Here is a 54,402-nt window from a genome sequence, read left to right on the forward strand (position 1 = left end):
CCGTCGTGATAGTCTGGGCTGTTGTAGGTCTGGACGCAGCCCTTGCGGCAGAAGACCTCCCAGCCCTCGAGGCATTGGTCGCACTCCATGCAGCTGTCGACCATGCATCCGACCGCGACCGTGTCGCCGACCCGGTGGCGGGTGACTTCGCTTCCTGTTGCGGTCACGAGGCCCACGATTTCGTGGCCGGGGATGACCGGGTAGTTGGTGCCGGACCAGTCGTTTCGGGCCGTGTGGAGGTCCGAGTGGCAGATGCCGGCGTAGGTGATCTTGATGGCGACATCGTCGGGGCGCAGGGCCCGGCGTTCGAATTCCATCGGGCGAAGCGGCTGGTCTGGTGCGTCGGTCCCCCATCCTCTTGCCCTGGTCGGTCCTGATTGCCGGTCTGCAATGGTTCCCGGTTGGGGTTCTGCCGTCGTTGCCATTTCAACCTCCTTGAGCGCGCTCGAGCACTCGCTTCGCCTGCACGAGGTGCGGGCGGTCGACCATTTTGCCGCCGACGGACAGCACCCCTGCGTCGGGATGTGCCTCGAATGCGGCGACGATTTCCCCGGCATGCCTGAGTTCGTCCGGCGAAGGCGTGAAGGCAGCGTTGATGATGCCAACCTGGCCCGGGTGAATGGCAAGCTTTCCCGTGAACCCTTCGCGGCGCGCCGCCTCGGCCTCGGCCTTGAGGCCGGCTTCGTCGCGAAAGTCGGCGAAGACGCCGTCGACCGGCTGGACTCCTGCAGCGACTGCTCCTGCAAGGCAGAGCGAGCGTGCAAGCTTGTAGGTGAAGCTAAGCTCGCCGCCGCCATCAAATTTCGACGATGCACCAAGCGCTGCCGACAGGTCTTCGGCGCCCCAGCTCATTGCGGTGAGTGGCGACTTGGGATCGCGGTAGGAAAGAAGGCCGAACAGGCTCGCCGGAGTCTCGGTCACGATCGCGTGGATCGGGATATTGCCGGTCCGGTGAGCGAGCCGGGTGATGTCCGAGCCGCTTTCGGTCTTGGGGAGAACGATGCCGTGGATGTCGGCGACGCCGATGAGAGCGAGGTCGTCCCTGTGGAATTCGCTGCCGATCGGGTTGATTCGCAGCCACCATTGAGGCCCGCCCGAACGCGCCGGAAGCTGCTTTAGCAGGTCGCGCGCGGCACGCTTCTGCGCGGGCGCGACACTGTCTTCAAGATCAAAGATGACCGCGTCGGTCTCGCTCTCGAGCGCCTTGCTGATCTTCCGCTCGCTATCGGCCGGCACGAACAGCCAGGAGCGGGGCTCCTTCATCGAGCCTTCTTGAGGATGAGAGCCGTGCGGGTGCATTCGCATACGAGTTCGCCCCGCTGGTTGGTTGCGCGAAGCGACCAGGTGACGATCCCGGCATTGGGCCTCGATTTGCTTTCGCGAAGTGCGATGCATTCGCTCTCGCACGTCAACGTGTCACCTGCGAAGACGGGCTTTGGAAAGACGACCTTGTCGTAGGAAAGGTTCGCCACCAGCGTTCCGAATGTGGTGTCGTGAACGGTGATCCCGACGAGAAGGCTGAAGGTGAAGCAGCTGTTGACGAGGGGCTTCTTGAATTCGGTCTTCGCCGCCGCCTCGTAATCGAGGTGAAGCGGCTGCGGATTGTGCGTGAGGGTCGTGATGAGGAGATTGTCGGTCTCGGTCACGGTCCGCGTGAGGCCGCTAACGACGCGGTCACCAACCTGCCACTCGTCGAAAAAACGCCCGGCCATGACGGCGCTCCTAGATGGGCAGCAATAGCTCGGCAACCGCCTCGGTGATCGCGGCGCTGCCGAGACGGTAGGCACAGTAGAGATCGGAAAGGCTGCCGGTCTGGCCGAACTTCTCAACTCCAAGGGGGGCAACCCGCTGGCCAAGGACCCCGCCGAGCCAGGAGAGGGAGGCAGGCGCCGCGTCGGCAAGCGTGACGAGGCCGGCTCCGGGCGCGAGATGCGACAGCAGCGTTTCGACGTGGCTCGGCTTGCGCTCGTTGTGCCAGCGCGCGGCCTGGGCCGCGGTCCAGCCGCGGTGAAGGAGGTCAGGCGAGGTGACTGCAAGGAGGCCGAGGCCGTCGACCTCGGTTCTGAGTTCCTCCCAGGCCCCGAGGGCTTCGGGCATCAGGGCGCCCATGGCAACGATTGCGGCTTCAGCACCGCCTTCGGGCTCCTTCAGCCAGTAGCCGCCCGCGAGCGCGCCCTCGCGCCAGCGATCGTCTTTGCGCTCGACCTGTTCAATGCTCCGGGTCGAGAGCCTCAGATACGTGCTTTCGCCCGCGGGGTCGTCGATGAGGCGCAGCGCCTCCTCCATCATTGCCGCGAGCTCGTCGGCAAAGGCGGGCTCATAGTGGCGAAGGCCGGGCTGACCGAGCGCGATGAGCGGCGGGTTGATTGACTGGTGGGCGCCTCCTTCCGGTCCCAGTGTGATGCCGCTTGGCGTTGCGACGAGGAGGAAGCGTGCGTCCTGGTAGCAGGCGTAGTTGAGGCTATCGAGGCCGCGGGCGATGAAGGGATCGTAAAGCGTCCCTATTGGAAAGAGCCTCGTTCCGAAGAGGTCACCCGAGAGCCCGAGCGCCCCGAGCATCAGGAACAGGTTGCTCTCGGCGATTCCCAGCTCGACGTGCTGTCCTTGATTGCTGCTTGTCCATTTTTGCGCTGAGGCAATTTTTTCTCGCGCAAAAACGTCGGCAATGCCGCTCCGGCGAAATAGGCCCCGCTGGTTCACCCAGGCGCCGAGATTGGTCGAGACGGTGACGTCCGGCGAGGTCGTGACGATCCGCGAGGCAAGCTCGCTCCCCGCTTTCGAGAGATCGAGAAGGATCCTGCCGAAGGCGGCCTGCGTCGACTGCTCCTCGCCCGCCGGTGCCGGGATCTGCGGAATGGAGAGCGTCCCGAAGTTTCGCGGGCGCTTGTCGCGCGCGATGCGGCTGCGCTCGAGAAGCGCCTCGACGGCCGGACCCGAATTGTCGCCGATGCCTTCGAGGGGTTCCCACTCCCTGCCCTCGCGGACGCCCATGGCGTCCCTCAGCGCCGCGAGCTGAGTCGGGTTCATTAGGCCTGCGTGATTGTCCTTGTGCCCAGCGAAAGGAAGACCAAAGCCCTTGATGGTCCATGCGATGAACAAGGTCGGGACATCGTCTTGTGCCGCATCGAAGGCCTCGATGAGCGTTTCCATGCAGTGCCCGCCAAGGTCGGTGAAGAGAGAAGCGAGGCCTTCCTCGTCATGTTCCTTGAGGAATGAGGCGGCCTTCCTTCCAAGGTCGGCCTCGATCCGCGCGCGGAAGGCGCCGCCGCCCTGGTAGTGAAGCGCCGAAAGTTCGGCATTGGTGATCGCGTCGAACCATTTTTTCACGGCCTCATGCTTGCGAAGGGCGGCCTCGAGCCTCTTGCCGTAACGCAGTTCGACCACGCGCCAGCCGCAGCTCCTGAAGATCTCGTCGAAGCGCTCGAACATCCGGTCGGCGCTCGTCGCATCGAGGCTCTGACGATTGTAATCGACGATCCACCAGAGGTTTCGGACGTCGTGCTTGGAGCCCTCGATGATCGCTTCGTAGATATTGCCTTCGTCGAGCTCTGCATCGCCGATCAATGCAACGAAGCGACCGCGCTCCTCATCGCCGAGCCAGCCATGCGCGGTGAGGTAGTCCTGAACGAGGCTTGCAAAGAGCGTGATCGCGACGCCAAGGCCGACGGATCCGGTCGAGAAGTCGACCGGAATCCGGTCCTTGGTGCGGCTCGGATACGATTGAGCGCCGCCAAGGCCGCGGAAGGCCTCGAGCGCCTCGCGCGACTGGTTCCCGAGCAGATAATGGACGGCGTGAAGCAATGGACCTGCGTGCGGCTTCACCGCGACGCGGTCGCCAGGACCGAGCGCGTGGAAATAGAGCGCCGTCATGATCGCGCTCATCGAGGCGCAGCTCGCCTGGTGGCCCCCGACCTTCAGCCCGTCGCTGCTCTCCCGGATGTGGTTCGCGTGGTGGATGGTCCAGGCCGACAGCCAGCGCAGCTTCTCATCGATGATCTTCCGGGCTTCGATGTCGGTGGTGACGGGCTTCAGCATGGGCTTGCCCTAGCGGCTCACCGCCCGGGCGCCAATCTAGGCCGCCTCGGCCTTGTCCTGCGCCATGTCGAACCGCGCCTGTGCCGCATGGATCTGATCGACATTGTCCATCGCCCATGTCGCAAGACCGCAGATCGGCTTCTGAAGCGACCTGCCAAGCTCGGTAAGCTCATAGTCGACGCGCGGCGGGATCGTCGGGGTGACCGTGCGGTTGACGAGGCCGTCGCGCTCCAGGTTGCGCAGCGTGAGGGTAAGCATGCGCTGGGAGACACTCGGGATTTCCCGCCGCAGCTCGTTGAAGCGCCGCGAGCCGTCGCCGAGTGTCTGCACGACGAGCACCGTCCACTTGTCGCCGATCCTTGAAAGAAGGGTGCTGATCGTTCGGCAGACGGGATTTGCAGGGTCCTTCATGTCTTGTCTCCAGGCCGGGTCGGTTTCGCCGGTGTTCCCGCACCACAAATTTGTGTCCGGGCCACAAAAATGTGCGTTCTTGCGAGCTGTTCGCGTGTGGTTATTCAGGGTGCCTCGGTAACAAATCCATACCAAGGAGGCAATAGTGACCATCCTGCATATCGACAGCAGCATCTCGGGCGAGAACAGCGCCAGCCGGGCGATTTCGCGTTCGATCCTCGATCAGCTCTCCGGTTCCGGAACGGTGGTCACCCGCGACCTCGTCAGCGAGCCGCTCCCCCACCTGACGCTCGACGCGTTCGCGGACACTACCGTCCTCGATGAGTTCCTTTCGGCCGACACGGTGGTGATCGGTGCGCCGATGTACAATTTCACGCTCCCGACGCAGCTCAAGGCCTGGCTGGACCGCGTCCTCGTTGCGGGCAAGACCTTCCGCTACACGGAAAACGGGCCTGAAGGCCTTGCCGGCGGCAAGCGCGTGATCATCGCTCTTGCCCGGGGCGGAATTTACGGCGCGGGTTCGCCCGCGGCCTCGCTCGAGCATCTGGAGACCTACCTTCGCGGGGTGTTCAACTTCATCGGCATCGAACCCGAATTCGTCGCTGCCGACGGTCTCGCGATCGGCCCTGAACATCGGGACAATTCCATCAGGCAGGCACTTGGCGAGACCGTCCGACTCGCCGCCTGACCATTTTGAAGCGGCACTTGCCCCTCCATATCGTGCCGCTTCCAGGAGCCCCGGCGCTTCCCCTCCCTTCGAGGCGCCGGGGCTCTCACGCTTCACGCAGATCAGAATCTCGCGCCAAGCCTGGCGCTGCGAGAACCGTCACAGGCGAAATTCATGTCACCGGCCGGCCCTTCAGGCGTTGAAACAGCCTCGAAAGGAGTAGCTTCATGTCTGAACTCGACGCCAAACATCGCGACAAGCTCGATGAAGACCAGTTTGCCTTCCCGAAGGATCGCAAGGAACCGCTCAACAACGCGTCTCACGTGCGCAACGCGATCGCGCGTTTCAACCAGGTCGAGGGAGTGAGCGACGACGAGCGCGATGAAGCCTGGAAGCGCATCAAGAAGGCCGCCGACAAATATGACGTAAACGTCCCTGAAAAGAGCTGGCACGAGCTCGGAAAGAAGAGCTGAAGCGGCCTTGACCGGAGCCACGCGGAGGCGCAGCTACGCTCGTCCCGCGTGCTTCGGTCCGCGCGCCTCCTGTTCGCGTCGAGATGCGGCCGCAAGAAGGGGGCGTTATCATGCTCAGATCCGTGCTGGCCGTTTCTGCGGCACTTTGTGCGGTTGGTCTGTCGGCGGGCGCGTCGGCTCAAATGAACTCCGCGGCACCCGCAGGCGATGCGACCAGGTTCGTCACCGCCATTATCGACAAGTTCAATGTCGGCGACGTCAAGTCCTGGCTCTCGGCACAGGAGGACAATACCCTCATCGTCGATGAATTCGCGCCCCACGCCTGGTCGGGTGCCGGCTCGCCGCAGCGCTGGCTCGATGCTTATGCGGCGGATTCCAAGACGAACGGCGTCAGCCAGGGACGCATCGATTATGGCAAGCCGCTTACCGCAACCAGCGACGGGAAGACCGCGTACATCGTGCTGCCGACGACCTATCGTTTCGTCCAGAAAGGCATCCGGATGGCGGAGCCCGGCAGCATGACCTTTGTGGTGAATCGCAGCGGTGCAGCCTGGAAAATCGCAAGCTGGACCTATTCGGCGGCTGCTCCTGCAGCCCCCGCCAAGTGATCGATCGGAGGCGCAAAATGAGCCGCAAGTATATCGACTGCCGAGACTACCCGAGCGAGAGCGGATGCACGGTCGCCATTTCGGCTGACTCGAGCGAAGAGCTGGTCGATGCTGCCGCGCAGCACGCGGTCAAAGTGCACGGGCACCAGGACGGACCCGAGCTTCGTGCGCAGCTCGGCCAGCTCGTGAAGGAGGGCGCTCCCGCGGCCTAGGCGGAAAGCAGGCGTAGCGGGTTTTCGATATAGGCTTTCATCGCCTGCATGAAGCTTGCCGCGTCCCAGCCGTCGACCACGCGGTGGTCGCAGCTCAGTGACAGGTTCATGCGCTTCCTGATCTCGATTTCGCCGTCAACCGGCACGAGTTTTTCCTCGACCTTGTTGACGGCAAGGATCGCAACTTCAGGACGGTTGATGACCGGCGTCGAGGTAATGCCGCCCATCGGGCCCAGGGACGAGATGGTGATGGTGGAACCCGTCAGTTCCTCGCGCGCTGCCTTGCCACTGCGCGCTGCTTCGGAGAGGCGCAGGACCTCGCTCGCGATCTGCCACACGCTCAAGGCCTGGGCGTTGCGGATTACGGGGACCATGAGGCCGTTCGGTGTCTGCGTTGCCATGCCCATGTGGACGGCCCCGGACCTCGTAATGACGTTTGCCTCGTCGTCGTAGGTCGCATTGAGCATCGGCCAGTCGGCAAGCGCCCTTGCCATCGCGGTCACGAGGAACGGGAGGAGCGTCAGCTTGGGATTGGAGCCGCGGTCGCGGTTCATCATCGCCCGGGTCTCTTCGAGCGCGGTGACGTCGAATTCCTCGACCAGCGTGAAATGCGGGACCCGGCGCTTGGCTTCAGCCATGTTCTCGGCGATCTTGCGACGAAGGCCGACGACCTTGATGGTCTCGTCCGAGCGCGCGGACGCGGTGCCGCGGGCCGAAACCGAACCGCCGTTGTAAAGGAGATAGGCGTCGAGATCGGCGTGGCGGATACGGTCGCCTGCAGTCCGTACCTCGTGAAGGTCGATCCCGAGATCGCGGGCCCGCGCGCGGACCGCGGGCGAGGCAAGGACATGGACGCTCGTCCCCGGTTCCTTGCTGGAAACTTCGGGTTCGACCCGGGGGCGTGCCTCGGCCTCGGGCCGCGCCTCACTGCGAACCGGCACGTCGTCCGATGCCGTGACGGGGATTTCCTTTGCCTGCTCCGGGGTCGCCTGCGCCGCGCCGTCGGCCAGTGGCCGTTCGTCTTTGCTGTCGCTTGCAGGTTCGGCCGAGCGGTCCGCACCCTCCGTTTCGATGACTGCAAGCACCGAGCCGATCGGCACCTGGTCGCCGACTTCGCCGGCGAGCTCGAGCACCTTTCCGGCAACGGGGCTTTCCATCTCCACGGTCGCCTTGTCCGTCATCATGTCGGCGATCTGCTGGTCCTCGCCGATCGTGTCGCCGACCTTGACGTGCCAGGCGACGATCTCCGCCTCGGCAATTCCCTCGCCGATGTCGGGCAGCTTGAATTCGAAGCGGGCCATCAGTCTGCCATCACTTTCTCAAGGGCGCGTTTCATGCGCTTGGGACCGGGGAAATAGGCCCATTCATAGGCGTGCGGATAAGGGGTGTCCCAGCCGGTCACGCGTTCGACGGGGGCCTCCAGGTGATAGAAGCAGCGTTCCTGGACGAGTGCGACGAGCTCGGCGCCATAGCCGCTGGTCTTCGGGGCCTCGTGAACCACAAGACAGCGTCCCGTCTTCTTCACCGATTTCTCGATCGTCTCGAGGTCGAGGGGGACAAGGGTTCGAAGGTCGATGACCTCGGCATCGAGGCCCTGCTCCTCAACCGCTGCAAGCGCGACATGGACCATCGTTCCATAAGCAAGGATGGTTAGATCGCTTCCTTCCCGGACGAGTGCGGCCTTGCCGATCGGAACCACGTAATGGCCGTCCGCGACCTCGCTCGCCGGGTGCTTGGACCAGGGTTTTACCGGCCGGTCGTGATAGCCGTCGAACGGCCCGTTGTAGATGCGCTTGGGCTCGAAGAAGATCACCGGGTCGGGATCTTCGATTGCAGCGATGAGCAGGCCTTTTGCATCGCGGGGAGTCGAGGGAATGACCACCTTCAACCCGGCGATATGCGTAAAGAGAGATTCAGGGGACTGGCTGTGCGTCTGGCCGCCGAAGATGCCGCCGCCGTAGGGCGTGCGGATCACCATCGGCATGGGCCATTCGGCGGCCGTCCGGTAACGCATCTTGGCGACCTCGCTGACGATCTGGTCGTAGCCGGGATAGATATAGTCGGCGAACTGGATCTCGATGACGGGCTTCAGGCCGTAGGCAGCCATGCCGACGGCCATCGCGACGATTCCCCCCTCGGCGATCGGGGCATCGAAGACCCGGGTCTTTCCGAACTCCTTCTGGAGGCCCTCGGTGACACGAAAGACGCCGCCGAAATAGCCGATGTCCTCGCCGAACACGACGATGTCCTCGTCGCGCGCCATCATCACCTTGTGGGCATCGTTCAACGCCTGGATCATGTTGAAGGTCGGCATCAGTCCCGGCCTTCGCTCAAGGCTTCGTCACGCTGCTCGCGCAGTTGCGTCGGGAGCTCGGCGTAGACGTCGTCGAACATGGTCTCGACCCCGTCCTTTCCCTGCTCGGGAAGGATCCCGAGTTTCTCTGACTCCTTTTGAGCTGCGCGCACGGCAGCATCGCACTCCGCGCTCATTGCCGCGTGCCGCTCCTCGTCCCATTCGCCAATCGCGATAAGGTGCTTCTTGAGGCGTTCGAGAGGATCGCCGAGCGGCCACGATTTCGCTTCGTTGATGGGACGGTAGCCGGACGGATCGTCCGAGGTCGAATGGCCCTCGGCGCGGTAGGTGAAGAACTCGATGAGGGTTGCTCCAAGGTTCGATCGCGCGCGCTCCGCGGCCCAATTCACTGCCGAATAAACCGCAAGCGCGTCATTGCCGTCGACCCGAAGGCCCGCGATCCCGTAGCCGACGGCGCGCTGCGCAAAGGTGGCGCGCTCGGCGCCGGCGATCCCCGAGAAGCTCGAGATGGCCCACTGGTTGTTGACGACGGCGAGGATCACGGGAGCGTTATAGACTGCAGCAAAGGTCATCGCGCTGTGGAAGTCGCCCTCGGCGGTCGCCCCGTCACCGACCCAGCCCATGGCGATGCGGCTGTCGCCCTTGATCGCCGCGCCCATTGCCCAGCCGACTGCCTGGGGAAATTGGGTCGCGAGATTTCCCGAAATGGAAAAGAAGCCGTGCGCCTTGTCCGAATACATGATCGGCAGCTGCCGGCCTTTCAGCTTGTCGCCCCGGTTCGAGTAGATCTGGCACATCATCTCGGTGAGCGGATAACCGCGCGAGATGAGCAGACCCTGCTGCCGGTAGGTAGGGAAGTGCATGTCGTCGCGGTCGAGCGCCGTCTGCGCGGCGACGGCGATCGCCTCTTCGCCCGTGCACTTCATGTAAAAGCTGGTCTTCCCCTGCCGCTGCGCGCGGTACATGCGGTCATCGAAGATCCGAACGGTCACCATGTCGCGAAGCATCTTGCGCAGGGTGTCGGCATCAAGTTTGGGGTTCCAGGGCCCAACTGCCCGGTTATCGTCGCCCAGGACCCGGACGAGGTTGGTGGTGAGCCCGTGCGTCTCGGCAGCAGCAACATTGGTGTCGGGCCTCGGGGCAGCGCCGGCGGCAGGAAGCTTCAGCGAAGAAAAATCGGGGGTATCGCCGGGTCGGAAGGAAGGCTCGGGCACGTGCAGCGCGAGCTTGGGCGCGTTGCGGCGCAGGCTTGGGTCTTTGTCGCTCATACCTATTCTCTAGGGCGCGCTTAATAGCGAGTCCGTCGCGCGGCAACTGGAGGTGTCAAGTCAACTGGACATTATATACATGACGTACTGTCCAGATAATGCTAACGAGTCGGCGACAGGCCGGCGTTTCCGGATTGAAATCAGTCCGGCTGCTCTTGAAGCGCTTCCGTCGTTGCCTGAACTTGTTGGGCCAGGTTTGGCTCAGGGACTTCAGGAAGCGGCGGAAGAGCTTCTCGCTTTTGCTGGCTCTCCAGGAATCGAGCCAGAGCGGATCCTAACTCTTCTCTCGCTTGCAATCTCGCAGGCGCATTCGGCTCTTCAGCAAGAAGCTTCGCTAGATGGAGATAGATAAATCCCAACCAGTGTATCTCATCCCAATGGGCGCGAAGGACGGTGTAAAACCGACGCAGCGGCTCTTTGGCGGCGTAGACTTCCTTTGTTGCTCCCCGCCGCTGGAAGGACTCCGAAACTTGCTCGTCTGGGGAGGCGAGCCGCATGTGGATGATATGATCGCGAACTGTTTTGAATTGCTCGCAGGCATTCAACGTTCTTCCAATTCGCTCGCGCATTTTGGCAGGTGTATTGTGTGGCAATGTCGCTTTGATAATTGCGACTTTTCCGTCGAACCCATTGATGCGCGATTGGACCTCTACCCAGATATCGGAGTCGATACGCAGGCCCGTGGTCAAAATCACATCAATGGCTGACTCAATCCAGTTCCATTGCAATGTGATCGCCGCGATTAGACGGAGACGGTCCGGATCCACCTCTTCAAGAAAATCAAACGCTGCCCCTGCTCGTAGTGTGTTATCAGTCTTGCGAAACACGGAGCCACCTATGTCCAAAGCCGCAACTGCAGAGAGCGACCAACGGCGCGACGAACTAATCCGCCGCGCGCTGGCGACTCCGCCAATCAGCAATGAAGAGATAATCCGGCGCTCAAAGCAACAGCCGAGGAAGCGCGCTTAGGCCGGTTCAGACTCCAGCTCTGCAGGAGCGACCATAAGCCGAAGGCCTAGCGCAGACAGAATTTCGCGGATGGTGTCGAAAGATGGATTTCCATCTTGGCCAAGCGCCTTGTAAATACCGGCGCGCGTTACGCCCGCGCGCTTTGCAAGATCGGAAACCCCATGCGAGCGAGCAACCGTGTCTAGCGCTGCGCGAAACTCCTCGGGCGTAGACTCCTCTAGGTAGGCATCGAGATACGCGGCGATGTTCTCAGCAGTGTTGAGATAGTCGGCAGAGTCGAACGCAGTGGTTTCGATCTTGGCCATTTCATTCAATTCCTTCTGCCAAGGATTTCGCCTCCTCAACGTCAGCATCCTGCGTCGATTTGTCGCCGCCACAGAGCAACACAATCACTGTGTTGCCACGCTGAACGAAATAAAGGCGATAACCCGGGCCGTAAAAAATCCTCATCTCCGAGACGCCGCTGCCAACGGGGGCGACGTCACCTAGATTTCCGGCCTTAGCCCGATCCATCCGTTTAAGGATGCGGGCGCGGGCGCGTTCATCTCTAAGACCCGCCAGCCACGTCGAAAATCGGGTGGTCTGGCGCACCTCGATCATGGTGTATCCTATAGTTTGCAGCTGACCAGTTGTCAACTATGGTAAACAGATGCTTAAGGAATATGACCTGTTTAGTTAACGAGTCCAGCGTTTGCGGCGCTCACCGAAGTGCGGCGCAAGGCGGTAAAAATCAGACGGTCGCGTAATCAGGTTGCCGGTACAGGAGGCGTTTGCCGCGCGCACCTTTCAATGCCTCTGCGGTGCGGGCTGCGTCGTCGTAGCCATTCGCGGCGCGGAACGTGTAGCGAAAGTCAAACTCGTGGAGATAGCGCTGCAGATGCTTGCTGCTGCAGTGCTGGTAGATGCCCTTCATCCCGCGCTTGAAGATGCCGAAGAAGCCTTCAATCGTGTTGGTGTGGATGGAGCGATCGGCAGCGTAAACCCACTCCTCAGCGGAGTGATTGACGCGGCCATGCCCGCCACGAAATTCGAGGCCAGGACGCTTGTAGAAATGCGCTTCGTCGGTGAGCAAGCGGCTGTCGCGGCTCACGTTCGTGTAAAGGATGCTGCTGATCGTATTGGCGTTGAGCTGATCCGTTACGACGAAGCTGCGAGCGCGGCCCGTCGAACGGTCCACTAGGCTCACGACCTTATTCATGTTGCGGATGCCCATGCGAGAGCGAGGCTGATCCTTGAGCTTACCGATGAAAGTTTCGTCGGCCTCAACGTCGCAGCCTTCGCCGCCCATCGGGTCGCAATCCTGCCGCATGGCTTCACGGATACGGTGCGCCATGAACCAAGCGGTTTTATACGTGATACCAAGTGAGCGGTGCAGCTGGTGCGCCGAAACGCCTTTCTTTGACTCGCATTCGAGCGCGAACGCATAGACCCACTTGTTGAGCGGGATTTTGCTGTCTTCCATGACGGTGCCGACCGTGACGGTGAAAGGCTTTTCGCAAGCGTTGCATTTATAGACGCCCTTGCGGGTGCTTTTGCCCTGAAGCTTCGTGGCCTCGTCAATCACGCCGCAGTGCGGGCAGACAGGACCGTTAGGCCAGTAAAGTTTTTCCAGATGCTCACGCGCCTTGTCGGCGTTGTGATAAACAGGATCTGTAAGGTTCGGCATCGGCTTTATCCTCTGCCAATGCTTCTATCTGCCAGTGTCTAGTACGTCAAGTATATAATGTCCAGTCAACTTGACATTGGCTTGTGAGTGATTTTCAGCGGCGCGTCACTGAGACTAGCAAGAGGGTCGATTTCATACGGAATTCCGCTACAACTTCTCGTGATTTCCAGGAATGGCCAAGACGCCACCCTGACATTGCATGGTTGCACCGGCCGGGTGCTTAGGTCGCAACCCTTCGAAGCACCGATTTTGTGTCGTCATCCATCGCTATTGCCTTCGTTGACGCCCCGCTGGGCTGCGGGCTAGGGGCCTCCCGACATGGCCGACAACAAAGACAGCCCTCCTGACCGACTCTCGCTCGACCCGAGGAGCGAGCATTATGACGAGACGCTCCTGACGCGCGGCGTCGGCATCAAGTTCAACGGACAGGAAAAGACCAACGTCATCGAATATTCGATTTCGGAAGGCTGGATCAGAGTCGCTGCAGGCCGGAGCCGCGACCGCTTCGGACAGCCCATGACGATCAAGCTCAAGGGCAAAGTCGAGCCCTATTTCGAAGAGCCCTCTCGGGACGAGGGCGTCGCCTCCGAAGGATAGGATGCCGCGGCGCGGCGCCTGTCGCGCCACTTCCTGAATGCCCAGCCACCAAGCGCCACCGCCGCAAGCGTAGGCAGGCTTCGCTTCGCAAGGGCCGAGGCGCCATAACCAAGGATTGCGCCTTTCGCGCCGCGGTTCGGACCGGCGATCTTCTCTCCCACCCACGCGCCCGCAAGCTTGCCCAGCATGATCGATACTCCCTTCACAACTCTTGGGGGTCCGACGCGCCGGAGGTGGCGAATGTTCCCAATCAAAGGTTGGGATTTGCCGCCAACTCTTGGTTGGGAAATCGCGCCATCCGATTGCTGCTGACGCGGTTTTTCGCAGTTTTCCGGGATTGGCACGCTCCTTGATTAGCAAGTGGCATCAGCCCCCGCACCAATGAAGGGGCGAAAAAGGAGAGTTCAAATGTCGTCGCAGTCGCAGTTTACCCGGACCCTGGTCGCCATCGCAGCGGCGCTCGTGATGAGCAGTGTCGCAGTGGGCGCAGCGGTCGGTCCCGCTTCGGCGAACGCCAACCCCGTAAAGGTCGTCCTCAATGCCTGAACTCGATTATCTTGAAGCCCAGGTCCCGGTCCGCACGCCTCGCCTGATCGAGGTCGAAACCGAGCCGAAGAGCGGGCATTTCGCCCCGGTCGCCGGCTGGCTAAGCGGTCCCGTGTTCAGCCGCGCTCGTGACATCTTCGCGGCGAACATGACCGACCTTCTCGACCGGGCGGAAGACCCTGCGCGGATGATCCGGATGATCATCCTGGAAATGGAAGAGACACTGGTCGAGGTCCGTGCGACCGCCGCCCGCTCGATCGCCGACATCAAGGAGATACGGCACGCGGTGAGCAGGCTCGACGAGCTGGACGCGGACTGGAAGGCAAGGGCGCAGCTCGCCCTCTCGAAGGACCGCGAGGATCTTGCCAAGGCCGCGCTCGCCGAACGCCAGAAGGCGGCCGAGATGGCCGCTGGGCTGAAGGCCGAGCTGCACCAGATCGAACAGCTGCTCAAGGGCTATGAAACGGATATCGCCAAGCTCCAGGTGAAGCTTCGCGAGGCGCGTGCCCGGCAGAATGCCATCGCTGCAAGGCTGGAGAGCGCGGTCACAAGGGCAAGGGCCCGCGAGATCATGCACGGCAGCCGCACGCAGGAGGCATTCGCCAAGTTCGAACTGCTCGAGCGGCGCGCGGACTTTGCCGAAGGGCGCTGCGATGCCCTTGGGATCACCAGCCTCGAAGACGAGATCAACGAACTTAAGGCATCGGACGCGATCGACGCCGAGCTTGAGACGCTGAAAGCCGCGCTCAAGGCGCGCGCAAACTGAACGGAGAAGGGGAAATGACGATGGCGCGTAAAGTTTATCCATATTCGCTGGATCGCAAGGACGCAAAGATTGCAGGCGTCGCTTCGACGATCGGCGCGATGACCGGGATCGATCCCACTTTCATCCGCGTGGGCTTCGTTGCAGCCGCGATCTTCATCAGCTTCAAGCTGACGCTTCTCGCCTACGCCGCGATCGGCATCTACCTTGCGGTCCAGAAGAAGAAGTCGGCCATCGGCGACCGGCGGATGAGCGACTTCGACCGCATGGGCGAGGTCGTCCGCCGCAAACCGACGACCCATGCGATGGTCAACGACCTCGACGAGACCGACCGCCGGCTGATGGCGATCGACCACCACATCAACACTCAGAACGAAGAGCTGGCGCGCGAGATAGAAGCGCTCCGCCAGGAGGAGAAGTGATGGACCCGCTGACGATTGGAGTGCTTGCTGCGAGCGTGATTGTCGGATTGGCCGGAGCGAGCCTTGCCGGGCTGAAGGCCTGGAACGGCTGGCTCGAGCTCAAGAAAATGGAGCTTGCGCATGTTGCCGGCGATCGCGGGCTGCCACCTGCCGGCGGGCGGATAGAAATCGCCGACCTTCGCGAGCGGGTCCGCAAGCTCGAGGCGATCGCCGCCGGTATCGAACTCTAGCTAGACTGTTGCCCCCCCGCGCGCCTTGCTCCCCAGGCGCGCAATCAAGAGGCGGTCCGGTACCCTTCCCGGACCGCCTCTTTCCGTCCCGGGCATTGCGCACTGCACTAACTTTAGATAGTATCATTCCCGGATCCTCGCTTCCATCGCGTCGCAAGCGAAGTTCCGACCCTTGGCGGCCCGGCAGGCGTCCTTCTGCCGGGCCGTTTTTCGCAGCGCTGGCAATCCGGACGGTCCTCAGCGGCACAGCCATGCCTTTCCGGCGGAACGAAGGCCGATTGCTCGCAAGAGGGGACTATCGCCCGGCCGAACTGGTCATGCCGCTGAACGCCTTCGTCTCGAAGCCTTTTGCCGAGCCTCGCGGACCGCTCGTAGAAGAGGTCCGCCCTTGTCCGGGCGCTCACTGGACGAACCCCGTCATTACTGCTTCAAGCTCGTCGATCTCATGAGACCTTGAATTCGAGCGGGGGAAATGTTCGCGGCCAAGAGCTTCTGGTTCGCGCTTGGCTTGGCGGCGGGCGCCGTGCCGGCGCATGGCGCGGAAGCGCCTCAAAAGGAGCAGCCGGGCATCGTAGTCACCGGCGAGCGGCAGCAAAACACTCCCGAGAAGCTCGACCACATCATGCCCGAGGTCGACGGCACCAAGGTGACAGTGACCAAGAAGACGAGCGTCACCAAGCTCGATCTCCTGCCGACCATCGTCGACAACAACCAGCGGGGACTGTTTTCGCGCGTGCCGGGGCTTTTCGTGTCCGAGCAGCAGACCGCGACCCAGTTCAACATGAGCTACCGCGGCCTCGGCAATCCGCAGGAAGCCGAATATGTCCTCGTGCTTCAGGACGGCCTTCCGATCTCGACCGACTGGATCGGCTTTCCGACTCTCTATTACATGCCGCTCCCCCAGTCTCTTTCGGAAGTCCAGCTGATCCGCGGCGGCAACAGCCTCATCTACGGCCCCAATCCCGCGCCCGTCGTGAACCTCGTTTCGAAATTCCCCGACGCTCACGCGCCGCTCGGCGGATATAGCGAGAATGTCGCTGGCAGCGACGGGCTCGTCTCGAGCTACACGACGCTGCACGGCTCGAGCGGCGAGCTTGCAGCAAGGGCCAATCTCGGAATCGTCAGGAACACGGGCCAGCGCGACAACGGCCGGTCGCGCATTCTTCAGGGCGATGCCTATCTCGACTATGAACCGGCCAAGGACCAGCTGTGGTTCCTCGACTTCCACGCGCACAGCTCGAGCTCGGGCGATCCTGGAAAGCTGAGCTATGCCCAGTTCCTCGCCGATCCCAACCAGTCACCGACACCGTTCAACCACGACTGGGTGGACCGGACGTCGATCACGGTCGGAAACGAGAGCGAGCTTGGCAACGGCTGGCGGAGCGAGGCCAAGTTGTGGGCGGCCTGGCAGCGGCTCTACCAGCGCTCGGCGGCAGCCGGAGCGCATCCCGTTTCAACGACGCTCGTCGATGAGAAGTTCAGGAGTCAGGGGCTCGACTGGCGCTTTCGCAAGCGCTGGGGCCGCGGCAATGCGCTGACCTTCGGCACGGTGCTCTACCACGACGACGCGCCGTTCCGGCAGTGGACGAGCACCGACATTCTGGCGCCAAAGGGCCTGCATGACGGGACCCCGCGCCTCGACCAGGCAAGGGACGCCTGGTACGGAGCCGTCTTCGCAGAGAGCGTCTTTCGCCTCCCAGGCCGCTGGCACGTGGTTCCCTCGTTTCGCCTCGAGCATGAGAAGATCACCGTCGAGGAGAGCGTTCGGCCTCCCAATCTCGTGCGGCCGCTCATCCATCAGTCGGTCAGCCGTACGATCCCGATGGTGGGGCTTGGTGCCGGGTTCGACTTCGGCAGGCAGAACGAGACCTATTTCAGCGTCAGCCAGGGCTATCGACCGGTGCGCTTCTTCGACGTCGCCTCGCCCTTCTCCAACGTCAATCCCGGCGGCGTTCCGGCGGCATCCAAATCGCTGTCTTGGGAAGCGGGCGTTCACGGAACGCCCGTCGAAGGCCTGTTCTACGACGCGAGCCTTTACTGGATCGAGTTCAGGAACCGCATCGAGACGATCGTCATCTCGCCGGTCGAGTCCGTATTCCAAAACAGCGGCGATACGCGCCACCGGGGTTTCGAGGGCGAAGTCTCGTACGACGTCTTTGCGGCGCGAAGCGACGGACTTCACCTGACGTTCTTTGGCAACGTCAGCCTGCTGGGCGCCAAGTTCACGAGGAGCAAGCTTGCAAATCGCGTGGGCAACAGGCCGGCTTTCGCCCCCAAGGTCACCGCCAAGTACGGGATCAGCCTTCGCCGCGAGAAGCGGTTCAACGTCAGCCTCGCCGGCAACAGCGTCAGCAGCCAATATTTCCAGGACTCGGATCTTCCCGTGGGGGCTGCGGGAAGCCCCGCCTTCATTCCCGCCAAGATCCCGGCCTATACCCTCATTGATCTTTCCGGAGACTGGCAGGTGAGCCCGCGCCTCCGCTTGCTCGGCGGGATCACCAATCTTGCCAACCGGAACTACTACAACCGCGTATTCCAGAACGGCATCGAGCCCGGAGCGCGGCGAAAGGTCTATGCCGGACTGGCGATCGGGTTGTGAACCTCGTCAGCCGAACTTCTTGGTGATACCTACGAAGAAGCCGCGGCGCTGGCCCCATTGCGGCGCGCCGACGCCGACGCCGGTGCCGCTACGAAGCTGGTACTTCTTGTCGAAGAGGTTGAGAACGTCAGCGCGCACCGTAACGCCCTTCAGCGCGCCCGGACCCTCGAAATTCTGCGAGATTCCGGCATTGAAGACCCAATAGCCGGGCAGTTCTCCGCCGTTGGGTACGAGCCCATCGGGATCATCAGTTCTGAGACCCGAGCCATAGACAAAATCCATGGTCGGAACGAGCGTTCCAGCCCCGTTATGGATCGTGTAGCTGCCGCCACCCGACGCCGTCAATTTCTGCGAATGGTCGGTGTAGATATAATGATTGGCGATATACGCGAGCTCGTCGGGCGCGAAGAAATACTGGCTCGATGCGATCGTCTTGCCCTTCTCCTCACCGCGCGCGATGTTTGCATAAAGATCGATCGGGCCGCGCGTATAGCTGCCGCTCAGTTCGACGCCCCAGGCATAGCCCCGTGCGTAATTGAACGGTGAAAGGATCAGGGCCGAACCGAATTGGCCCTCATCCAGAAGGTTGCGCTTCTTCTTGTAATAGGCATCGAGCCCCAGCTTCAGGCCGCCTCGGAAGCGCTGTTCGACGCCGGCGTCGAAGTAATGCTCGCGCTCGGCTTTGACGGGGTCGGCGATCTTGATCTCCGGCTCCTTTGTCGTGCCATCGTAAAGCGCCAGCGTCGAAGGTGCGATCAGCTCCTGCGGCGGGGGCGTGAAGTTGCGGGCATAGCCAAGATGGAAGATCGTCATTGGAGCGGCTTGCCAAACGAGGTTGGCCCGGGGGCTCAGCTGTTCCTCGCGCGTGTAAGCCCTGACGATGTCGAAACGGGCGCCGTAGTTCAGCGTGAGTTTGGACGTCAGCGTCCATTCGTCTTGGGCGTAGACACCATACAGCTGGCCAGTCTTGCCGTGGCGGTCGGCGATCGTGAAGGCGATGTCGCTCGTCTGCTGCCCCGCTGCGTCGATGGGCAGCACGGCAGAAACGATGTCCGATCTCGTATGCTCATTCTGGAAAAAGACCCCGAAGCGCAGATTGTGGTTGCCGCCGACCCTGAGGCTGCCATCGGCCTGGACGCCTGATGCGAGGCTCGACAGGCGCGCGCGCTCCGCGGCGCCATTGATAATGATATCGCCCGAATTTGGATCAGGCGTGAAGCGCGTTTGCGAGTAGCGGAGAAACGGGGCGATCTGGAAGTTTAGTCCGTCCCCAGCGTACTGATAGGCCGCCACGCCATAATGGGTTATTTCCCGCTGGTTTTGGTCGAGCTTGGCTGCATCGAAACTGTTGGCGCCGTTAACGGTGAACCCTGACTCGATCCCGGTCACATTCGGGATCTGGAACCTTCCGATGAAGCTCCCGCCAAACAGGGCGATGCGGCTCGTATCGGAAACGATGTCGGACAGATAGGCGAAGGGACGCCACTGCGTCGTCCTGTCATGGATCGCGCGATGGGTCGGAAGCGGGTTCTCGATTCCGATGTCGTTTCGGAGATAGCTGCTCGACAGGAAATAGCTTAACTGCCCGCTCGAACCTCTCACCGCGGCGCTTGGCTCGAGCCAGTCGAAGCTTCCGGCATAGACGCCCGCCTCGCCACCGCTGCCGAGTAGGCCCGATTCCGTCTTGAAATTCACAATTCCGGCGGTTCGGTACCCATATTGTGCCGGAAGCGTCCCGGTTATGAGCTGAATCGAACTTGCGATCTTCGGGTCGAAAGTCGTGCCAAAGCCGCTGATGCTCTCAGGGACGATCACCCCGTCCAGACGATATTGCAGGTTCGCGTGCTCATTGCGCACGTGAATCACGCCGTAGCTGTCCTGGGTGACGCCCGGCGCCTGAAGCAGCGACTTGTTGAGCGTGAGGTTGGTCCCGCCAGGCTGCTTGTTCAGCGCTTCCCGGTCAAACGTGTACTGGCTTGCGCCGAGCGAGGGAGTGATGGAGTCGCGGGCCCTGTCGAGGCGGCGCCCCGTGATGACGATATTTCCCTCGTTGCGGGGAGCCTGATGTGCAGCAGGTGCTTTATCGACAGCGGCCGGCAAGTCCTCCTCCGGAGCGCGCGTCGTTGCGGCCCCTTGGCCAAGGGCGTCCGCGGGCGAGCCCTGTGCGATTCCCGGAGAAACGGGGAGAAGGGCAGCAAGCGCTGCACAGGAAATGAATTTCATGGAAAAAGTGAACTCTTCAAAAAGTTACCCGTCGGAGCGGGCGCCTAAACGATATGATACATTGTATCAAGATGAACAGTTCGTGAAATGGCTGCTCCGTTCGGGAAGCGGGGTTTGAGTCCCGCGCCCCCGCTCGGCTAGGGCCCGGTGATGGGTCACGACCATCATCACTCGCATGTCGCGGGCACGGCTGGCTTCGGGCGCGCCTTTGCGATCGGCATCGGCCTCAACCTCGGCTTCGTCCTCGTCGAGACGGTGTTCGGCTTTGCGGCCAATTCAATGTCGCTTCTTGCGGACGCTGGCCACAATCTCTCGGACGTGATCGGGCTCGTCCTTGCGTGGGCCGGAAGCCTGATGGCGAGAAGCGCCTCGACACCCCGCTTTACCTACGGCCTCAAGAAAGCGTCCATTCTCGCAGCTCTCATCAATGCCCTGTTCCTGTTCGTCGCAGTCGGCGCGATCGGCGCCGAGGGAATCCGCCGGCTGTTCCACCCGGCGCATACCGAAGGGCTCATCGTCATCATCGTCGCGGCGGTCGGGATCCTCGTCAACGGGATGACGGCGTTCCTCTTCTCGCGCGGCCATCATGATCTCAACATCAGGGGAGCCTTCCTCCACATGGCGGCCGACGCTGCGGTGTCAGGGGCGGTGGTATTCGCCGGCCTCCTCATTCTCTTCACCGGGCAGCAGTGGGTCGACCCCGTCATGAGCCTGGTGGTCGCCGTCGTCATCCTGTGGGGTTCGGTCGGGCTTCTCAAGGAATCGGTCTGGATGTCGCTTGCGGGCGTTCCGGCTGGGATTGAAGTGGACCAGGTCGAAATGGCCCTCGCCGAGATCGACGGCGTCGAGGCCGTCCACGACCTTCACATCTGGCCGCTCAGCACCAGCGAGACGGCACTGACGGCTCATATCGTGACCGAGCGGGCCGACTATCCCGATGCACTGCTTGCGAGCGCCCGCGACGTCCTTCACCACCGCTTTCGCATCGAGCATTGCACGATCCAGGTGGAGCGCCATCACCCAGCCGATCACAAGGATTGCTAGAACCAGTGAACGTCACGCATCTCGAATGCTCGCTGACGGGCGAGCGCTATGAAGCCGGAAAGATCTACAATCTCAGCGAGGCCGGGAAGCCGCTCCTGGTGCGCTACGACCTCGAGGCCGCGAAGTCGGCGCTGACGCGAGACGTCCTTGCGCGCCGGGAGGCGGGCATGTGGAAGTGGCGCGAACTCCTGCCTCACGAGGGTGAGCCCGTGACCCTTGGCGAACCCGAGACCCCGATCATTGGGCTTTCCAATATCGCGCGGCGCGAAAACGCCTCAAGCCTTCTGGTCAAGGACGAGGGGCGGCTTCCCACCGGTTCGTTCAAAGCGAGAGGTCTTGCGATGGCGGTCACCATGGCAAGGGAGTTCGGGATCGAGCGCATCGTAATGCCGACCAACGGCAATGCCGGTGCGGCTCTGGCCGCCTACGGCGCACGAGCCGGCATCGAGACGATCGTCATCTGCCCTTCGGAAACTCCGACGATCAACGTCACCGAGACCGCCGCTTATGGAGCGCGCGTCTATGTCGCCGACGGACAGATTGACGAGTGCGGTGCCCTCGTCGGCAAGGGGGCTGCTCAAGGTCTCTGGTTCGACTGCTCGACCCTCAAGGAACCCTATCGCCTCGAGGGCAAGAAGGTGATGGGTTTTGAGCTTTCCGAGCAGCTTGGCTGGGAAGTTCCCGACGCGATCTTCTATCCGACCGGCGGCGGCACGGGGCTCATCGGGATGTGGAAGGCTTTCGATGAGCTGGAGGCCGTCGGGCTGGTCGGCTCGAAGCGTCCGCGGATGTATGCAGTCCAGGCCGAAGGCTGCGCTCCCATGGTCCGGGCGTTCGAAGAGGGGGAGGAATTCGCCCGCAGGTGGGAAAACCCCGCGACGGTCGCGACCGGCATCCGGGTTCCCAAGGCGGTCGGCGATTTCCTGATCTTAAGAGCGGTCCGCGAAAGCGGCGGGGCGGGGATCGCGGTCTCCGAAGAGGCCATTCTTCAGGCCGTCGAAGATGCTGCGCGCGAGGACGGTTTTCTGCTGTGTCCGGAAGGGGGAGCCGTACTTGCGGGGTGGCGTCAGGCTCTCTTGCGCGGGCTTGTCGGCAAGGAGGAACGGGTGCTCCTCTTCAACTGCGCGAACGGCAACAAGTACCCGCTGCCGGATCACTCGAAGAGGCTGAGCCTTGCAAGTGCAAGTCCTGGGCAGCTCTGAGCGGGCGAAGCGCCTCGTTCTGAGGGCCCATAAACGAGTAAACCCCGGCAACCGAAGTTGCCGGGGTTCCATGCTTCGTTTGTCTTTCGACTCCCGAAGCACGAAAACAACAATACATGGCGATGCCGGTTGTTCCAGCGGATTCTGTCGGCCAGATGACAAAATCTGTGGACTGTTCGGTGCATAAGGCTGTGGGCGTTTGGGCGACTCGCAAAAAAGAGCCCCGCCGGGCGAACCTGGCGGGGCTCTTCCGTGCTTCCGATCAAATGATCCGCGTCATCAACAGAGCCGATGCGGGGACTGATGCCCGCGTCCGCCCCGGAGACACAGTTCGGTGGATCCGAAGCAACGGCGCGAGAACCCTTTCGCCCCAATTTTGTTCCTGCTGCCGATGACAGGGAAACGCCGCCTGCGGATCGCAAGCTACAACATCAACGGGATAAACACGCGCCTGCCGGTGCTGCTGCGCTGGCTCGAGGAGTTCCAGCCCGACGTTGCGGGTCTCCAGGAGCTCAAGTGCACGAGCGAGGCGTTTCCAAGTGAAGCCATCGAAGCGCTGGGCTACCGGGCGATCTGGCACGGGCAGAAGAGCTGGAACGGCGTTGCAATCCTCTCGAAGGCCGGGGAACCGGTCGAGACCCGGCGGAGCCTTCCGGGCGATCCCAATCTCGAACAGAGCCGCTACATCGAGGCGGCGGTCTGCGGCATCCTCATTGGCAATCTCTATGCTCCCAACGGCAATCCCAAGCCGGGTTTGAAGTTCGACTACAAGCTTGCCTGGATGGACGCGCTCAAGGCGCATGCGAAAGAGCTGCTGGATACAAAGCTGCCCGCGATCCTCATTGGCGACTATAACGTGATCCCGACGGACGAGGACGTCTACAAGCCCGAGCGCTGGGCCAAGGACGCGCTTTTTGCGCCGGAAGCGCGCAAGAAGTTCGCGGAGCTGGTCGGGCAGGGCTGGATCGATGCGCTCCGCAGGTTTCACCCGAACGAGCGCATCTATACCTTCTGGCATTACTGGCGGAACTCGTTTGAGCGCGATGCAGGTATCCGCATCGATCATGCACTTGTCAGTCCCGCGCTTGCCAAAACCCTCAAGGCTTCGGGCGTCAGCCGATCGCCGCGGGGCTGGGAGAAAACCAGCGACCATGCGCCGATGTGGGTGGAGCTCGAAGTTCCTTAAGGCCGGCCGGAAAAGCGGTGGCTCTGCGGCCTCAGCCTGCGCGATCTCATTTAAGCCGAGGATCCGCTGTCTGTGCATTCAGCGGGCTGCAACCATTGCCATCCAGAGAGCAGCGCCAGCTCGCCGCCGATGAGGCGGTCCCCGATGTCCAGCCGGTAACGCACGTTGGGCGCAAAGACCTTAGCGGCGTTGGCATAGGCCGCGGTCTTGGCAGCCTCGACGGTGTCCCCGGTTCCCGTCACGACGGCGGTCCAGCCATAAAGGCCAGCGGTCACCAAATCGGGGCCGCACGCGCCCACTTCTCCCAGATGCAGGTGCCGCTCGTCGATGTCGCCGATTATCACCGGCAAGCCCACCGGTGAATCCACTTCCTTGCGTGAAAGAGGCATCGGCGGGGTTGTGAGGACGATGCACGTCGAGAAACCCTTATGGGCTCCAAAGGAAGATGAAGCTGGCGAGATGAGGAGCTTGAAGAGCTCAGCCCAGCTGACCGCCTGGAGCGGCTCGAGAACGGCAAATCCCGGATAACCGAAGCGACACGTGAACTCGAGCGGCCAGATGCCGCTTTCGTTGATGATCGTGTTGAGGTTGACCCAGCCGACGTGGCCGGCCGCGCGAAACAGCGGCTCGAGCGGCTCGAGTGTCGTCTCGAACAATCGCTGCGAGCCGGTGAAAGTCGCGACGGTGCCCATCTCGCCGGTCAGCTCGCCCATGTTGCCCGCAAAAAAGCTCTTGTGTTCCCAGTCGACGCAGGCCGGGCGAAGAAAGCGGTTGCCGTTGAAATAGGCGCCGACGCCCGTCTCCACGCCCTCGACATGGTCCATGAGGATGAAGGCCTGTCCGTCGGGAACGCCCTTGACCTTGAGCAGCGCAGCGACGTCGCTGCCATCGGCAAGGGTTCCGACGAACGTCCCTGCGGCGGAATCACAGAGTTTGAATACACATCGGCGAGGTCGGGCCTTAAGATCTTCAAGAGCATCGGAAGGCCGGTTGAACTCCCGCACCTTTGCAATCTTGAGGTCCTGCCTCGCAAGAAGGTCCAGGGCGAAGGCTCGATCATTTTCGAGGCGATCGCCGAACGCACTTCCGCCCACGACGTTGAAGCCCTTGGCGCGAAGCTCGTCCTGAAGCTGTCCAAAGCCCACGGCTTCGAAGATGATGAGGCCATCCGGGCCGGCCTCCCGGATCCATTCCAGCTCGCCTTGCCAATCCGCCGCGCGTGGAACGAGGCCGTCCATCGTTCCCTGGGCGAGCGGCTCGCTGACCGTGACCTTGACCTCGTGCCCATCGCCCAGCAGCCGCAGATAGAGCGAACCAAGATCGCAGGTTTCGGTGATGCCGAGGATGCGCACGCCGGAATTGCTAGCAGGGAACTGGCCGGGGCGAAGCCTGTTTCAAGGCCTGATGGTGAGCGTGGCGCAGTTGCGGAGTTTCAGGGAGCCGCAGGAGCTCCTTTCCGACGAGGTCCAGCAAAAGCTCGCCAGGTGGAACCGTGATCGCCTCCTGCCGCGGCTGCCCGACGCGAATTGGCGCGGAGCCATTGACCATGATGCCGAGATGCTTGCGCTCCAACGGGACTTCCTCGATTCGCTGAGGCGGGACGTGGCCGAGCTCGCCTCCCGGGCTCCTTGCGAACCGCGGGCGTTCATCGCCTGGTTCGACAATCTGGAACGCGTCGGTGCTGGCCAACATGATCCCCTGTTCGGCTGGCTCGAACAGGAAGCAAGCCTCGAGCAGATGCGCTGGTATCTGACCCAGGAGGCCGCCGGGGAAGCCGGTTTCGAGGATCTCACTGCTTACGCCCAGGTGAAGCTGCCGGTTCGGATCAAGCTGGAGCTTGCGCGCAACTATTGGGATGAGATGGGCCGCGGGAACGCGAAGGGCATGCATGGCCCGATGCTTCACCGGCTGGTCGAGCGGCTGAACCTAAAGCCGATCATCGAAGAGACGGTTTGGGAAAGCCTGGCGCTTGCCAATGCCATGACAGCGATGGCGACTTCGCGCGATTTCGCCTGGCACGCCCTTGGTGCGCTGGGCGTATCGAGCTTACCGCGCCCGGGCGATCTGAAGCCGTTGCGGCGGGACTCAAGCGATTGGGGATGAGCGCCAAGGAGCGGCTATATTTCGATCTTCACGCCGTCCTCGACATCAAGCACAGCGCTGCCTGGAACGCTGAAGCGCTCGCTCCGGCGGTCGCGGAGGATCCGCGCCGGGCGGCGGCTATCGCCGAGGGCGCACTCATTCGCCTTCAGTGCGGCGCGCGTTGCTTCGAGCGCTATCGCAATGAGCTATGGTGAGGAACGATGACGCGCTCGTGGAGCTGCTTCATCAACTCGTTGACCGTCAGTATCACTTCACCTGCGTAACGCCCGCAACCCATGGGCGCGTCCTTTCAAGACCTGCTCCGGACGAGCCGGGACTGCGCGATATCTTCGGGTGGAACCGGCACTTTTTGGCTGCGCAGCTCGAGCCGGAGCTGCTGCGGCTCCTTGAGCGCAGCGGCTGTGTCGAGAAAAACGGTGACCAGCTGCGCAGCAGGGTGCGGGTCGCGAGCCTTGGCGGCCGGCTGTTCCTTCACTCCTCCTATCCAACGTCGAGCGACGACTCGGTCTTCCTTGGCCCCGACACCTACCGCTTCGTGCGATTTGTCCTTGCTCAGCGGCAAGAACTGGAGCGGGCGGCATGGCTTGTCGACATGGGTGCCGGCAGCGGCGCAGGCGGCATCCTCGCCGGCGCTGCTGCAGCCATTGCGCGCGTCACACTGGTCGACATCAATCCCGCTGCCGCGCGGCTTGCGCGGATCAATGCAATAGCTGCCGGGGCTGAAGCCTCCGTCCTCGTCTCGGACCAAATCCCTCGGGGCTGCGATCTCGTGATCGCCAATCCCCCTTACATGATGGATATTTCTCACAGGACCTACCGCGACGGCGGGGCAATGTTTGGCGGTGAGCTCGCAAGCCGATGGGCAAAAGAGGCGCTCGAAAGCCTCGGACCGGCGGGAACGATGCTTCTTTATACGGGTGCCGCCGTGCGTCGAGGCCGGCTACCGCTCGTGGAGTGCCTTCAGAACCTCTGCACCAAGGCCGATGCCACGCTCGATGTCGAGGAAATCGATCCCGATGTCTTTGGGGAGGAACTCGAAAATCCTGCCTATGGCGAAATAGAGCGGATCGCGGCTCTTGGAATTCGGATCACCAAGCGCAATTGAAGTTCTTGGGGGCGGGCCGGCGAGCATAGCGCGTTGGAGGTCGCCAACATGGTGGGTTTCAGCTCGTATCAAGGTCTGACCGAAGCCTTCGGGAGGTTTCGCCTTACCAGAAGGTCAAGCGACATCGGGAGCAGGTGCCGACCAAGGTGATGCCGGTTCCTCGACCGCGCCTCGCGAAAGCGCAGAGAGCAAAGTGATCGCTCAGATCGGTACGCTGCCGGAACAGGGCTGTTATGCGCCACTCCTGCCATTAGCTTGGCGAACAGCAGCCCTCCGAGTTGCCGCTGGCTCTCGCCTCCTGGATCGGTGGACAAGGGACATCGGCATAGGAACAGAAGACGCAGCAATCGCCGCAAAGGGGTTTCAGAACTGCGCCACAATGTCGGCAGTCGTAGAAATACTGGCACGCGTCTGTCGGCATCGTTTCCGTCGAGACACCGCCGCATTGCGGGCAGGTCAGAGTTGATTGGAGTTCGGCCACGGGTCCGGTTCAACCTTTCTGCTTTGCGGGGATCGCCTGCGTATTTGCCCTTAGGTCCCAGATGGCGATCGCAATCATGAGGGCAAGTCCGGGGTAGAGGAGCCATTCTATCGGCACGTCATAAGTCGCCATCAGCAGCGCGGCAGCCAGTACAAGCAAGGGTCCGACCGAGGACGTCAGTGACCACCTTCGACCCACGGCACGCCACATTGCCGGAATGCATCGGCGAGCGCCGCTTCGAGGTCGAGCGATTCCCAATCCATCATCGGATTCAGATGCTCGACGAGTTCCGGCAGCAGACACACGCCAAATCGCCTCACTGCACGGCTTGCCTTGTAACCAGCCTTGTGCTGATCGAAGCGCCAGTCCGGGTCTCGTGAGGTCTGGCCGACGTAAAGGCCCCAGCGTTCATTCCCTCTCGGGTCGTGCAACAAGATGACGTAGACGAAGTGGCGTGCGCCTCGTGCCCTGAATGTCTCAGCGCGAAGTTTTTGCGCCGAAGACATGGCTTTCTTCATCCAGTGAGGTCCGGCCATCGTCAGCTTGTGACGTGGCACTCCATCGCGTCTTTCGCAAATGCGACGCTAGTGAGCGGCGCAGAATCCGCTGCTGTGAAGACCGTTTGCGACGTGGACATCCGCGCAGGACCGCCGGTTCATGTTTCTCATGGGGATGGTGCCGGCTGAGGGATTTGAACCCCCGACCTTCGGTTTACAAAACCGCTGCACTACCACTGTGCTAAGCCGGCGAGCCATTGAAGGTTCATGGCACAGTCCCGTGCCACCTGCTGTTGCGATACGGTTTGCGGACAGGAAACGCCAGAGGCCTCCAACCGACCGGTTCTTCCTTCAGCAAGGAATATCGAAGTCGACTATCTGGCAAGCGGCGGCTGGTACTTATGACCCGGCGGTCAAAGGACGCCGAAGGTCCAGCCTTCGCTTCGAGCGATCTCTGGCGTCAGGCCATGAGGATTGAATGCGCGGGGTTCGGTGAGACTGAGCTGGCGCATGCCGGCGGCGGTGACGAGCGCGTCGGTCTGATGGTCGTTGGGTTCGAACCTTAGCCGCGCTGGCGGACTTCCAAGGCCTTCGAGCGCGCGGTTCAGGTCCACCCGGCTGCGCAGCTTCGCCCCGCTGAGGCCGGCACGGCGAAGGTAGATCCGCGTATAGATCTCCACCACGGCGCTTGCGTGATCCGGGAGCGGGTCCATTGGCCAGATCGCAACCTTGCCGTGGATCTTGTCGAGGAAGCGCATCCCCGAGAAGCTCGCCTTCGCGACCTGCGCCGCGCCAATCGCGTCATAAGCGCTTGCGGTCTTGCGGCCTCCTTGCGCGTTGAGCCTTGCATCGCACTGGCGGAAGCGAACGAAGTCGGCCTTTCTTCCGTCGGCAATGCCGAAATAGAAATGCGGTCTATGCGCGACCTCAAGGAAACTCGCGGCGCCAAGATCCTCGTCATCACACCTTCGATCGACATAGGACCAGAATTCGCGCGCTGTCCCGGGCACCTGGGGCTCGCCCGGCAGATATTCCCCGCGCTCGATGATCGGCGGGGCAAAGCTGAAATCGAAGCCGAAAAGCGTCGGCTCCTTGGCAGCGCGTTTCAGGAGCCAGGCGAGCACTTCCTTGCGGGACCAGGAATGGCCTGCCCGGATCAGCCGCGGAGCGGCTCTGCCCCTCGCTTCGGCGATCGCGATACCTTTGTGGCGCCGCCCCTTGGCGCCTGACCAGTCGATCGCGACATACGCTTCAAATTGCCTCACTTGCGCGTTTTGGGCCTGGGCTTGGCCTGAACGAAGTCCTTCGATCGCTCGATCACGTCCCGCACGCGTTCCTCATCCTTACTGTCGTAGCGGATGAGGACGCCCTCCCAGCCCACGTAGTGCGGCGACTGCCAGAATGTGTCGGGGTCGGTTTCCTTGAGCATCTCGATCGTGTCGAGGTCCATCGCGACCCCGAACGAGGTCTCCGCCTCATGGCTTGGAAAGAGGAATGCGCGGCCGTTGGAGGCGACCTTGACCGCCGGCTTACCGTAGCTGGTACCCTGCTCGGTGCCGGGGAGGCTGAGAGCAAAAGCGGCCGCCTCTTCGAACGTCATCAGACGAGCGGTGGCTGCTCATCCTCGGGCGGCACTGCCTGGCGGATGCGGCGAGGCGGCGTCGGCCTTGCAGGGGGCCCAAGGTCCCCCCAGCGCTCGAGGATCCTTCCTGCTGCATCGCGCCCGCCAAGGCCGAAGGCCAGCGCAGTCGCCACTGCCGCGGACCCGAGGATGAGGCCGAAGGCGAGGATCACGATCTGGTCGGCAAGACCCATGAAGGTGAGACCGATGGCGGTGAACAACGCGATGATCGCGTAGCGGACGATCGTCTGGGCAAAGCTGCCCTCGCCGGTCCCGCTGCCGACGAGGTTGGCGATGATCCGGGCAAGGAAGATGCCGACGACGATGATGAGCGAGCCAAAAATGACCTTGCCGCCAAGCTCGGTAACCTGTGCAAGGAAGATCGCGATCGTCCCGCCGCCGAGCTGCTTTGCAGCCTCGATCGAGGCTGCAAGGATGATCGCGATCATCGCGATGTTGGCAACGATCCGCGAGGGAAACGCGCTTGTCGGGAGAATGCCGGTCGACCGGACCGCGTCGTCGAAGCCCGTCGGGGGCAGGATCGCCTCGATGATCGTCTTGAGAAACCGGGCGGCGACGAAGGCGATCCCGATCCACAGCGCAGCGGCAAGAACCCGCGGGATCGCGGTAAGGATTTGGTTCAGCATCGCGGTCGCGGGTCCCGCGATCGCCTCGATCTTCAGCGCCTGGAGTGCGGCAATCGCGACCGGGATGATGATGAGCGCGTAGACGAGAACGCCGGCGGCACGGGCAAGGCTCGCCCGGGTCGCGCCCGGCGCTGAACCGGGCGGGACCGCCTCGGCCGATGGCCGGACCGTACCCTCGGTCGAACCGATGCCGATGCGCGCAAGGAGCCCATCGACATTGGCGGCGATCAGTACCGTCTCGACGAGGCGGCGCACGATCCGCGCGACGATGAGCCCGACGAAGAATATGAGGCCGGCGGCGATGAGGTTCGGGAGGAAGGCGAAGATCTCGGTAACGAGCTCGTTCACGGGCGCGAGGATCTGGCCGATGCCGAGAAACTGCAGTGCGGCCATGATGCCGACGAGCCAGATGATCAGCTTGGCTATGGTTCCAAGCTGGTGGCCGACGGTCTCGTCCTGCGGGCCGGTGACATGCCGCCGTAACGCTGGAGTCCGGTCGATCGCCTTTTGGATGATCCATTTGACGGTGCGGGCGACGATCCACGTCGCAACGAGGATCAGGATCGCGATCAGGACCTTGGGGCCCCAGTTCATCATCTGGGCCTGCCAGTAAGCGCTCGTGTCATACATGACGGTTTGTCCCTCCTCTTGGCTCCGCGCGGTTTAACCCGCGTCCTCATCCGTTTGTTTCAGCGCTTTGCGCCGCTTATCCCAATAGTCCAGACGCTCCTTGACGCGCGCCTCGAAACCCTTGTCGGTTGGCTCGTAGAAGGTCTCGGGCGCCATTTCGGAGGGCCAGTAATCCTGGCCTGAAAAGCCCTCGTCGGTGTCGTGGTCATAGGCGTAGCCCTTGCCGTAGCCGACGTTTTTCATGAGCTTGGTCGGTGCATTGAGAATATGCATCGGGGGCATGAGCGAGCCCGTTTCCTTCGCTGACTTCCATGCCCTTTTTTGCGCCGTGTACGCGGCGTTCGATTTGGGGGCGGTGGCGAGGTAGAGACAGGCCTGGACGATGCCGATCTCTCCTTCCGGCGAACCCAGGAAATCGTACATCTCCTTGGCTGCCAGGCATTGGAGGAGGGCGTTGGGATCGGCCATTCCAATATCTTCGACGGCAGCACGCGTGAGGCGGCGCAGCACGTAAAGCGGCTCTTCGCCCGCGACCAGCATGCGCGCTAGATAATAAAGTGCTGCCTGCGGGTCGGAGCCGCGGATCGTTTTGTGAAGCGCGGAGATGAGGTTGTAGTGGCCCTCCCGGTCTTTGTCGTAGACGGGCACGCGGCGATGAAGGAGTTCGCTAAGCTCGGCCGGGCCGAGCACGTCCTGGATGTCGATCGAGAACAAGGTCTCGACCTGGTTCAGGAGGAAGCGCCCATCCCCGTCCGCGCTCGCGATCAACGCCTCGCGGGCCTCGGGAGTGACCGGAAGACTTCGATCTTCGAGTGCCTCGGCCCTCGTTACCAGTTCATCGAGCGCTGCATGGTCGAGCCGCCTCAGGATAAGGACCTGGCAGCGCGAGAGCAGCGCCGCATTGATCTCGAAGCTCGGGTTCTCGGTGGTTGCACCGACGAGAGTCACCGTGCCGTCCTCGACATAGGGAAGGAAGCCGTCCTGCTGCGCGCGATTGAAGCGGTGGATCTCGTCGACGAAGAGGAGGGTCTGCTGACCCGCCCTTGCAGCGGTGCGGGCTTCCGCGAAGACCTTCTTGAGATCGGCGACGCCCGAGAAGACGGCCGAGATTGCAACGAAGCGCATGCCCACCGCACCTGCAAGGAGCCGGGCGATGGTCGTCTTTCCGGTGCCTGGAGGCCCCCAGAGGATCATCGAGGCGAGGCGTCCCGCCGCGACCATCCGGCCGATTGCCCCCGAGGGCCCGGTAAGATGCTCCTGGCCGACCACCTCGTCGAGCGTCGTTGGGCGGAGGCGGTCGGCAAGCGGTGCGCTTTCTGGCGGCGCCTCGCTCGCCCTCGTCGGGATTTTCTCGTCGGCAAACAGGTCGGCCATCACCCCCGACCATAAAGACCGCTCGGGAAAATGCACGAAAAAGCCTTGCCGAAGATGCAGCTAAGATATATCTTAGACACATCGAAAGGAGAATCAGATGCGACACAGGCATCATGGATGCGGCTCACGTGGCCACGTCGAAATCAATCTTCCCGAGGGACTGCTAGCAATGCGCGGCGGGCGCGGCTGGGAAGGCCGCTGGGGACCGTTTCACTTCGACTTCGGGGACGAGGGCTGGAGCGGCGGACGCCGCGGGCGGCGGGCGCGCCGGATGTTCGAAGGCGGAGAGCTAAGGCTCGTGCTCCTGAAGCTCATCGCCGACGAGCCGCGCCACGGCTACGACCTCATTCGCGCGATCGAGGAGCTGACCGGCGGCGAATATGCGCCGAGCCCCGGCGTTGTCTATCCGACCCTGACCCTCCTCCAGGACATGGGGTTCATCGAGGAGGCCGCGGTCGAGGGTCCGCGCAAGCCCTTCCAGGCGACGGACGAGGGGCGCGGCCATCTCGCCGAGCGCCAGCAGGAGGTCGAAGCCCTGTTCGAGCGGCTCAGCGACCTTGCGCCTCGATCAGAGCATACGGCCGGACCTGCGATCGGAAGGGCGGTCAAGAATTTGATGACTGCGCTCAGCCACCGCGTCGGCCGCGACGGCCTCGACGACGAGCTGCTTCACGAAATTGCGGCGATCCTCGACGAGGCGGCGCAGCGGATCGAACGCATCAAATAAATGGGGGCCGTTTATTTCCCGGTGATCCGCGACAGCCGCTGCCGCTTGACGATGGCGTGCTTGTAGGCGCGGATCACCGCCGAATTGATCGTGTCCCAGTCCATGTGCCTCGCATTTTCGAGCCCCGCGTTGCCGTGTCGGCGGCGGAGCTCGGGATCGCGGGCATAGGCTGCCAGCGCATCGGCGAACTCGTCGGGCTCCGTCCCGTCGACGAGCGTCCCCGTCACCCCCGACTGAACGAGGTTGGTGGCGCCCGTCGCCTCGGCGGCAATCACCGGTAGGGCGCAGGCCATGGCTTCGAGGGTTACGTTGCCGAAGGCCTCGGTGATGGATGGGTTGAGAAGGATGTCCGAGCTTGCAAGCGCGCGTGCGAGATCATCGCCCGTCTGCTCGCCGATGAAGATCCCCTGTGGAAGCTGTTCCTCGAACCATGGCTTTGCAGGTCCCTCGCCGATCACCAGCACCCTATAATTGAGCCCAAAGGTCGCAAAGGCGTGGACCGCCTCTGAAAAGACATCGAGGCCTTTTTCCATGACGACCCGGCCAAGGAAGGCGATGACCATGTCGTCGTCCTGCATCCCTAGCGAACGGCGCCACGCCATGTCGCGGCGATCGGGGTTGAACTGCTCGCGGTCGACGCCTCGGCCCCAGATCGCGATGTCGCGGTTCATGCGCTGTGCGCGAAGAATGGATGCCGTCGAGCGGGCAGGGGCCAGCACCACCTCGCAGCGGTGGTAGAACCGCCGCATGATGTCGCGCGCAAGCGGCTCCAGTGCCTGGAGGTGATAATAAGCAAGATAGGTATCGAAACGCGTGTGGACCGACGCGACCGCGGCAATCTTGTGCTTCCTTGCCCAGGTCACGGCCCGGTGCCCGACGATATCGGGGCTCGAGACGTGGACGACATTGGGCGCGAACTTCTCAAGGTCGCGCTTGACCCGTGCCGGCAGGGCAAGCGGCAGCCGATATTCCGAACGCCCCGGAATGGGGACTGCAGGGACCTCGACGAGGTCTCCAGTCGGCGGGAACGCGGGCTCGGCGACGGTGGGCGAATAGACCCGCACCGAAACACCCTGGCGCAACAGATATTCGACCAGCCGGTTGAGCGCCTGGTTGGCACCGTCGCGCACGTAATTGTAATTGCCCGAAAAGAGGGCAACGCGAAGGTCACTCGTCTGCACGGGTCGAGGCTGTAGGGGTTTCTTGGTGAGCGTCAAAGTCGGATTGCCGCCGATCGCCCCGTCCGATGCCCGGCTGTTCGTTCTTGGAAGCCTTCCCGGTGATGCGTCGCTTGCTGCCCGGCGCTATTATGCGCATCCGACCAACCAGTTCTGGCGGCTCCTTGGCGTAGCGATCGGTGAAGATCTGGGGGCGCTCGATTATGAAGGGAGGCTTCGAAGGCTTGCGCAGCGCCGGGTCGGCCTCTGGGACGTCATTGCCTCGGCAAGTCGGGCGGGCAGCCTCGACCAGTCGATCCGGCGAGCAGAGCACAACCGCATCGCGCACCTTCTGGAGGATTTTCCGGATCTTCGGGCGATCGCCTTCAACGGCTCCGCGGCAGCGGCCGCCGGGCGCAAGCTCATCGCCCGGCCGCCGCCTGGTCTTCAACTCATCGATCTTCCCTCATCGAGCGCCGCCAACACCCGCGCCTTCGAGGACAAAGCCTCGAGCTGGGCTCGGCTGTCGCAATTCCTGGCATCGTGAAAAGCGTTTTTGAAGGTTGCAAGGCGCGTACTTGGCGCCATGATCAGGAGGATGACCACGACTGATGAAGAAGAAGCCGACAGCGACAAGAGGCTGTCGATGGTCGACGAGGCACTCGTCGCCGGAACGATCGCGAACACCAACGGCCTCTTGGTGATCCTCGCCAAGCTCGTTGCAAAAGGAGTGTTCGAGAGGGCGGATCTCCAGGCTTTCTCCGATTCCTATTCAAAGCCCCTCGACCATGTCGGCATGCGTGAGAATGAACTCGTCACCCAGATGCAGGACCAGATGGAATCGACGCTCGCCGAGCTCATGCGTTTCTTGAGCGAGCGCGAGCGGGACTAGGCAATCCCCATGATTGACTAGCGCGGTCCGAGCCCACATATGGCCGCCTCGCTTCAGCGCATGGCCCCTTCGTCTAGCGGTCTAGGACGTCGCCCTCTCACGGCGAAAACACGGGTTCGAGTCCCGTAGGGGTCACCATAGTCAAGCGGTAAGTCGCAATAGTCCCAAGACTTTATCGTTGGCAGCTCAAAACGTTACCACGATCTGCCCCAACTCTTTCTGCGCTCTGGTGGGTCCTAATGGAGCGCCATGAGCCTTTGTGGGACGTGACCTCTTTTCGTGCATGTCGTTTACAGCGACAGGGTCCAGGCCCGCGTCGCTGTGTCATAAAGCCTGCTTCGGCTGGAAAGTAGACATCCGCGTGGTAATCATTCGTCATGGAGACGAACATTGGGCAGCCAGCCCAACGGGTGAGCGAAACACCGGTCGAATCAGGGGTCGACGGAGTTCAGCCTGTCCCTCGGCACACGGGTCATCTGCGCTTTGATGTCATCATCTCGCTGACCGCAATCTTCATTTCAGCCGTATCGTTGTTTGTGGCGATCGAGCACGGCAAGACCGAGCGCGATCTCGTCGCGGCGAACGTCTGGCCCTTTCCGCGTGCGATTCTCAATAACGGCTATGACAAAGGGCGCGCCATCGCCATCGGTGTGTCAAACGGCGGTGTCGGACCAGCGAAGATCCGCAGCTTCGAACTGCTTTATCGCGGGCGGCCGATGAGATCAGCGATCGATCTCATGCAGCGCTGTTGCGGCTTGTCGAGAGATCCCGGGGCTATACGATCTACGCTACCTCCCGGATCCTTTACCTATTCGCTCGTGGATGAGACCGTCTTAAGGCCGGGCGAAGAAAATTCCGTCCTGTTACTGCGGCGTTCGCCAGCAGCTCCAGATCTCTCAAATCGAATGGCGTCCGAGATTCGGGAGGTCACATTTCGCGTCTGTTATTGCTCGGTGCTCGACCAGTGCTGGATGAGCGATCTGAGGAGCACGCGCACGGAACCAATTCGTCAGTGCGGGCCAGCCGAGCATCCCTACGACCCGAACGGCCGGTGAGTGCGGCAAAGCGCCTGCTTTGGATGGAGAGAGTTTTTGTACCCGGGCGCCGTGGACAGACCTTTCGCTGCTGCCGGAGATCGCGTTACTCCGTGTGGGCTCCGGGGACGCAGTCCCCCCGGCTCAGTGGCGGCGGCGCATCAGCTCGGAGCTTGAGGCGCGGCGTCAGTTGCACCAGCCGGCGGACATAGGCGTCGGTGAACACGGTCGCGCACCTGCGGCTGAGATGCGAAAATTCGGGCAGCACGAGTTTCTGCGCCTGCGGCAGGTCATCGGCGTGGATCCCCTTCGCATTCGTCCCGATCAGCAAGCGATCCCAACCGAGCTTGCGCGGAATGCTCTTTTCCTCGTTGACCCGCAATTCGGGCGCTGAAGGCGGGCGAATGAAGATCACGTCCCCGCCGCGCGCACGTATCCGCTGCACTGCCTCAGCGCTCCGATAGATGATCTTGTTCGCCACGGCGGGCGGAAGGGGAGGCCTCTTGAAACCATGCCAGGCGTAACGCGCGTGGCTTTGGAGGTAAGGGTCCGTCTCGATCCGACTCCACATGAAGTACTGCCGGCCGGGGAACGTCTCGGAAATCTTCCAGACATCGTCGTACGGGCTGTCGGTGCCTTTGCGCCAGCCATTGTCGAACCGCGGCACCCAGCGGCTGAGGCGATAGTCCGAATCCAGAAATGCCAGATGATTTTGCAGCCAGCGGTCCAACCACAGGCCGCTCAATTGTGCCGGCTTGTCGTTCTTGTTGAAGCTTTTGAGATAGGGGCCGCCGATACCGACTCCCTGCGGGCGAAAATAGCTCGTGTCGGCCATTCCGACGATCAACAGACCTCTGAACTTGGGGTCGTTGGCGAAGTTTTCGAGCAGAGCCCGGCCATTGGTGCCGACGATCGCCGCCTGGACCGGACGAACGCCTGTCAGTTGCTCGAAGCGGTCGAGATCCGTGTCGAACAGGATGCGGCTGTCGCCGACGATTGCAACCTTGCCAAGATCGGCCGCCCGGCGTGCTTCGGCCCACGCCTGCGGACTATCGTCGATGTCACCGGCACGAAGTCCGAGGTTCGTTCGCGCATTCCATTCCCACGCGATTGTCATCAGGGTCACTGCAGCGAAGGTCACCGCGCCCAACTTCACCCACGGACGCAGCGGGATGTCGCGCGTCGGTACCGGCTGCGCCTGGCCCGGGCGGTTCGACGCGGTCTGCCTCAGCCCAGCAGGAAGCGCGCCCTCGCGGACCCCGCGGACTTCGGCATCGCGGGCCTCAGAATGCGAAATAGATGAAGGCACTGCCCTGCCCCTGCTCGACGATCACTGCGAAAAGCAGGAGCGTCCAAATACCGGCAATGGCCACCGGCGAAGTCCGTTCGATCACGGCTTCCAGTGTCGTGTTGCGCATGGCCAGGTGAGTTCCGAAAATCCCCGACACGATTAGCAAGACGATGATCATTGGTCCCGCCGCGATTAGTGGATCGGGCTTTGCCTGCATCCCTGCCATTCCCTTCAGCAGCAGTCCGGCGCCCGCGAAGGTTTTTGCACGGAAGAACACCCAAGTGATGTTGATCAGGAGGAACGTCAAAAGCGCAAGTCCAAGCAACGACGCACGGCCCGGCGAGAAACCCTTGAACCGCGCCCGAAGCCAGCGCTCGATCGAAAGATAAAGTCCGTGAAGACCACCCCAGACCACAAACGTCCAGCTGGCTCCATGCCAGAGGCCCCCCAGAAGCATCGTCCCCATTAGTGCCGCGTAGGTTCGCGCCTGGCCGTGACGGTTGCCGCCGAGCGGGATGTAGAGATAGTCCCGCAGCCAGCTCGACAGCGTGATGTGCCACCGCCGCCAGAAGTCCGAGAAGCCGATCGCTCCATAGGGGAAGCGAAAGTTGTCAGGCATTGCAAAACCGAGGCACAACGCCACTCCGATTGCCGAGGTGGAATAGCCCGCGAAGTCGCAGAAGATCTGCCCGGCGAACGCCAGTGTCGCGGCCCAGCTGTCGAGCATCCCCGGGTTCTTGCCGGATGCGTCGTAGACTGCCTCTACCACTGGCGCGAGGAAGCCATCGGCCAGCACGACCTTTTGAAAAAGTCCCAGAGTCAGCAGAGCAAGGCCGAAAAAGATCTGGTTAGGCCTTGCTTGCCGCGGTTCCTGAAACTGCGGAACCAGTTCGGTCGGCCGCATGATCGGTCCGGCGACGAGGTGCGGGAAGAAGGTGACGAACAAGGCGTAATTGAGGAAGCTCCCCGCCGGCTTGGAGCGGCGCAGGTAGACGTCGAGCGTGTAGGAGAGGGTGGCAAAGGTATAAAAGCTGATGCCGACAGGAAGCACGATGTCCCATCCCGGCGGATGATAGACAACGCCAACAGCTGCAGCGAGGTTCACGAAGTTGTTGAGGAGGAAGCCGCCGTATTTGAAGTATCCGAGCATCCCGAGGTTCACGACGACGCTCGTCAGCATCCACAGCTTTCGCGTGTGCTCGCGCTTGGCGCGGACCATCCATTGCGCCGCCCACCAGTCGACCACCGTCGAAATCCACAGCAGGATGACGAACGGCGGGTTCCATGCCGCGTAGAAGAGATAGGAGGCGATCAGCAGATTGATCTTCTTCTGCTGCCACGAGAAGAAGGGCGCATAATGGAGTGCCATTACGAGCGCGAAGAAGACCAGGAACGTGAGCGAATTGAAAATCATCGGGCGTGCGCCCGGGCAACCCCATTGATCATGCGACAGCCTTCCCCCTGAGGCGTACGCGCAAGCCCTGCTGAACTCTGCAGCGCGGCGCGGGGACACTCTCACGCTTCCAGCTCCCCGGCAAGTTGTTCCGCGGGAAAGCGCGGGTCAGCACACCAATCTGTGACTTGGGGGACAAGGTGACATCGAACCCAGCGCCATGCGAGCGTTCACTGACGGACGCGGATGATCGTCTTTCCCGGGTGTCTTTCTCTTGAATTGAAGGCAGCGACCGCGTCGCCGAGCGTCGCTACAGTGCCGATGTGGGTGCGCAGCCGTCCGTCGCGCACCCGCTGGACGATCTCGTTGAGCTGGGCACGATCGGCCTCGACGACAAAGTCGATCGCCAGGCCGCCGACAGGTCGCACCTCGACCGGCCCGACAATAGAGACGATCGTTCCTCCCCCTCGAACAAGGCGCGCGGATCTTTTCCCAATGTCACCGCCGATGAGGTCGAACACCAGGTCGACTTCGCCAACGGCTTCCAACGCTTCGTTGTCGAGGTCGATGAACTCGTTCGCGCCGAAATCGAGTGCCGACTGGCGGTCGGCCGCCCGTCCGGTGCCGATGACGTACGCGCCGAACTCATGTGCCAGTTGCGTCACCATCGATCCGACCGCGCCGGCCGCGCCGTGAGCGATGACGCGCTGCCCTGCCCGAAGGCCGCCATGGATGATCAGTCCCTGCCACGCGGTCAGGCCTGAGATCGGCAGACTTGCGCCCACTGTGAAGTCAACGTCGTCTGGCAGTAGCGCCAGGTTGCGCGCCTCGACGGCCGCGTATTCAGCCAAGGTGCCGTCGCGATACCAGTCAGTGAGACCGAACACCCGCTGCCCCATCGATAGCCCCGTCGTCCCATAACCGACGGCGGTGACCACTCCGGCCAGCTCATGCCCGGGGATCGACGGTGTTCGGTCACGGCCAAGCCGGTCCGTCCAGGTCGAGGGCCACGCCAGCTCGGTGCCCACGAAGCCCGACGCATAAACCTGGACGACGACATCGTTTATCGCCGGTGACGGCTCGGGCCGCTCCACCAGTTGCATTGCGGCTGTTCCCGCCGACTGGTCCGCCACCGCTATGGCCTTCAATTGTCGCCTCCTCGCGTCGAGGGCTCTACTGCTCGGCTCCGATCAAGCCGTTGTAGCCGGTCACGACGCGGCGCTCTGGCTTCTGTCTAACGACGATGCAAGCACGCATCAAATCGCAGCTTTGGGTGGAAAGCTGACATTAACGGCGCTTCCAATGGCGAGCCCGGCTCCTCCCTCGGCCAGTGTGCAGCAACTCCAAAAACATCAGGCACGGCTCTGCCTCCGGCGGATAAAGGCGCTTATTTTGTCTGATCTATGTTAGAATATACGGCGAATCGCTGAGCGAGAGCTGACTTGCTGGTTCGTTTTCGAAAGTTGCGGACATCATCGATGTACCCCCGCCTGCGTCACATTGTGTCTTTGCTCCTGTAGGACACGTCCGATGCCGCACCGCGCACGAAACGACTTTAACGGCGACGGCCGGAGCGACGTCTTCTGGCAGAGCCTACCTGGCCAAGATTGGGAGGTCACCGATTGGCTTGGGCAGGCCAATGGCAGTTTCTCAACCAACTTCGCCAATGCTGCCGATCACGTTCAATTTCCTTGGCTCTTTGCAGGCGTCGGCGACTTCAACGGCGATGGCCGAGACGACGTGTTGTGGACCGGTCCGAATTACCTGGTCGGGAATTGGCTCGGCCAAGCCAGCGGCGGCTTTTCCAGCAATTTTGCAAATTTCCTGGGCGAAGTCGGACCAGGATGGACAGTCCGGGGTGTCGGCGACTTCAATGGAGACGGGCGGGCGGATGTCCTGTGGCAGGGAGGTAGCCAAGTTACGGATTGGCTCGGGCAGACGAACGGCGGATTCGTCAGCAATTTCGAAAATGCCGATTACCAGCTAGGTTCTGAATGGTTTGTGGCGGGGATTGGCGACTTTAACGGCGACCGACGTGACGACATTCTCTGGCGAAACTCAAACACCGGGCAAGTCACTGACTGGCTCGGACAAACTAATGGAGGCTTCGTCAGCAATGTCGCGCACGCAAACGGCGTCGTAGCAACGGATACGACATGGGGTATCGTCGGTACCGGCGACTTCAATGGAGACGGCCGGGACGATGTGCTCTGGATGCGCTATTCGGACGGCCTCGTAACGGACTGGCTCAGCCAACCCGACGGTGGTTTCGTCAGCAACTTCGCGAATGCTACCCACCATGTTGGAGCAGATTGGCATCCTGCTGGGATCGGTGATTACAACGGTGATGGTCGCGACGACATCTTGTGGCGAAACTCATCAACAAGCGAGGTAACTGACTGGCTTGCACAGCCGGACGGCGGCTTTGCGAGCAACTTCGCGAACTTTGTTGCGCATGTCGACATGGCTTGGGTCACTCTTCCCTACTACCATTGAGGAAGACTTTTCGTTCACATTCAGCGGGCCGGGCAAGCTCGTTGATTATTTTCAATCCCCCTCGCACATCACGGGCTCTCGCCCCCAAGGCGTGAGCGCAATGGGCGGAGTGTCGTTTGCGGCAGGAATGGGTCGAAAAGTGCCACTGAAGCTGGATCCTGCGGAACTTGGCCCAGAGCCGGAGCAGCCTTAACCGGTCTTTCGTGGTCGATGTGTAGTGCGGCCCAATGATCAGAATGCAAACTGTGCAAACGCCCCATGGGGCAGATAGTGGGGGCGAAATTGGTGGCTGGCTGCTCCTGTTCATTTTATGGCTGGGAGTGATCGGGCCACTATATTCGCTTGGCCTAAATGGGTTCTTCGTAATGCGCTGGCGGGCAATGTATCCCGAAGCGGCGGGCTATTACGTGTCGTGGAACTTCTGGTGTTTCATTGCCGCGCGGGAAGGAAGCAGGATGCTTGCGGCGACGGTTATGGTTGCCCGGCGTTCAGCCGATGCGGTCTGGTTCGCGGTATTCGTCATGTGGTTGTCCGGGCCGGTGCTGGTGACGGGAACCTGGTTGCTTTCTGAAACTGTGATCATGCCCTCAGCGCTTGTCCGTTCGACTGCAATCGCTGCTGCCTCAACCATTTACTTACTGCGGTCCGAGCGAGTTCGCGCAATCTACCGGTTTTCCCTGGCGCCAGACCTGCCGGCCCAAAAAACGGCTGGTGGCTAACGGGAGAATGGGTCGACAGCAGACACTGATCCACCGGCAGCTTTGAGGGCAAAGCTGACATGGACTGCCTGAACGGCGCGGGCCCGCGGCCATATCTTGTTGTGCGAAAATCGCTTTGAGGGCATTCCGCTCGAAGGGGGCAGGATGGCGAGCATCTTCCTCAGCTATGATCGTGACGACGAGGTGCGTGCCCGTCCCATTGCGGCGTTCCTCGAGCGCGCCGGACATTCCGTGTGGTGGGATCGCCAGATCAGAGGCGGGCGAGAGTTCGCGTCAGAAATCGAGGCAGCCTTGGAGGCTGCTGAGAGAGTGGTCGTGCTGTGGTCGGAACGAGCCGTCAAATCGGCATGGGTGCGGGATGAAGCCGCCGTAGGGCGGGACACCGGACGGTTAGTTCCGGCAAGCTTGGATGGGACGCCACCCCCGCTTGGCTTCAGGCAGTTCCAGACAATCGATCTTTCAAGAACGAAGGGGCGAGGTCGATCGCCTCAGCTTCAGGCGCTGCTTGAGGCTGTAGGTCAGCAAACGACCGAAACTAAGCAGTCGAGTTCGGGCACGGGATCCGGCTCGCCGAGGCGCCCGTTGCTGATCGCCGGCGCGCTCCTTTTCCTGCTTTCATGCGCGGCTGGAGTAATCTGGCTTTGGAGATCGCAGTCGTTGGCTGAGCAGCCTCGGATTGCGATCGCGCCGGCGGACGGCTCGCCGCTGTCGCGGCAGGTAGCGCATGATGTGGCGCTCGCCCTTGCCAATCTGCCTGGCGGTGACTCTCCGTCATACGAGCTGCTCGAGGCTTCAGATGGTCAGACGACAAAGGCTGACCTGGTTCTCACTACGGGCGCCACCGAGGCTGGCGGCCGGGAACGCCGCGATCTCGCACTTCGCGCCCCGAACAAGGCCATTCTCTGGTCAGCTTCGATAGCCCAATCAACGGCAGCCTCAGCAAATTTGCGTGAGCAACTGGCGGTGCAGGTTGAGCGTGCCCTCTCTTGTGCCGCAGAGGCGTTGTCCTACCGGCGTGAAAGCATCCAGCAGGACACGCTCAAGCTTTATCTGGCCGGCTGCACGACCTTCGATAACGCCTATGGGGCAAACGCCGACAATTTCGAGAGGATCAAGCTGTTCGAGCAAGTCATCGCCAAGGCCCCGCATTTTGGGCCCGCTTGGGCAAGGCTGCTTATCTCGGAGGCCGATGAGTTGTCATCGGTAGATGACCTGTCCGCCCTGCAGGCTACGATCTCTTCTCAGATCAAGCGAGCGGACGCGTTGGGCCTGGATTTTGGGGAGCTCTATGTCGCGCGAGCGGCGGTGCTTTCGCCGGCCGACTTCGTCGGGATCTTCCGAAGCTTCGATGAAGGGATCAAGCGTCACCCGGACAATGCGAGCCTCGTTCGGTCGAGAGCCGAGCGCTTTCTCTATGTCGGCCGAATGAACGATTCGGTGGGCGATGCTGCGCGCGCTGTCGAGCTCGACCGTCTTTCGCCCGCGAACCAGGAAACGCTCGTGTCCTCCTATGCCTATGCGGGTAACACCGACGCCGCCTACGCCCAGCTTAGAAAGGCGGAACAGCTTTGGCCCGGAGCTGGGGCGATCGTCAACGCTCGCTATCGCCTCGACGTTCGTTACGGCGATCCGAAAGAGGCCTTGGCGCTATTACAGGACCCTACTCTACAAGGCCCAATGCAGTCCGAGCAGGCGGCCTTCATTCGGGCGCGCCTCGACCCCACGCCGGCGAACATCGAACGGGCCATCGCAGAAGACCAGAAGATCTATCAGCAATACCCAGCCTTCATTGCACCGATCGTTCAGACACTCGCGCAATTCGGCCGGATCGACGAGGTTCTCGATATACTACTGCACTATAAGGGTGGTGATCTAAGCGGCCTTGCAGCCGAGGTCCTATTCCGCCCTGCGTTTCGCGATGTTTGGCGCGATCCCCGTTCGATAGCAGCGGCTGCGCATCTCGGACTGCTTCACTACTGGAAAGCGACCGGCAAATGGCCAGATTTCTGCGCCGACCCGGCCTTGCCGTACAGCTGCAAGAAGGAGGCGGCAAAGTACCGCGTCTAAGCTGGAGCGAGGCCGGTGTTCATGCTCTTGTGTGTCGGGATTCAATAGCTGTTAGTTCTGGAGTGCCAGCTTGGGTCGGAAGCAGACACCCCGCTAACGGCAATCAAAAGCTGGGATTGCCCGTGCAAGCCTAAGCGCGACGCAGCTCTTGCAACTCTCTCACAACTGCTATCAGCAGTTCAGTGACAGCGTCGTAAGCGGCCACTGCTGCTAGGTGCGGATGCTCGTTGGCATTTTCCACGAGTTTCGACCGGTTGTGAGCAACAGTTTCCTCCAGCTCGCGGACGTCAGCCATTCATGCCTCCTTGCTTTCCGACAAGCATAACTTTGTGAGCCCCTCTAATGTCCGCAAAGCGTGGAATGCAGACAATAGGCGGTGACCTATCGACGATGCTTTCAACCCTGCCTTAGCATCTCCGATCGATTGATGGATGGCGGAACGGCGACCAACGCATTAGGCGGCAGCGATCGGAACCCTCAATATGAACGTCGCCGCGAACACGGCTGCCATTGGGACGCTCAATACGACCGTAACCGCGCAGGGTACGACGATTGCGACTCACACCACCCAAATCGCGGCCTTGCAGGCGAGTGACGCCACGCAGAACAACCGTCTAACCACGCTCGAAGCGGCGTCGATTAGTATCGGCGATCAAATCGACCGCGTGGCCGACCGGGCAGCAGGGGGAACAGCGGTTGCGATCGCCCTCGGCGGCAATGCATTCCTTCCCGGGAAAAACTTCAACCTGACGGGCAACGTCGGCGTATATCGCAGCAAGGTGGCAGCGGCTCTCCAACTCGGTGCAATGATCGGGCCCAACGCTGCATTGAACGCCGGTTTGGCAACCGGATTCAATCATGATGGCAAGGTCGGCGCGCGTGCGGGCTTCACCTTCGGCTGGTGATTTCATCGACCCGGAAGCTTTTTTCAATGCGTGAACGGGAAGTGGGATTTAGACGGGAAGTGGGTGGAAAGCTGCCGTTGGCTCTCAGCGCGGCGCTCCCCCCTTTCTCCGACGTTTCAATGGTGAATGTCATCTTGCAGTCTGAGGCAATCAGATCGGGATGAATGTCCTTTAACCTTCTTTCCACTGCTCTGAGACCTGCTGCTGATATCAGGAATTGGGCGATGCCGGCTCAGGAGCTGGCGAGTGGCAGCAAACAGGAGACGAGAAATGGTTCGATTCATGATTTCCGCGGTCGCAGCACTTGCGTTGGCCACGACCGCAACGGCGGCTACGAAGCCTGCACCTGCAAAGGCTGCGGCGACTAAGTCCATCCAGTGCAAGGACGCGAAAGGCAAGTTCATCAAGTGCCCTGCGCCTGTCGCCAAGGCGGTGGCCAAATCGCCAGTGGCCGTGGCACAGAAGAGCACCGTCAAGACCAAGGTAGCTGCCAAGCAGTGCCGTGACGCGAAGGGCCGCTTTGCAAAATGCGGTACGCCTGGCGCGAAGTAGTGACTTCCCCGGGGAGCTACGGCTCCCCGGCTCTCTCGGCCATTCTCGAAAGGGTCTCGCTCGATCTGTGATCTTCGGTTGCGGCGAGCTCGTGGAAACCCCAAAAGGAATGGGACCTCCGAGCCGAGCGCGTCCAAAGCAAGCTGACCCGCTTGCTGCGGGCCAGCTCACCGCGGAATTTCGTTAGTCCGGATTAGGGCCCTCGCGGTCGTTCTCGAGCACCTTGCCGGTGCGAGCGTCAACACCGACCTCGAACGTCTTTCCATGGTTCTTGATGTCGAAGGAATAGCGAAGGCCGGTGCCGCCGCGCTCTTTCTCAAGCTCCTGGTCTGTGATCTGACCAGGATGTGCCGCAAGCGCAGTCGAGCGTGCCTGTGCGAGGGTGATCTTCGCCAGTGGCAAGAGATTCGCACCCGCAAACTGGCTGGGCACTGCAGCAAGCGCGCCAGTCGCACCAATCGACATGGCAGCGGTGAAACAAACCAGTTTGATCATTGGACTCTCCGAAGGCGGAAAATGCCTCGCCTCTTCAGATAGTTGATCTCAACTGTAGGGCGACTGAACCACGCCCATCATTCAGCGCCAGGGGGCCTGCATCTTTGCTCAGTTACGCGATAGAGGTTGCGCTCAACGGCGATGATGATGATGGCTCAGACTGCCGAGCAAATCAGCCAATTGCGGCCTTCGGTCAGGTCTCTTCGCGTGGCCAGGAGGCATGCAACCGTTGTGTTTCCTGGCCAGTCCCGGCGGGCAGCCGCCAACGCCGTAGCCGACAGGATAATGCGCGCTCCAGTCGTGTTCCTGCTGCGGGCGCTCGAAGCCCAGGCCATATCCATGACCGTTTCCGTTTCCGTTTCCGTTGCCTGGCCTGGCCCCGGCCGGCGAGGCAAACACAAATGCAGCGGCGGCCGCGAAGATGAATATGTGTCTCATAGCCCCAACCTTGTGGCGGCTATTCATTGACCGTTCCGTTCCCAGAGATGGTTACCGAGAATCGGCCAAGCCCGGTTTCTAATGAGCGCTGTGAACCGCGGCGACCTTGTGCGCCCATGGCCAACCAGGGAGCCTGATACGCTATTGGCAGAAATGAGTTGAAAGCTGACACTTACTCAATGGCAGCTTTGGGTGGAATCCAGGCATTCGGCCACAGGCTGCTCTGCACATCGCAAATGACGTAATAAGCACATGGGGAAGGGGCGCCCATGACCGTCTTCGAGTTCGTCTTTTCGCTGTACAGCCTGTTATTCGGGCTCGCGATCGCGCAGGTCTTTGCGGGCTTCGGCAATACGCTCCAGGAGCGGCACAAGCTCAAGGTCGGCTGGCTGACCCCGCTGCTCGGCCTGTTTGTGATTCTCGATCTTACTTCCTTCTGGGAGATCGGGTGGCAGCTGAGGAATTTTTTCCAGCGCCCCTATTTCCTGGTCCTGATTGTCTGCGTCCTCCTGGCCGGCATCTATTATCTGGCTGCGCGGCTGGTCTTCCCGCGGAACTTTGAGGAGTGGCCGGACTTCGACGTCTACTATTTCGGACACAAGCATTGGGTGTTCGGCGGGATTTTCCTGTGTAACGTTGTCGCAGCGGCGGTCCTCTTTGCAATGGGCAGCCCGTTCATGCGCTTGCCGCTCGGTTTCGCGAACGACGTCACCTATTTCGGCCTGCTGGTTCCATTGCTCCTCGTGCGAAGCAAGCGAGCGAGCATCGTCTTGCTGCTTCTCATGCTGTCGAGATATGTCGTCTTTCCAGTGCTCGGCCTTCTCGGAATAGGAGTGCACAGCCACGTGTTCTGACATTGCTGCCTCACATCTGATCTCTGCGCTGGTGGCGAGCTGCCGTTAGCCGCAGCTGGTCACACAGAGGATCCTGACAGCGTCAGATGCTGGGAATGTTGAGCTGACTTACGATCGCCCTGAAGCGCGGATCGTCGCGGAGCGGGTCCAACAGGGGATCTGTCGCAAGCAGCAGCAAGCCGGGGTCGCGCACCTTCAGCGCCCGCTGCAGCTCGGCGATCGCTTCGTCTTGGTTTCCCATGTCGGCCAGTATCTCGGCATATTGATAACTGCCGCCCTTGCCATTGGCCTTGCGCATGTCGTTGACGATCGCGGCGGCGCGCGCGCGGTCCTTAGAACGGTTCGCTACGACTGCCCGAACCACGAAAGAGGTCGGGAAATTCGGGGGCAGTTTCTCGGCTTCGTGGATTGCCTCCAAATCTTTTCCTGAAAGCAGAAGGGACATCGCCAGCCCTGAGCGGGGCCCGGTCGCGTCCGGGTTGAGCGCCAGGAATTTCCGGTAGGCCGCTATTGCTGGCTGATAGCGACGAGCAACGAGATTCAGATCCGCCTGGGTAGCGAACAACCGCGGATTGAGCGGGTCGCTGTCGGCAGCGGACTGCAAGATTGCCTGCGCCCGCGCGAAGTTCCCCATGCGCGCCACGAAACTGGCGATCCCAAGCCTCGTGAACGGCGACAGCCCCGGGAACTGCAATGCGCGCTGATACTCCGCCCAGGCCGAAAGGTAATCGACTGCCGAATTTCGATTGAATCCCAATGCCAGATGGCCATCGGCAAAATTTGGTGCGAGCGAAATCGCTTTACGCGCACTCGCCGCTGATTGAACCAGGTAGCGGTTCAATTCGTCTGTCGAATTCGACTGATAGATGGCCAGCCTCGTCTGGGCGAGCGACTTGCCAGCGTAAGCAGCGGCATAATTCGGGTCGAGAGAGATTGCGGCATCGAACAACGCAATTTGAGATTCCAACGCGGGCTTGGTTAGCTCCACGATCGTGTTGGCCTTGAGTAACAAATCCTGTGCAGCGGCGTTTTTCGTGCCCCCAAGTTCCAATGCGGCCTTTTCCGCTTCGTCGAGCTGGCTGCGGAGCTGCTCGACCACCGCCTCTGCAATGTCCGTTTGAATTTGCAGCAAGTCGCCGTTCGTCCGATCGAATGTCTGCGACCATTTTTCGACGCCGTCCGCGCCGTTCACCAGCTGCGCGCTGACACGGATCATCGAGGAGGAGCGGCGGACGCTTCCCGTCAGGACACTGCCGACGCCCAGCTTCTTTGCCACCGTTTCCGCGTCGTCATTGCGAACGGCCTCGGATGAGGTCCGGCCGATGACCTTGAGGCCGCTGATCCGCGCCAGCGCGCTCCGCAGCTCTTCGGCCAGCCCATCGGAGAAATAAGCCTGCGCCGGATCGCCCGACAGGTTTGCAAAGGGCATGACGACGACGCTGCGCGCATCGGCCCGTCCTGCCCGCAGGAAGTACCAACCCGCGCCTCCAGCGGCCACCACGGCGACCAGGCCGCCGGCGATCACGGCGCGCCGATCTAGTCCGGCGCTTCCGGGGCTGGTGCCTGCCGCACCCTGCCGTTGAACCTTGGCGCCCGACATGACCTGCCGCGCGGCCTCAAGCAGGGTGCGATAGCGGGGATCGTCGCGGTCACCCTTCCAGCCGCAAAGCGGCAGGCACTGAGTTTCGCCGAAGCCCAGGGGAGGCTCTATCTTGTCGATCGTGACTGGCAGGTAGGTCGCGCGCTTTACCGCCCGCGTCGCCTCGTCCCGCACGAACTGTCCGCCCGGCCCGACCGAACGCCTCGACCAAACGACGATGACGCAGCGCGCTTTCTCGAGATTGGCGGCGATGGTCTCGCGCCACTCTTCACGGACACTGATGTGCGCATCCCACCAGACGTCGAGGCCGTCCGCCTGCAGGGTGTCGACCAAGGGCCTGACGCGCGCGCGATCCTCCGCTTTGTAGGAAACGAAAACGTCTGCCATCGCCGCCCCCGGACCTCGATCAGTTTAGGCGCGGGCGTGCCTCGTGCAAGCAATGAAAGCTGGCAACGTGCCGGAAAAAGTTAGGCAAAAGTGGGAAGCAGCCGTCAGCCCCAGCGGCCCGCGAGGGTGAGCTAGCCCGGCGAAAACACCGCTGTCGATGCTTAACTGAAACTTACGCGCTCGATTTATCTCGTTCATTTGCACTGTCGTATTGGGTTGTTCGAAGGAGCATACCTATGCTTAAGGCATTCATTCTCGGCGGCACCGCAATTGCTACTTTGGCTACCCCGGCAATTGCAGATGCGCAGTACTACGGATACAATAGTTCATACCCCTACCAACGGCATCACCACCATAGAAATAATACTGGGGCTGCAATAGCCGGAGCTCTCGTGGGTGGAGTTTTGGGCTATGCATTGGGAAGTGGCCAAGGGAATAACTATAATTATCCTTCTTATGGATATAGCGGATATCGCTATCAGCCAGGTTATAACTACAACTCTCCAGGCTACGGATATAACTATGGTTATACTTATCCCAGCTATGGCTACAACAACGGCAGCTATGGCTACAACAACGGCGGCTATGGATATCGCCACGACGATGACGATGGCGACGGCGATTGAGGAATGGCCGTAATTAGGTTCGTCGCATCAAATTTGATTGGCGCGTCTCAGGCAAACCCCTGGGGCGCGTCAACGCATTGGCCTCGGCACCAAGTCGCCGGATCGATGGACTGAACGTATCTCAAGTTCTGCGAAGGATCCGTCCTTTGGGTCGAACACGGATCTTGTCATGATGGCAGCTTTGGGCGGTATGCGGACCTCTAATGCGCAACCTCCCAGACGGGCCATTCCTCAGCAATCCGCCCCTCGTGGAAGCGACTGACGTTCAGTCCGATGAGCGTGACGGGCTTACCGGTGGCACTGGACATGGCTGTAGCGGTCATCCGGGTCGCGACCCGGTCGCCTTCGGCAATCTGGTCTTCGATGACGAAGCGGACATCCGGATAGAGTTTGTGGAACTCGGTTATCCGGTCGCGCAACCCTTCCAAATCTCGACGGGCGTTGGCGGCGTGTCCCACGTAGTTCGGTGCCAACACGCTGGAAAGTTCGTTTAGCCGGCCGCTTTCCCAGATGCTTACGTAACGACGGAAGACCGCCTTTTCCCGTGTCGCCATAGTCTCCTGCTCTGCTGGTGATTGCGGTCCCGCGCAACCGGTGTCGCGTAATGGCCGGAGCTCGAAACTCCGCCAGTCATCTTGCAACGATTCTAAAAGGCTGATCGAATATGTCCGCCTGCTAGAGATGGACGGGGGGACAATGGTGAAAATAAAGGTGTGCGCTGCAATATCCTTGCTGGGCGTCGCATCCCCGGTTCTGGCAAAAGATCCGTGTCCACCCAATAAATACGCGCCGCCGTACCCATGGTTCATAAAGGAGCCAATGGACGGCGACACCACCGCCGAAATCTATATCGACATCGACAAATCGGGTAAGCCGATTAACTGCCGAATGGGCCAGAACAACGTTCCGCCGGATGACAGATTCTGGGTCTGCAAGGCATTTCTAGATCATTGGAGCACTTCAAATCCCGCAACCGATGCAGGCTTGGAGCCGCCGCCGGCCAATCTTCCGCCTAATAGCCCCGTCAAAGCAACCATCTACAGAAAATATCTGGAATACGGCGAAAAGCACGAGAAAGCGGAGCGCCAGGCGCGTGCGCAATTCTTTCAGCAGCACCCTGGCGAACGGTCCGAATGCTATCCAAGCGACGAAAACTAACTTTACCGGACAAGCGCTGTGGCGGTGCCATGTGCGGGCTCTTTTTTGGACGCGTGCTCCTAATCGCCGGCGGTCGGAAGCAGAGGCTTGGCTAGTGTCGGCAATGGGTAGAAAAGCTGCTTCCCCCATCTAGGCCCTGGTTGAAAGCATGGAGAGGCGGCATGGATAAAGAACTTGAACGGCTCACGCGCGACGGCACCGTACCACAGGATGCATACCGCGCGATGCGAGACGCCATTCACCGGGTTACCGAGCAGAGTGGTCGGTTATACGAACGAGGGCACGAGGCGCACTACCAAGCGCTTGCGGCGGCGATGGCGCTAAAGGCTGCCGGATACTCAATCGAAAAGACGAAGGCTGTTGCCTAAAGATCCGCGCGGAAAGCCGACACTGTTCTGATGGCAGCAATCGGTCGATCACGGACCTCGGGATGCTTTGACTTGGACATCAAAGCGTGATTGCTTGTGCTTAGCTGCTCGAGGAGGGGTTGATGAAACTCCTGATCGTATTCCTGGTAGTTGTTTGGTTGGCCTGTGGGCTGCTCGGTGCGTGGCGTCTCGGGGACATGCGCTTTAAGACCATCTCGCGCGGGCCGATCACTCTGGTGAAGGCGTTCAACGACGCGCCGGTGTCCTATCCAGGACCAAACTAAGCAGCAAAACTGCCACGAAGTTTCAACGTTCGCGTCGATCAGTTGCTCAGCCGTGATCCATTTGGGCTCACTCAGCGAGCAGCGCCATCGTTTTGGAATAGCGCTTCATCGTATCGCGATAAGTCTCGCGAACTTCGACGCGCTTTGCATTGGCCTTTGCCGCACGGGTCGGCCGCTTGCGCGCCTTAGGGGCGGCCTTCAGCATTGGCTCGGCGCCTATCGATGTACTTCGTATGGCTGTCTTCGTACACCGGTCACCGAGACCGACAAGGGCGAACATTCGCTTCGGATTGAGCGATTTCCGAAGGTGAACTTCTTAGTTGCGGGCAAGCCGCAGCGCGGCCGCCCAGTGACCCGCTCAGGTAACCGAGCAGTAGCTGCCGGGTATAATCGCATCGGTAGCAATGACCCGGCCATCGTTGTGCGGATCAAGTATGGACAACTGGCGATAGGTTAGGTTGAGCGGCCGCGAAACGTGCGCTTCGTCGGTGCAAGCGGCTACCGAAAAATAGCTCCGATCGCGCGATAAGGGGTGATCTGCGGGACCGTCCCATTGTGACGGTCCCCGACCAATCAACTCAGAAGTGAAACAGATTGCCATTGATGACGAGATGGTCGTTCGCCGCCTCGAAGCCAGTGATGTAAACGGTCGCTCCCGACACTCCAGTGATCGTGATGTCACCGTGGCCATCGTTAGCAACCTGGACGTTGTCGTCATCGTTGATGAAGATGGTGTCCGCGGCTCCGTCGCCGGCTCCATTGACTCCAAGGTTGATGTCAAACTCGGTCACGCCGCTGCCCGATGCATCATTGATGTGAATATTATCGGCGCCGCCAAGCGCGTTGAGAGTGATCTTTTCGACGCTGGTCAGGTTCATGGTGATATTGCCGAGATCGCGCGTGAACAGAGCACCGCCTCCGGCTTGGGCAGAGAAGGTGAAGTTTTCAGCTCCTGCACTGCCGTTGAACAGCATCGTGTCGAACCCCGCGCCACCGTCCAGTCGGTCGCTGCCGTCGCCGGGATTCCAGACGAGCACGTCGTTGCCCCTGCCTCCGAGCATGTCGTCGGTGCCTGGTCCGCCGATCAGGGTATCATCGCCGTTTCCGCCCGACAGCAGGTCGTTTCCGCCGCCGCCCAGCAGAGTGTCATTGCCATTTCCGCCGAAAAGCTGGTCATTGCCAGGTCCTCCGACGAACGTGCTATCTCCATTGTCGGTCGGGGTTGCCGCGTCATGCTGAATTAGGTCGGAATTGTGCATTACAGAAGAATGCCGCCGGTCGGCAGCTCCGAAATTGAGGCTCATTTCCAAGTCTTTCTCTGATCGACTGATCGAGCTTCGCAAAAGGAAGCTTCGGGAAGCGCGTCCAACTCTCGACGCCCGAGCGCCGACTTAAGTGGCTCGCGACAACGTCGCTATGACCGATCGTCCGGGAGTGTTGATCGAAAGTCCGTAAGTCAGGAATTCACCGGCGAAGCGACGCGGCCGAGAGCTCAGGGATGATCAACTGCGACACTCAACTACCACCTCGCTGTTTAGCGAGTTTGCGATAAAACAGTCTTCGTGGCTGCGGTGATGGAGCTGGGCCGATCACGCGACGCGAGCGGCAAACACACGGACAGAAACATGTCTTAGGAGCACGACGGAAGTTTGCCGTGCTTCTTTCGCGAGTGATCGTCCTCCTCATGAAATCGGTAGCCGCGTCGCAATTCGGCGGCGGGTCCACGTGGCGCGACCGCCGCTAACGCGTCCATTTCTTTTCTAGGCCGCCATCAGTTCGCTTTGCCGCCGCCATTCAGAGGGCGCTACGCCCACGATCTTCTTAAAGGCGCGGCTGAACGAGGCTTCGCAGCTGTAGCCCACTTCGTTGGCGATCGACGCGATATTGACGCTGTCCCGGAGCAACCCGGCCGCGGTCTGCATTCGCCACTTCGCCAAATATTGCATCGGTGGAACGCCCACGAACGTCGTAAATCGCTCAGCGAATTCGGATCGGGAGAGCCCGACCTCGCGAGCTACGCTCTCCAGCGACCACGGCCTGCCTGGATCGCTATGCATCAAGGACAGAGCTCGTCCGATTGAGGCGTCCCGAAGCGCCGACATCCAGTTGATGGAGTTCGCCGGCAGGCGCTCGACATATTGCCGGACCACCTCGATGAACATCAACTCGGTCAACCGGCCAAGCACGGTCTGGCCCCCCGCTCGCTCGGCGGCAGCCTGGTCAATGGCAAGGCCGGTCAATTGGGCCAGACTGCGGAAGCCACTGTCGTCGGTGAAGTCGCCAACGAGAGCCGCCGGAAGATTGTCGAGCAGGGGATTATATTGCCTGGAGTCGCAGGCGAGGAAGCCGCTCACGAGGCGGGCAGTCACCGGTCCTCCTTCACCGAAGCTTTCCGTGAACGGCAGCTGTCGGGCCGCTACTCGACTTTGCGGGGGCGAGGAGGGGGCGCGTACGTCAGGGCCGCTCGAGATGACGTACCTGTCTCCCCTCGTGAACACGATTACCTTGTTCTGTGTCAGCCTTATCGATTCGCCGCCGACCAGGTTGGCGTAGCAGGAGCCTTCGAGAACGAAGTGAAAGGAAATCATGTCGCGCGCACCCGGCAGGATCATCGGCAGCACCGCGTCGCGCGAAAGCTGCTCGAGAATCCAAGGCGCTTGCGCGGCGATCCGGAAGAACACCGCAGCCGTTATCCGAACGGCACCGAAGACGTCCCCCAGACCGTCGATCTCGGAAGGCGCAGCGGCGAAGTTGCACGGCTCGCCGGGCTGCACCAGATTCACACTGTCTTGCGAGCAGGAAACCGCGTCGGTCACGTTCTCACCCCCGAGTCGCTATCAAAACTGTAGCGCGCTATGTTTTTCGAAGCAATGTGATAAGTAGTGCCCGGTTAGTTGCGAGGCGTTCATGGTCGAGATTCCAAAGCCCGGTCAGAAAGTTCGCGGTTCGCGTTCCGGGGCACCCGTTATGGCGCTGTTCGATCTGCTCGGGCGACGCTGGGCGATGGGCATTTTGTGGTCTTTGTGCCTGCATGGGCCGTCGACGTTCAGGCATTTGCAGGAATTG

At 61.5% G+C, this 54,402-nt stretch carries 61 protein-coding genes, 2 tRNA genes and 2 pseudogenes (2 of these 65 only partly in view); 32 read left to right on the forward strand and 33 right to left on the reverse strand.

All coding sequences use genetic code 11. From position 1 onward, the window contains the following. The 5 genes in view from V8192_RS04605 to V8192_RS04625 are tightly spaced (at most 36 nt apart) and all read right to left on the reverse strand, a layout consistent with a single transcriptional unit that may run on beyond the window. On the reverse strand, positions 1–425 hold the 5' portion of the coding sequence (locus V8192_RS04605) for an NAD(P)-dependent alcohol dehydrogenase (RefSeq protein WP_341631870.1). 676 nt of this gene lie to the left of the window's left edge; 425 of the gene's 1,101 nt are visible here — the first part of the coding sequence; it begins with the start codon at positions 423–425; its stop codon lies off the left edge, out of view. Between the two features lies 1 nt (position 426). Further along, positions 427–1,263, reverse strand: a complete 837-nt coding sequence (locus V8192_RS04610; protein ID WP_341631871.1) for an HpcH/HpaI aldolase/citrate lyase family protein — start codon at positions 1,261–1,263, stop codon at positions 427–429. Then, positions 1,260–1,712 carry a MaoC family dehydratase gene (locus tag V8192_RS04615; RefSeq protein ID WP_341631872.1) on the reverse strand — a complete coding sequence of 151 codons (453 nt, stop codon included), beginning with the start codon at positions 1,710–1,712 and terminating at the stop codon, positions 1,260–1,262. Before V8192_RS04615 ends, V8192_RS04610 begins: the two co-directional genes overlap by 4 nt. Positions 1,713–1,722: 10 nt before the next feature. After that, entirely contained in the window at positions 1,723–4,035 is a 2,313-nt protein-coding gene (locus tag V8192_RS04620) for a thiamine pyrophosphate-binding protein (RefSeq protein WP_341631873.1), read from the reverse strand. Between the two features lie 36 nt (positions 4,036–4,071). Beyond that, positions 4,072–4,446: a winged helix-turn-helix transcriptional regulator gene (locus V8192_RS04625; RefSeq protein ID WP_341631874.1), complete on the reverse strand. Its 375-nt coding sequence runs from the start codon at positions 4,444–4,446 to the stop codon at positions 4,072–4,074. A 145-nt stretch (positions 4,447–4,591) separates the two neighbouring features. On the opposite strand from V8192_RS04625, the gene V8192_RS04630 reads away from it, so the two are divergent. From V8192_RS04630 to V8192_RS04645, 4 genes are all read left to right on the forward strand, one after another. Beyond that, positions 4,592–5,134, forward strand: a complete 543-nt coding sequence (locus V8192_RS04630) for an FMN-dependent NADH-azoreductase (RefSeq protein WP_341631875.1) — start codon at positions 4,592–4,594, stop codon at positions 5,132–5,134. Between the two features lie 206 nt (positions 5,135–5,340). After that, positions 5,341–5,586: a DUF6582 domain-containing protein gene (locus V8192_RS04635; RefSeq protein WP_341631876.1), complete on the forward strand. Its 246-nt coding sequence runs from the start codon at positions 5,341–5,343 to the stop codon at positions 5,584–5,586. Between the two features lie 110 nt (positions 5,587–5,696). Further along, positions 5,697–6,194, forward strand: coding sequence for a hypothetical protein (locus V8192_RS04640; RefSeq protein WP_341631877.1), 498 nt, complete (start codon positions 5,697–5,699; stop codon positions 6,192–6,194). 17 nt (positions 6,195–6,211) lie between these two features. Further along, positions 6,212–6,406 carry a DUF1059 domain-containing protein gene (locus V8192_RS04645; protein ID WP_341631878.1) on the forward strand — a complete coding sequence of 65 codons (195 nt, stop codon included), beginning with the start codon at positions 6,212–6,214 and terminating at the stop codon, positions 6,404–6,406. Here V8192_RS04645 and V8192_RS04650 read toward each other — a convergent pair. The 7 genes from V8192_RS04650 to V8192_RS04680 form a co-directional block, all read right to left on the reverse strand. Beyond that, positions 6,403–7,707, reverse strand: a complete 1,305-nt coding sequence (locus V8192_RS04650; protein ID WP_341631879.1) for a dihydrolipoamide acetyltransferase family protein — start codon at positions 7,705–7,707, stop codon at positions 6,403–6,405. The two genes, V8192_RS04645 and V8192_RS04650, sit on opposite strands and share 4 nt — an antisense overlap. After that, positions 7,707–8,720, reverse strand: a complete 1,014-nt coding sequence (locus V8192_RS04655) for an alpha-ketoacid dehydrogenase subunit beta (RefSeq protein WP_341631880.1) — start codon at positions 8,718–8,720, stop codon at positions 7,707–7,709. Before V8192_RS04655 ends, V8192_RS04650 begins: the two co-directional genes overlap by 1 nt. Then, positions 8,720–9,988 (reverse strand): 3-methyl-2-oxobutanoate dehydrogenase (2-methylpropanoyl-transferring) subunit alpha, encoded by a 1,269-nt coding sequence (locus V8192_RS04660; protein ID WP_341631881.1) that lies wholly within the window; start codon positions 9,986–9,988, stop codon positions 8,720–8,722. The genes V8192_RS04655 and V8192_RS04660 overlap by 1 nt, the downstream gene beginning before the upstream one ends. A 140-nt stretch (positions 9,989–10,128) precedes the next feature. After that, on the reverse strand, positions 10,129–10,815 hold the full coding sequence (locus tag V8192_RS04665) for a hypothetical protein (RefSeq protein ID WP_341631882.1): 687 nt from the start codon (positions 10,813–10,815) through the stop codon (positions 10,129–10,131). A gap of 138 nt (positions 10,816–10,953) precedes the next feature. Beyond that, on the reverse strand, positions 10,954–11,262 hold the full coding sequence (locus tag V8192_RS04670; RefSeq protein ID WP_341631883.1) for an addiction module antidote protein: 309 nt from the start codon (positions 11,260–11,262) through the stop codon (positions 10,954–10,956). 1 nt (position 11,263) lies between these two features. Beyond that, entirely contained in the window at positions 11,264–11,557 is a 294-nt protein-coding gene (locus tag V8192_RS04675) for a type II toxin-antitoxin system RelE/ParE family toxin (RefSeq protein ID WP_341631884.1), read from the reverse strand. 130 nt (positions 11,558–11,687) lie between these two features. Next, positions 11,688–12,623 carry an IS1595 family transposase gene (locus V8192_RS04680; protein WP_341631885.1) on the reverse strand — a complete coding sequence of 312 codons (936 nt, stop codon included), beginning with the start codon at positions 12,621–12,623 and terminating at the stop codon, positions 11,688–11,690. Positions 12,624–12,941: 318 nt separating this feature from the next. Between V8192_RS04680 and V8192_RS04685 the strand changes: the two genes are divergently transcribed. From V8192_RS04685 to V8192_RS04710, 6 genes are all read left to right on the forward strand, one after another. Continuing rightward, positions 12,942–13,220, forward strand: coding sequence for a DUF3297 family protein (locus V8192_RS04685; RefSeq protein WP_341631886.1), 279 nt, complete (start codon positions 12,942–12,944; stop codon positions 13,218–13,220). A 408-nt stretch (positions 13,221–13,628) separates the two neighbouring features. After that, complete coding sequence (locus V8192_RS04690) at positions 13,629–13,766, forward strand: hypothetical protein (RefSeq protein ID WP_341631887.1); 138 nt, start codon at positions 13,629–13,631, stop codon at positions 13,764–13,766. Further along, the gene (locus V8192_RS04695; protein ID WP_341631888.1) at positions 13,759–14,532 is read left to right on the forward strand and encodes a PspA/IM30 family protein; all 774 of its coding nucleotides are present in this window, start codon (positions 13,759–13,761) and stop codon (positions 14,530–14,532) included. The genes V8192_RS04690 and V8192_RS04695 overlap by 8 nt, the downstream gene beginning before the upstream one ends. A gap of 20 nt (positions 14,533–14,552) precedes the next feature. Beyond that, complete coding sequence (locus V8192_RS04700) at positions 14,553–14,951, forward strand: PspC domain-containing protein (protein ID WP_341631889.1); 399 nt, start codon at positions 14,553–14,555, stop codon at positions 14,949–14,951. After that, the gene (locus V8192_RS04705; protein ID WP_341631890.1) at positions 14,951–15,181 is read left to right on the forward strand and encodes a hypothetical protein; all 231 of its coding nucleotides are present in this window, start codon (positions 14,951–14,953) and stop codon (positions 15,179–15,181) included. Before V8192_RS04700 ends, V8192_RS04705 begins: the two co-directional genes overlap by 1 nt. A 472-nt stretch (positions 15,182–15,653) precedes the next feature. After that, a complete protein-coding gene (locus tag V8192_RS04710) occupies positions 15,654–17,780 on the forward strand; it encodes a TonB-dependent receptor family protein (protein WP_341631891.1) in 2,127 nt (708 codons plus the stop codon). Positions 17,781–17,786: 6 nt separating this feature from the next. Here V8192_RS04710 and V8192_RS04715 read toward each other — a convergent pair whose 3' ends face one another. Continuing rightward, complete coding sequence (locus V8192_RS04715) at positions 17,787–20,003, reverse strand: TonB-dependent receptor (protein WP_341631892.1); 2,217 nt, start codon at positions 20,001–20,003, stop codon at positions 17,787–17,789. Positions 20,004–20,153: 150 nt separating this feature from the next. On the opposite strand from V8192_RS04715, the gene V8192_RS04720 reads away from it, so the two are divergent. From V8192_RS04720 to xth, 3 genes are all read left to right on the forward strand, one after another. Beyond that, complete coding sequence (locus V8192_RS04720; protein WP_341631893.1) at positions 20,154–21,047, forward strand: cation diffusion facilitator family transporter; 894 nt, start codon at positions 20,154–20,156, stop codon at positions 21,045–21,047. Between the two features lie 5 nt (positions 21,048–21,052). Further along, positions 21,053–22,249, forward strand: a complete 1,197-nt coding sequence (locus V8192_RS04725; protein ID WP_341631894.1) for a threonine synthase — start codon at positions 21,053–21,055, stop codon at positions 22,247–22,249. 409 nt (positions 22,250–22,658) lie between these two features. Then, complete coding sequence (gene xth / locus V8192_RS04730; RefSeq protein ID WP_341632303.1) at positions 22,659–23,435, forward strand: exodeoxyribonuclease III; 777 nt, start codon at positions 22,659–22,661, stop codon at positions 23,433–23,435. 50 nt (positions 23,436–23,485) lie between these two features. Here the strand turns inward: xth and V8192_RS04735 are convergent, their stop codons facing one another. Then, positions 23,486–24,787: an ATP-grasp domain-containing protein gene (locus V8192_RS04735; RefSeq protein ID WP_341631895.1), complete on the reverse strand. Its 1,302-nt coding sequence runs from the start codon at positions 24,785–24,787 to the stop codon at positions 23,486–23,488. Between the two features lie 52 nt (positions 24,788–24,839). Here V8192_RS04735 and V8192_RS04740 point away from each other — a divergent pair. Together V8192_RS04740 and V8192_RS04745 are read left to right on the forward strand one after the other, a co-directional pair. Next, positions 24,840–25,732, forward strand: a pseudogene (locus V8192_RS04740) (iron-containing redox enzyme family protein). After that, positions 25,726–26,643, forward strand: a complete 918-nt coding sequence (locus V8192_RS04745) for a methyltransferase (RefSeq protein ID WP_341631896.1) — start codon at positions 25,726–25,728, stop codon at positions 26,641–26,643. Before V8192_RS04740 ends, V8192_RS04745 begins: the two are co-directional and overlap by 7 nt. Before the next feature lie 250 nt (positions 26,644–26,893). Here the strand turns inward: V8192_RS04745 and V8192_RS04750 are convergent, their stop codons facing one another. The 8 genes from V8192_RS04750 to V8192_RS04785 all read right to left on the reverse strand — a co-directional run bounded on the left by V8192_RS04750 (position 26,894) and on the right by V8192_RS04785 (position 31,893). Continuing rightward, the gene (locus tag V8192_RS04750) at positions 26,894–27,124 is read right to left on the reverse strand and encodes a GDCCVxC domain-containing (seleno)protein (protein WP_341631897.1); all 231 of its coding nucleotides are present in this window, start codon (positions 27,122–27,124) and stop codon (positions 26,894–26,896) included. A 9-nt stretch (positions 27,125–27,133) separates the two neighbouring features. Continuing rightward, entirely contained in the window at positions 27,134–27,256 is a 123-nt protein-coding gene (locus V8192_RS04755) for a hypothetical protein (RefSeq protein WP_341631898.1), read from the reverse strand. Positions 27,257–27,300: 44 nt separating this feature from the next. Next, entirely contained in the window at positions 27,301–27,681 is a 381-nt protein-coding gene (locus tag V8192_RS04760) for a GIY-YIG nuclease family protein (protein ID WP_341631899.1), read from the reverse strand. 116 nt (positions 27,682–27,797) lie between these two features. Further along, a tRNA-Thr gene (locus V8192_RS04765) sits at positions 27,798–27,872 on the reverse strand. Positions 27,873–28,034: 162 nt separating this feature from the next. Further along, positions 28,035–28,886 carry a hypothetical protein gene (locus V8192_RS04770; protein WP_341631900.1) on the reverse strand — a complete coding sequence of 284 codons (852 nt, stop codon included), beginning with the start codon at positions 28,884–28,886 and terminating at the stop codon, positions 28,035–28,037. Next, entirely contained in the window at positions 28,883–29,221 is a 339-nt protein-coding gene (locus V8192_RS04775; RefSeq protein ID WP_341631901.1) for an MmcQ/YjbR family DNA-binding protein, read from the reverse strand. Before V8192_RS04775 ends, V8192_RS04770 begins: the two co-directional genes overlap by 4 nt. Beyond that, complete coding sequence (locus V8192_RS04780; protein ID WP_341631902.1) at positions 29,221–30,519, reverse strand: mechanosensitive ion channel; 1,299 nt, start codon at positions 30,517–30,519, stop codon at positions 29,221–29,223. The genes V8192_RS04775 and V8192_RS04780 overlap by 1 nt, the downstream gene beginning before the upstream one ends. A gap of 33 nt (positions 30,520–30,552) precedes the next feature. After that, positions 30,553–31,893 (reverse strand): replication-associated recombination protein A, encoded by a 1,341-nt coding sequence (locus V8192_RS04785; RefSeq protein WP_341631903.1) that lies wholly within the window; start codon positions 31,891–31,893, stop codon positions 30,553–30,555. Between the two features lie 97 nt (positions 31,894–31,990). Here V8192_RS04785 and V8192_RS04790 point away from each other — a divergent pair, with 97 nt between their 5' ends. Continuing rightward, positions 31,991–32,620, forward strand: coding sequence for a PadR family transcriptional regulator (locus tag V8192_RS04790; RefSeq protein ID WP_341631904.1), 630 nt, complete (start codon positions 31,991–31,993; stop codon positions 32,618–32,620). Between the two features lie 11 nt (positions 32,621–32,631). Here the strand turns inward: V8192_RS04790 and V8192_RS04795 are convergent, their stop codons facing one another. Further along, on the reverse strand, positions 32,632–33,801 hold the full coding sequence (locus V8192_RS04795; RefSeq protein WP_341631905.1) for a glycosyltransferase family 4 protein: 1,170 nt from the start codon (positions 33,799–33,801) through the stop codon (positions 32,632–32,634). Positions 33,802–33,826: 25 nt separating this feature from the next. Here V8192_RS04795 and V8192_RS04800 point away from each other — a divergent pair, with 25 nt between their 5' ends. The 4 genes from V8192_RS04800 to V8192_RS04815 all read left to right on the forward strand — a co-directional run bounded on the left by V8192_RS04800 (position 33,827) and on the right by V8192_RS04815 (position 35,724). Next, positions 33,827–34,324 (forward strand): DNA-deoxyinosine glycosylase, encoded by a 498-nt coding sequence (locus V8192_RS04800; RefSeq protein ID WP_341631906.1) that lies wholly within the window; start codon positions 33,827–33,829, stop codon positions 34,322–34,324. Between the two features lie 51 nt (positions 34,325–34,375). Further along, complete coding sequence (locus V8192_RS04805; protein WP_341631907.1) at positions 34,376–34,669, forward strand: hypothetical protein; 294 nt, start codon at positions 34,376–34,378, stop codon at positions 34,667–34,669. A 62-nt stretch (positions 34,670–34,731) separates the two neighbouring features. Continuing rightward, a tRNA-Glu gene (locus tag V8192_RS04810) sits at positions 34,732–34,807 on the forward strand. Between the two features lie 239 nt (positions 34,808–35,046). Further along, positions 35,047–35,724: a hypothetical protein gene (locus tag V8192_RS04815; RefSeq protein WP_341631908.1), complete on the forward strand. Its 678-nt coding sequence runs from the start codon at positions 35,047–35,049 to the stop codon at positions 35,722–35,724. Between the two features lie 85 nt (positions 35,725–35,809). Here V8192_RS04815 and V8192_RS04820 read toward each other — a convergent pair whose 3' ends face one another. The 3 genes from V8192_RS04820 to V8192_RS04830 form a co-directional block, all read right to left on the reverse strand. After that, positions 35,810–37,012, reverse strand: a complete 1,203-nt coding sequence (locus V8192_RS04820) for a hypothetical protein (protein WP_341631909.1) — start codon at positions 37,010–37,012, stop codon at positions 35,810–35,812. After that, positions 36,987–38,408: an MBOAT family O-acyltransferase gene (locus tag V8192_RS04825; RefSeq protein WP_341631910.1), complete on the reverse strand. Its 1,422-nt coding sequence runs from the start codon at positions 38,406–38,408 to the stop codon at positions 36,987–36,989. The genes V8192_RS04820 and V8192_RS04825 overlap by 26 nt, the downstream gene beginning before the upstream one ends. A 209-nt stretch (positions 38,409–38,617) precedes the next feature. Further along, positions 38,618–39,535 carry an NADP-dependent oxidoreductase gene (locus V8192_RS04830; protein WP_341631911.1) on the reverse strand — a complete coding sequence of 306 codons (918 nt, stop codon included), beginning with the start codon at positions 39,533–39,535 and terminating at the stop codon, positions 38,618–38,620. Between the two features lie 382 nt (positions 39,536–39,917). Between V8192_RS04830 and V8192_RS04835 the strand changes: the two genes are divergently transcribed. From V8192_RS04835 to V8192_RS04845, 4 genes and pseudogenes are all read left to right on the forward strand, one after another. Next, positions 39,918–40,883: an FG-GAP repeat domain-containing protein gene (locus V8192_RS04835; protein WP_341631912.1), complete on the forward strand. Its 966-nt coding sequence runs from the start codon at positions 39,918–39,920 to the stop codon at positions 40,881–40,883. A gap of 227 nt (positions 40,884–41,110) precedes the next feature. After that, positions 41,111–41,602, forward strand: a complete 492-nt coding sequence (locus V8192_RS04840; protein ID WP_341631913.1) for a hypothetical protein — start codon at positions 41,111–41,113, stop codon at positions 41,600–41,602. Between the two features lie 144 nt (positions 41,603–41,746). After that, positions 41,747–42,058: pseudogene (locus V8192_RS14630) on the forward strand (toll/interleukin-1 receptor domain-containing protein); the annotation flags it as partial. Positions 42,059–42,259: 201 nt separating this feature from the next. Continuing rightward, positions 42,260–43,669, forward strand: coding sequence for a tetratricopeptide repeat protein (locus V8192_RS04845; RefSeq protein WP_341631914.1), 1,410 nt, complete (start codon positions 42,260–42,262; stop codon positions 43,667–43,669). A gap of 130 nt (positions 43,670–43,799) precedes the next feature. Here V8192_RS04845 and V8192_RS04850 read toward each other — a convergent pair whose 3' ends face one another. Then, positions 43,800–43,964 carry a hypothetical protein gene (locus tag V8192_RS04850; RefSeq protein WP_341631915.1) on the reverse strand — a complete coding sequence of 55 codons (165 nt, stop codon included), beginning with the start codon at positions 43,962–43,964 and terminating at the stop codon, positions 43,800–43,802. Between the two features lie 187 nt (positions 43,965–44,151). Here V8192_RS04850 and V8192_RS04855 point away from each other — a divergent pair, with 187 nt between their 5' ends. Both V8192_RS04855 and V8192_RS04860 read left to right on the forward strand, forming a co-directional pair. Then, positions 44,152–44,574, forward strand: a complete 423-nt coding sequence (locus V8192_RS04855; RefSeq protein ID WP_341631916.1) for a YadA-like family protein — start codon at positions 44,152–44,154, stop codon at positions 44,572–44,574. Between the two features lie 270 nt (positions 44,575–44,844). Further along, complete coding sequence (locus V8192_RS04860; RefSeq protein ID WP_341631917.1) at positions 44,845–45,126, forward strand: hypothetical protein; 282 nt, start codon at positions 44,845–44,847, stop codon at positions 45,124–45,126. A gap of 183 nt (positions 45,127–45,309) precedes the next feature. Here the strand turns inward: V8192_RS04860 and V8192_RS04865 are convergent, their stop codons facing one another. Then, positions 45,310–45,621, reverse strand: coding sequence for a PepSY domain-containing protein (locus tag V8192_RS04865; RefSeq protein WP_341631918.1), 312 nt, complete (start codon positions 45,619–45,621; stop codon positions 45,310–45,312). A 707-nt stretch (positions 45,622–46,328) separates the two neighbouring features. On the opposite strand from V8192_RS04865, the gene V8192_RS04870 reads away from it, so the two are divergent. Further along, positions 46,329–46,913: a hypothetical protein gene (locus tag V8192_RS04870; RefSeq protein ID WP_341631919.1), complete on the forward strand. Its 585-nt coding sequence runs from the start codon at positions 46,329–46,331 to the stop codon at positions 46,911–46,913. 82 nt (positions 46,914–46,995) lie between these two features. Here the strand turns inward: V8192_RS04870 and V8192_RS04875 are convergent, their stop codons facing one another. Further along, on the reverse strand, positions 46,996–48,900 hold the full coding sequence (locus V8192_RS04875; RefSeq protein ID WP_341631920.1) for a TIR domain-containing protein: 1,905 nt from the start codon (positions 48,898–48,900) through the stop codon (positions 46,996–46,998). 236 nt (positions 48,901–49,136) lie between these two features. Between V8192_RS04875 and V8192_RS04880 the strand changes: the two genes are divergently transcribed. Continuing rightward, on the forward strand, positions 49,137–49,526 hold the full coding sequence (locus tag V8192_RS04880) for a hypothetical protein (protein ID WP_341631921.1): 390 nt from the start codon (positions 49,137–49,139) through the stop codon (positions 49,524–49,526). A 200-nt stretch (positions 49,527–49,726) separates the two neighbouring features. On the opposite strand, the gene V8192_RS04885 is transcribed toward V8192_RS04880, so the two are convergent. After that, positions 49,727–50,335, reverse strand: a complete 609-nt coding sequence (locus V8192_RS04885; protein WP_341631922.1) for an ester cyclase — start codon at positions 50,333–50,335, stop codon at positions 49,727–49,729. A gap of 10 nt (positions 50,336–50,345) precedes the next feature. Here V8192_RS04885 and V8192_RS04890 point away from each other — a divergent pair, with 10 nt between their 5' ends. From V8192_RS04890 to V8192_RS04900, 3 genes are all read left to right on the forward strand, one after another. Beyond that, the gene (locus V8192_RS04890) at positions 50,346–50,684 is read left to right on the forward strand and encodes a hypothetical protein (RefSeq protein ID WP_341631923.1); all 339 of its coding nucleotides are present in this window, start codon (positions 50,346–50,348) and stop codon (positions 50,682–50,684) included. A 161-nt stretch (positions 50,685–50,845) separates the two neighbouring features. Next, positions 50,846–51,052 carry a hypothetical protein gene (locus tag V8192_RS04895; protein WP_341631924.1) on the forward strand — a complete coding sequence of 69 codons (207 nt, stop codon included), beginning with the start codon at positions 50,846–50,848 and terminating at the stop codon, positions 51,050–51,052. A gap of 122 nt (positions 51,053–51,174) precedes the next feature. Next, positions 51,175–51,336, forward strand: a complete 162-nt coding sequence (locus tag V8192_RS04900; protein ID WP_341631925.1) for a hypothetical protein — start codon at positions 51,175–51,177, stop codon at positions 51,334–51,336. A 67-nt stretch (positions 51,337–51,403) separates the two neighbouring features. Here the strand turns inward: V8192_RS04900 and V8192_RS04905 are convergent, their stop codons facing one another. From V8192_RS04905 to V8192_RS04915, 3 genes are all read right to left on the reverse strand, one after another. After that, positions 51,404–51,541 (reverse strand): hypothetical protein, encoded by a 138-nt coding sequence (locus V8192_RS04905; protein ID WP_341631926.1) that lies wholly within the window; start codon positions 51,539–51,541, stop codon positions 51,404–51,406. Between the two features lie 373 nt (positions 51,542–51,914). Next, on the reverse strand, positions 51,915–52,640 hold the full coding sequence (locus V8192_RS04910) for a calcium-binding protein (RefSeq protein ID WP_341631927.1): 726 nt from the start codon (positions 52,638–52,640) through the stop codon (positions 51,915–51,917). Positions 52,641–53,096: 456 nt separating this feature from the next. After that, positions 53,097–54,119 carry an AraC family transcriptional regulator gene (locus V8192_RS04915; RefSeq protein ID WP_341631928.1) on the reverse strand — a complete coding sequence of 341 codons (1,023 nt, stop codon included), beginning with the start codon at positions 54,117–54,119 and terminating at the stop codon, positions 53,097–53,099. A gap of 124 nt (positions 54,120–54,243) precedes the next feature. Here V8192_RS04915 and V8192_RS04920 point away from each other — a divergent pair, with 124 nt between their 5' ends. Beyond that, positions 54,244–54,402: the 5' end (the start) of a winged helix-turn-helix transcriptional regulator gene (locus V8192_RS04920; RefSeq protein ID WP_341631929.1), read on the forward strand. Its footprint extends 201 nt past the window's final position; the window shows 159 of its 360 coding nt (coding positions 1–159); it begins with the start codon at positions 54,244–54,246; the stop codon falls past the right edge of the window.

The organism is Sphingomonas agri (assembly GCF_038148795.1).
GTDB classification, from domain to species: Bacteria; Pseudomonadota; Alphaproteobacteria; order Sphingomonadales; family Sphingomonadaceae; genus Sphingomicrobium; species Sphingomicrobium agri.

What these genes read in the sequence shown, in the direction of transcription:
- V8192_RS04615 (WP_341631872.1), bottom strand. Translation starts at nt 1,712, where the DNA reads ATGGCCGGGCGTTTTTTCGACGAGTGGCAGGTTGGTGACCGCGTCGTT.
- V8192_RS04865 (WP_341631918.1), bottom strand. Translation starts at nt 45,621, where the DNA reads ATGATCAAACTGGTTTGTTTCACCGCTGCCATGTCGATTGGTGCGACT.
- V8192_RS04840 (WP_341631913.1), top strand. Translation starts at nt 41,111, where the DNA reads ATGATCAGAATGCAAACTGTGCAAACGCCCCATGGGGCAGATAGTGGG.
- V8192_RS04675 (WP_341631884.1), bottom strand. Translation starts at nt 11,557, where the DNA reads ATGATCGAGGTGCGCCAGACCACCCGATTTTCGACGTGGCTGGCGGGT.
- V8192_RS04850 (WP_341631915.1), bottom strand. Translation starts at nt 43,964, where the DNA reads ATGGCTGACGTCCGCGAGCTGGAGGAAACTGTTGCTCACAACCGGTCG.
- V8192_RS04640 (WP_341631877.1), top strand. Translation starts at nt 5,697, where the DNA reads ATGCTCAGATCCGTGCTGGCCGTTTCTGCGGCACTTTGTGCGGTTGGT.
- V8192_RS04695 (WP_341631888.1), top strand. Translation starts at nt 13,759, where the DNA reads ATGCCTGAACTCGATTATCTTGAAGCCCAGGTCCCGGTCCGCACGCCT.
- V8192_RS04780 (WP_341631902.1), bottom strand. Translation starts at nt 30,519, where the DNA reads ATGTATGACACGAGCGCTTACTGGCAGGCCCAGATGATGAACTGGGGC.
- V8192_RS04895 (WP_341631924.1), top strand. Translation starts at nt 50,846, where the DNA reads ATGGATAAAGAACTTGAACGGCTCACGCGCGACGGCACCGTACCACAG.
- V8192_RS04705 (WP_341631890.1), top strand. Translation starts at nt 14,951, where the DNA reads ATGGACCCGCTGACGATTGGAGTGCTTGCTGCGAGCGTGATTGTCGGA.
- V8192_RS04700 (WP_341631889.1), top strand. Translation starts at nt 14,553, where the DNA reads ATGGCGCGTAAAGTTTATCCATATTCGCTGGATCGCAAGGACGCAAAG.
- V8192_RS04860 (WP_341631917.1), top strand. Translation starts at nt 44,845, where the DNA reads ATGGTTCGATTCATGATTTCCGCGGTCGCAGCACTTGCGTTGGCCACG.
- V8192_RS04685 (WP_341631886.1), top strand. Translation starts at nt 12,942, where the DNA reads ATGGCCGACAACAAAGACAGCCCTCCTGACCGACTCTCGCTCGACCCG.
- V8192_RS04885 (WP_341631922.1), bottom strand. Translation starts at nt 50,335, where the DNA reads ATGAACCATGGGTACGGCGGCGCGTATTTATTGGGTGGACACGGATCT.
- V8192_RS04620 (WP_341631873.1), bottom strand. Translation starts at nt 4,035, where the DNA reads ATGCTGAAGCCCGTCACCACCGACATCGAAGCCCGGAAGATCATCGAT.
- V8192_RS04670 (WP_341631883.1), bottom strand. Translation starts at nt 11,262, where the DNA reads ATGGCCAAGATCGAAACCACTGCGTTCGACTCTGCCGACTATCTCAAC.
- V8192_RS04655 (WP_341631880.1), bottom strand. Translation starts at nt 8,720, where the DNA reads ATGCCGACCTTCAACATGATCCAGGCGTTGAACGATGCCCACAAGGTG.
- V8192_RS04790 (WP_341631904.1), top strand. Translation starts at nt 31,991, where the DNA reads ATGCGACACAGGCATCATGGATGCGGCTCACGTGGCCACGTCGAAATC.
- V8192_RS04870 (WP_341631919.1), top strand. Translation starts at nt 46,329, where the DNA reads ATGACCGTCTTCGAGTTCGTCTTTTCGCTGTACAGCCTGTTATTCGGG.
- V8192_RS04660 (WP_341631881.1), bottom strand. Translation starts at nt 9,988, where the DNA reads ATGAGCGACAAAGACCCAAGCCTGCGCCGCAACGCGCCCAAGCTCGCG.
- V8192_RS04775 (WP_341631901.1), bottom strand. Translation starts at nt 29,221, where the DNA reads ATGACGTTCGAAGAGGCGGCCGCTTTTGCTCTCAGCCTCCCCGGCACC.
- V8192_RS04900 (WP_341631925.1), top strand. Translation starts at nt 51,175, where the DNA reads ATGAAACTCCTGATCGTATTCCTGGTAGTTGTTTGGTTGGCCTGTGGG.
- V8192_RS04610 (WP_341631871.1), bottom strand. Translation starts at nt 1,263, where the DNA reads ATGAAGGAGCCCCGCTCCTGGCTGTTCGTGCCGGCCGATAGCGAGCGG.
- V8192_RS04625 (WP_341631874.1), bottom strand. Translation starts at nt 4,446, where the DNA reads ATGAAGGACCCTGCAAATCCCGTCTGCCGAACGATCAGCACCCTTCTT.
- V8192_RS04690 (WP_341631887.1), top strand. Translation starts at nt 13,629, where the DNA reads ATGTCGTCGCAGTCGCAGTTTACCCGGACCCTGGTCGCCATCGCAGCG.
- V8192_RS04755 (WP_341631898.1), bottom strand. Translation starts at nt 27,256, where the DNA reads ATGGCGACTTATGACGTGCCGATAGAATGGCTCCTCTACCCCGGACTT.
- V8192_RS04875 (WP_341631920.1), bottom strand. Translation starts at nt 48,900, where the DNA reads ATGGCAGACGTTTTCGTTTCCTACAAAGCGGAGGATCGCGCGCGCGTC.
- V8192_RS04805 (WP_341631907.1), top strand. Translation starts at nt 34,376, where the DNA reads ATGACCACGACTGATGAAGAAGAAGCCGACAGCGACAAGAGGCTGTCG.
- V8192_RS04745 (WP_341631896.1), top strand. Translation starts at nt 25,726, where the DNA reads ATGGTGAGGAACGATGACGCGCTCGTGGAGCTGCTTCATCAACTCGTT.
- V8192_RS04855 (WP_341631916.1), top strand. Translation starts at nt 44,152, where the DNA reads ATGAACGTCGCCGCGAACACGGCTGCCATTGGGACGCTCAATACGACC.
- V8192_RS04710 (WP_341631891.1), top strand. Translation starts at nt 15,654, where the DNA reads ATGTTCGCGGCCAAGAGCTTCTGGTTCGCGCTTGGCTTGGCGGCGGGC.
- V8192_RS04635 (WP_341631876.1), top strand. Translation starts at nt 5,341, where the DNA reads ATGTCTGAACTCGACGCCAAACATCGCGACAAGCTCGATGAAGACCAG.
- V8192_RS04680 (WP_341631885.1), bottom strand. Translation starts at nt 12,623, where the DNA reads ATGCCGAACCTTACAGATCCTGTTTATCACAACGCCGACAAGGCGCGT.
- V8192_RS04890 (WP_341631923.1), top strand. Translation starts at nt 50,346, where the DNA reads ATGGACGGCGACACCACCGCCGAAATCTATATCGACATCGACAAATCG.
- V8192_RS04650 (WP_341631879.1), bottom strand. Translation starts at nt 7,707, where the DNA reads ATGGCCCGCTTCGAATTCAAGCTGCCCGACATCGGCGAGGGAATTGCC.
- V8192_RS04825 (WP_341631910.1), bottom strand. Translation starts at nt 38,408, where the DNA reads ATGATTTTCAATTCGCTCACGTTCCTGGTCTTCTTCGCGCTCGTAATG.
- V8192_RS04835 (WP_341631912.1), top strand. Translation starts at nt 39,918, where the DNA reads ATGCCGCACCGCGCACGAAACGACTTTAACGGCGACGGCCGGAGCGAC.
- V8192_RS04715 (WP_341631892.1), bottom strand. Translation starts at nt 20,003, where the DNA reads ATGAAATTCATTTCCTGTGCAGCGCTTGCTGCCCTTCTCCCCGTTTCT.
- V8192_RS04910 (WP_341631927.1), bottom strand. Translation starts at nt 52,640, where the DNA reads ATGAGCCTCAATTTCGGAGCTGCCGACCGGCGGCATTCTTCTGTAATG.
- V8192_RS04785 (WP_341631903.1), bottom strand. Translation starts at nt 31,893, where the DNA reads ATGGCCGACCTGTTTGCCGACGAGAAAATCCCGACGAGGGCGAGCGAG.
- V8192_RS04645 (WP_341631878.1), top strand. Translation starts at nt 6,212, where the DNA reads ATGAGCCGCAAGTATATCGACTGCCGAGACTACCCGAGCGAGAGCGGA.
- V8192_RS04815 (WP_341631908.1), top strand. Translation starts at nt 35,047, where the DNA reads ATGGAGACGAACATTGGGCAGCCAGCCCAACGGGTGAGCGAAACACCG.
- V8192_RS04720 (WP_341631893.1), top strand. Translation starts at nt 20,154, where the DNA reads ATGGGTCACGACCATCATCACTCGCATGTCGCGGGCACGGCTGGCTTC.
- V8192_RS04880 (WP_341631921.1), top strand. Translation starts at nt 49,137, where the DNA reads ATGCTTAAGGCATTCATTCTCGGCGGCACCGCAATTGCTACTTTGGCT.
- V8192_RS04905 (WP_341631926.1), bottom strand. Translation starts at nt 51,541, where the DNA reads ATGCTGAAGGCCGCCCCTAAGGCGCGCAAGCGGCCGACCCGTGCGGCA.